A 48993-nucleotide genomic window follows, 5' to 3' on the forward strand; every position below is an offset into this window, starting at 1 on the left:
CGTAAGATAATGATTAAAAATAACTTTTTACACTGACGACGGATAAAAAGACCGCATAAAAAAACAGCGACTTAAAAACCTCAAAAGTTATTTCATGTAACGAAAAATCTCATGCACACGATAAACGTTACAATGGCCATTTTTTCTCTATTTTCCATGTAGTTATGATTAAATTGCGCCAGATCAAATTTCGAGCCGCATTCAGTGTAAAGCAACAACCTGAGGAAAAAACAACCGATTATTGACGACAGTATAGCCAGATCATCATCAAAACGACGCGCTTTATAGCGATAAAAAGCCGCGCTTTTTGTCGTTATCATTCATGGGTACATTCAGGTAGGAAAAAAGCCCGATTGAACAATCGGGCGACGTGGATTATTGCGGATTCGCACTCGAAAAAAGCGCAAAAAAGTTCCGGCTAGTGATATCACACACCGTTTCAACAGACTCACCTTTTAACATCGCCACGTATTCGGCGACCTCTTTCACGTAAGCCGGTTGGTTTTGCTTGCCACGATGCGGCACCGGAGCCAAATAAGGCGAATCCGTTTCGACCAGCAATCGTTCAAGCGGCAAACGCCGCACCACATCCTTTAGCTCCGTCGCTTTATTAAAAGTAACGATGCCAGAAATCGAAATGTAGAAGCCTAGCTCAATCGCCGCTTCTGCCATTTCATAGCTCTCTGTAAAGCAGTGTAGCACACCGCCTACACGCTCAGCGCCTTCCTCGCGCAAAATCGTCAAGGTATCCTCTCGCGCGGCACGGGTATGAATAATCAGGGGCTTATTTAGCTCGACGGCGAGACGGACATGCTGACGGAAAATCGCTTGTTGCTGCTCGGCCAGTTCCGGTTGGTAGTGATAATCCAACCCAGTTTCCCCGATCGCGACCACGCGCTCATCCGCGGCCAGGGCTTTCAGTTGCTGATAGTCAAACCCATTTTCTATATCTAAGGGGTGAACACCACACGAGGCAAAAACATGAGGATAAGGGCGGATCATGTCTAGCATCGCCGGGAAACTATCCAATGTAACGCCAACAGAGAGAAAATAATCGACACCCCTTGCCTGTGCTTTATCCAGAACATCTTCCACATTCTGGTGCAGCGAATCATAGTCCAGTTTGTCGAGATGGCAGTGAGAGTCTATTAACACGTTATTCTCCAATCGATAATAGCCATTGGCTAAGTACCAATTCGGTATTTAGCCCAGTATGCGTTTGCAGCTGACGCTGCAGTTGATGTAATTGTCGCAATTGCGTATGGACGTGCTGAGTCGCCATCACATTCGCCACCTCAGCCACCAAGGCGTGATGATGGCGATGCAAAATAGCGTGTTTTGCGCCTTGTCGCCATTTGAGCACATCAAGTAGAAAGTGGCTCAGCCAGTCCAGTGAGGCGGGATAGTGTGCGACCAACACCTCTGACGTGTCAAATAAGCCAGTACGGCTTTTTACGTAGGTCGCGAAGCCATTGATCACCGCATGATGATGTTCGAGTCCTCCAGATTCAACAAAATCACGTGCTGCCAATGGCGCACCGCGGTAAAGCGTGACCGCATGATCAGGAACCGTGCGCTTCAACGCTTGCTCAATCCAATGCTTCGCGGTTTCGTTATCCGGCTGTGGCGCTTTCCAGACGCTGCATCGACTGATAATCGTCGCTAACAAGCTATCAAGTGACGCGGTTAGCAACACGAAGTAACATCCTTCTGGCGGCTCCTCTAATGATTTTAATAGTGCGTTAGCCGCGGCCTCACCGAGGTTTTCAACGCGCTCAATCACGATAAAACGGGCACCGCCTAGCTGTGACGTTTCCATCGCTTGACGTTGCACCTTACGCACCGCATCAATACCTATCTGCTTACCAGGTTTTTCAGGCATCAACCAGTGCATATCAGGGTGATTACCGGCATCAAATAACTGGCAACTATGACAACACCCACATGCTTGGTCGGCCTGCTGCTTGCACAAACGCACCTTGGCCAAATGACTGGCCATTGCGCGCCGACCGCTTCCCGGAGGGGCAGCCAGTAATACGGCATGCGGAAAGCGTGCGGTCACTAACAGTTGCTGCCAGTGCGTCCATACCGTATTAAACCAAGGAAACACGTGCGGGGCGGGATGGTGCGCGACGACTGACTCACTCATAACGTTTTAAGTTGCTTAAGCCACGTCGATAACGCCGTTTTAATGCTGGCGGTCACCACCTCAAGCGGTTGACTGGCATCGATAATCACCACACTCGGATCCTGGTGCGCTAACGCCAAATAACGCGCGCGAGTGCGCTCAAAAAAGTCGATCTGCATTTGCTCAATCCGATCGAGCTCACCGCGTCCACGGGCACGCGCCAACCCCATTTCAGGATCAATATCCATATATAGCGTCAAGGCGGGAGCAAAGTCACCGAGGACAGTCGCTTTTAAGCTTTCCATTAGTGCAGTATCCATCCCGCGTCCACCGCCTTGATACGCTTGAGAAGACATATCATGACGATCACCAATCACCCACTGCCCTTTTGCTAACGCTGGTTTGATCACGTTTTCAACCAGTTGAACACGAGCCGCGTATAACATTAATAACTCGGCTTTATCTGTTAAAGGCTCCTCAGGATGCCCTTGTTTTACCAAGGTTCGTAACTGCTCCGCAAGTGGCGTCCCACCTGGCTCACGCGTAGTGACCACATCATGAATGCCGGCATCGTGGAGTACCTGCTTTACTTGACTAATGGCGGTACTCTTACCCGCCCCTTCAAGGCCTTCTACGACGATAAAATGATTGTTCATTGATTTCTCAACACTTTTAGGTAATCACGCACGGCTCGATTGTGTTCGGCCAATGTCGTGGAAAATTGATGGCCCCCTTTGCCTGTCGCGACAAAGTAGTAATAGTCCGTATGTGCCGGTTGCGCGGCAGCCATGATCGACGCTTTACCTGGCATCGCAATGGGCGTGGGCGGCAACCCATTAATCACATAGGTATTATAGGGTGTCGGCGTACGCAAATCGCGCTTACGGATATTGCCATCATATTGCTCTCCCATGCCATAAATGACCGTGGGGTCCGTTTGCAAGCGCATGCCTTTGCGCAACCGATTAACAAATACAGAGGCCACGTTTTCACGCTCACTGACAACGGCTGTCTCTTTTTCGATGATAGAGGCTAAGATCAATAACTCATAGGGCGTTTTAATAGGCAAGTCGTCGGCACGGTGTTGCCATGCTTTCTCGAGTGTGGCCTCCATGGCGCGCACGGCACGCTGTAACAGGTCAATATCCGTATCATTCACGTCGTACGCATAGGTTTCAGGCAGTAACAGTCCTTCTAACTGATCACGTGATACCCCGAGCTTATCGGCAATGACCGCTTCACTGACACCCTCTAGTGTATGATCTAAGTGCGGTGCTGATTGCAGCTGCGCACGCCACTGTGCGAACGTGCTCCCTTCGACAAAAGTGATTGATGCCTGATACTGCTGTCCCGATCGGAGGGTGGTGAACGCTTGCGCGAGCGTTTGCCCAGGTTGAAATTGAAATGTCCCCGCTTGAACGCGGGTTAACTCAGGATACAGATGAGGAGCAAACTTGGCCCAGAGACTTGATGCCACCCAACCTTTGGCTTCAAATTGCCTTATAACGCGTTGATAGTGCGCACCAGCCGGCACAGTGAATAATTGAGGAGATTGAATTGATAAGGGCGTCGCAACGAATGCTTTCGTCTGCCATATTACCACTGCGGCGGCCAGCACAACCAACGCCATTATCGCGCTGATCCCCCCTAAAAGTCGCTTTTTTAGCACGCGTTTAACCTCTGTTGTAACACCCGAGTCAGGGTATGTGTGTTAAATGGTGTGTCGTTGATTGCCGTGACCGGCACCACTTTCATTAAGGTGTTGCAGATAAAGACTTCATCGGCCTGGTAAAGCGCCGTCTCATCGGTGCTCACCGTATGGCATTGAACATCCCCGACGCCCTCTAGCACAGCCATCACTTTATCGCGCATCAATCCAGCCACACCGGCATACTGTAACGCCGGCGTATAAACCACTGGGCCACTACGCCAAAAAATATTTGCAGCTGAGGTTTCCACTACATGGCCAAACATATCGCTTACCACCAGGTCATCGGCTGTGGTGTCAGAGAGTGTCTGTTTGAGTAACACTTGTTCGAGCCGATTTAAGTGCTTTAACCCCGCCAACGGTGAGGCGCCCAATTGAATGGACGTGGTTGCCAGCGAGATCCCTTGTTGCTGCCACTGGTGGTAATGGGAGGGAAAAGGATGCAGACTAACGATAACCGTCGGTGCCGTGCACCCTTGGGGGCTATAGCCACGCCCACCTTGACCACGGGTGATGATCACTTTCAGAACCTGCTCACCTTGAGCCTGTTGACAGGCCAAATCAAGGGTGTGCGCTAATAGGGGCCAGTCAACGTCTGCAATGGCTAAACGCTGACAGGTATCCTGGAGGCGAAGAAGATGTGCATCGCGATCGAGCAACACCTTGGAATACACATGACCTGTGGTAAAACAACCATCGCCAAATTGTAAGCCCCGATCGGACACCGCTATCTCGGTGCTAAGCTGTCCATTAACCCAATGCATGATTCCTTGCCACCTCACCAATAAAAACGGCCCGACAAATCGGACCGTTATTATATCAAAATCTCTCAATCAAAATCTCTCATCACGCAGCGCTCACTGCGCGTGTCATTAGATTTTTTTGAAGATCAAAGAGCCGTTGGTGCCACCAAAGCCGAATGAGTTACACAGCGCATAATCCATTTTTACATCGCGCGCATGATGTGGCACATAATCGAGATCGCACCCTTCATCAGCATTATCAAGGTTAATCGTCGGCGGTACAATTTGGTCAATCAATGACATCGCGGTAATGATCGACTCCACCGAGCCTGCCGCGCCAAGAAGGTGTCCTGTCATTGATTTGGTCGAAGACACCAAAACGCTATCCGCGGCTGCCCCCATCGCACGGCGCACGGCCTTACTCTCGGCGACATCACCCGCCGGGGTTGAGGTGCCATGGGCATTGATGTAACCAATTTGCTCAGGCGTGATGCCTGCATCACGAATGGCAGCTTCCATCGCAAGTGCAGCACCAGAGCCGTCTTCACTGGGTGATGTCATATGATACGCATCACCACTCATACCAAAGCCGACGAGCTCACAATAAATCGTCGCCCCGCGAGCTTTAGCGTGTTCATATTCTTCAAGCACCATCACACCGGCACCGTCGCCGAGGACAAAACCATCACGATCTTTATCCCAAGGACGCGAGGCCGCTTGAGGATCATCGTTGCGGGTCGACAGTGCTTTCGCTGCAGCAAAACCACCGATACCCAGCTCTGTCGAGGCTTTTTCGGCGCCGCCTGCCACCATGGCATCGGCATCACCAAACGCAATCATACGCGCCGCATGGCCAATATTGTGTAGGCCGGTGGTACACGCGGTTGAAATCGAGATATTTGGACCGCGCATGCCATAGTTAATCGACACGTGACCGGCAATCATATTGACGATGGTTGATGGCACAAAGAAAGGGCTAATTTTACGTGGACCCTTCTCCACAAATGCACGGTGGTTCTGTTCAATTAAACCAAGGCCACCAATGCCCGAGCCGATCGCAACACCAATACGGTGCGCATTGTGGTCGTCAACTTGCAGTCCGGAGTCTTGAATGGCTTGCACACTGGCCGCGATGCCGTATTGAATGAACAAGTCCATTTTTCGTGCATCTTTTTTCGACATGTAGTCTTCACAGTTGAAGTCTTTAACCATGCCGGCAAATTGAGTAGCAAAGGCGCTGGCATCAAAATGCTCGATGGCGGAGATACCGCTTTGCCCGGCTAGCAGAGCTTTCCATGAGGACTCAACTGAGTTACCGACGGGTGATAACATACCCATGCCAGTCACAACAACACGACGCTTAGACACGATGATATTCTCCGGAGAATATTAATTTGGATTGTAGAGTAGAGTAAAAAAAACACAGGCGGTCAAGGAGACCGCCTGGTAGGATTCTGAGATTACGCTGAAGCGCCGACTACGTAGTCGATAGCGGCTTGTACAGTCGTGATCTTTTCTGCTTCTTCATCTGGAATCTCTGTATCGAATTCCTCTTCAAGAGCCATTACCAGCTCAACGGTATCCAGAGAGTCCGCGCCCAAGTCGTCTACAAATGAAGCTTCGTTTTTCACTTCTGCTTCGTCGACACCTAGTTGCTCAATGATGATTTTCTTTACGCGTTCTTCGATGTTGCTCATATTAATACTAGTCCTTACAAGATTCGCAGATGCGATATGTGCTGTAGTTTATTCATTAATGTGGAAGTTGCAAGACCTCCACGGCTGGTCAAACCACGATTTGGGGACAAATCAATCGGAGTTTGACGTGTGTCATTCCAGATTGCAACGGTCTCGATCAAATCATGTACATGCCGCCGTTAACGTGCAAGGTTTCGCCTGTCATGTATGCGGCATCGTCTGATGCTAAAAAAGCGACCGTCGCAGCAATCTCTTTAGGATCGCCTAAACGTCCCGCTGGCACTTGTGCCAAGGTTGCTGCGCGCTGATCGTCACTGAGGGCCTTCGTCATATCGGTTTCGATAAACCCAGGCGCAACGGTGTTAACGGTAATGCCACGCGCAGCCACTTCACGTGCCATGGATTTAGTAAAACCAATGACACCTGCTTTTGCCGCAGCATAGTTGGCTTGTCCCGCATTCCCCATCACACCGACGACAGAGCCGATATTGATGATTCGGCCGCAGCGTTTTTTCATCATCGCACGCAAGACTGCCTTTGATAAACGGAAAATCGACGTCAAGTTGGTATCGATGATATCTTGCCACTCGTCGTCTTTCATACGCATCAATAGGTTATCACGAGTGATACCCGCGTTGTTAACCAGAATATCAACATCACCAAATTCTTTTTTGATCGTGGCTAAAACGTCCGCCACTGAATCCGATGATGTGACATTCAGGGCCAACCCTTTACCGTTTTCACCGAGGTAGTCGCTGATCGCTGCGGCACCGTTTTCACTGGTTGCCGTCCCGATCACTGTTGCACCGCGCTCAGCCAAAAGCTCTGCCGTTGCTCGGCCAATACCTCGGCTCGCACCTGTCACTAGTGCTACTTTTCCATCTAGTTTCATTCGGTTACCCTTTTAATTGATTCTGCCGACATCGGCCGGCAGTCACAGAATACTATTACCGCACAGTCACACTTAGGCTGTTGCTGCCGCCAAGCTGGCGCTATCGTTAACAGCCGCACTGCTCAATGATTTGTTGATGCGTTTGGTCAATCCCGTTAGGACTTTACCTGGCCCAAACTCGAGAAGCTGCTCAACGTCTTCAGTCGCCATACGCTCAACGGTTTCCGTCCAGCGGACTGGACTATGCAACTGGCGCACCAGTGCTTCTTTAATGGCGGCTGGGTCCGTTGGTGTCGCTACGTCGGCATTATTGATCACAGGAATGACAGGCACATTAAACGTGACAGATTCAAGTGCTTGCGCTAATTTTTCAGCAGCAGGTTTCATCAATGCACAGTGTGACGGCACGGATACCGGCAATGGTAGCGCCCGCTTAGCGCCCGCTTCTTTGCACAGTATATTGGCGCGTTCAACCGCGTCTTTATTCCCAGCAATCACGACTTGACCGGGCGAGTTGAAGTTAACCGGCGAAACAACCTGATCTTGAGCGGCTTGTTCGCACGCCGTTGCGATAGCGTCATTGTCGAGACCAATAATCGCTGACATCGCACCGACGCCTGCAGGGACCGCTTCTTGCATCAATTGGCCACGTAACTCGACAAGCTTGATGGCTGCTTTAAAGTCCAATACCCCTGCACAGACCAAAGCTGAGTACTCACCCAAGCTATGACCCGCGAGTACCGAAGGCGTTGCACCACCTTGCGATTGCCAGACCCGCCAAATCGACACTGATGCCGCCAACAAAGCAGGCTGAGTGCGGTGGGTTTCATTCAAATCTGCCTCAGGACCTTGTTGAACCAACGCCCACAGATCATAGCCAAGCACCTCAGAGGCCTCTGCAAACGTCTGCTGAACCACACCATATTGTTCAGCTAACTCACCGAGCATACCCACGGCTTGCGAGCCTTGGCCCGGAAATACGATCGCTGTTTGAGTCATATTCGTTTCCTATTAGTTTAGAACCTGACCAGTGCAGAACCCCATGCAAAACCGCCACCAAATGCTTCAAGCAATACCGTTTGACCACGTTGAATGCGTCCATCACGCACCGCTTCATCAAACGCAGTCGGTACAGAAGCCGCTGATGTGTTGCCATGACGGTCTAGGGTCAACACCACTTGATCCATCGACATCGCGAGTTTTTTCGCGGTCGCTTTAATAATTCGGTAGTTCGCCTGATGAGGAACTAACCAATCAATGTCTGATTTTTCGATTTGGTTCGCCTGAAGGGTTTCCGTGACAATATTCGCCAGCTGCGTTACCGCCACTTTGAACACTTCATTGCCGGCCATATAGAGCCAGGCTTCATCCGATACATGGGATTGGCCCCGCTCGGGATACTTCAGTTTCAAAAGCTCACCAAATTTTCCATCCGCTTTTAAATGGGTGGACAAAATACCATCTTGCTCATCGGCCGAAAGCACGACGGCTCCCGCACCATCGCCAAACAAAATAACGGTAGACCGATCCGCGGGATCGCAGGTGTGCGAGAGGCGATCGGCACCAATCACAAGAGCATGTTTTGCCAGCCCATTTTTAACGTACTGATCGGCCACACTCAACGCATACACAAAACCAGAGCATGCAGCGGCAATATCAAACGCTGGACAACCTTGTATCCCCAACATCGCTTGCACATCACAGGCCGCGGCTGGAAACGCACGTTCACCACTGGTCGTGGCAACAATAATGAGATCGATATCATGTTTGTCGATGGCGGCCATTTCAATCGCCTGTACGCCGGCTTGATAAGCCATTGAGGCAACGGTGTCTGTCGGTGCAGCAATGCGACGTTCTTTGATCCCCGTACGGGTCACAATCCACTCGTCACTGGTGTCTACCATTTGTTCAAGGTCAGCATTGGTGCGAACCTGTTCAGGCAAATAGCTGCCTGTGCCCAAAATCTTACTATACATGAAGACTACTAATGCCTCTCGAGAAGAACTGCCTCTAAACGGTCACTTATCTTAGTTGGGATTTGCCGTTCGACCTCGTGCACCGCTTCAAAAATAGCGTTTTCGTAAGCGGCGATATCTGCGCGTCCGTGGCTTTTTACAACGATGCTGCGCAATCCTAGCAAACTTGCGCCGTTGTACTGGTCGGGTTTCAGCTGTTGGAGTTGATTTAAAAGCTCAGAAAATAGCCATTTCGCGATCCAGCGCTTGATAGGATGAGGATTAAGGTGCGCTTTCACCTTATCAGTGATCAAACGGGCGACGCCTTCGCTGGTTTTTAATGCGACATTGCCAACAAAACCATCACAGACAATCACATCCGTTTCACCGGTGTAAATCTGGTCGCCTTCGACATAACCCGTGTAATGCACCGATGGGCTATGCAAAAGCAAGTCAGCACAACGACGCACCCAGTCATTCCCTTTGATCGCCTCTTCACCGATATTTAATAAGCCAACCCTTGGCGTACGGCTAAGCTCTGCTTCGGCTAACACCGCCCCCATCACCGCAAACTGGAAGAGCGTATCCGCGTCACAGGCCACATTCGCCCCTAAATCAAGCAACCATTTACGTTGATGATTGGCACCGGGCAGCGCAGTGACTAGCGCCGGTCGGTCGATACCGGGTAATAATTTCAAAAGGTATTTGGACAACGCCATCAAAGCACCGGTATTGCCGGCACTGACACACGCATCCGCCTCACCACTGGCGACGCATTCAAGCGCGACACGCATGGAGGTATCGGCGCTACGTCGCAATGCGGTAGACGGGCGCATATCATTAGGGATTACGTCCGGGGCATGGACGATGGATAGTCGGGGATGATGCTGGGCATTAAGTTGACGAAGCGACGCTTGGATGCGAGATTCATCGCCCACTAGCATCACTTTTAGGTCCGCAAAACGCGACAATGCCTGCACGGAGGCAGGCACTGTGACTTGGGGACCAAAATCCCCGCCCATCGCATCGAGTGCAATGGTTAGCCTAGTCAAGGGTCAACCTTACTTGTTGATAACCTTGCGGCCACGGTAGAAACCGTCTGCAGTCACATTGTGACGCAGGTGAGTTTCACCGCTGGTTTTGTCTACAGATACAGCTTGAGTACCCAGTGCATCGTGTGAACGACGCATACCACGCTTAGAACGGGTTTTACGGTTCTTTTGTACGGCCATTGACCCTACTCCTCGTTACTTTGCTTTAAGTTTTTTAGTGCGGCAAACGGATTTGGACGCTCATCAGCAAGTGGGATTTCCCCGAACACCATGTTGTCCGTACTGACTTTGCAGTCTGTATCTTCGTGCATGGCGACTTGTGGCAAGGCCACAATCAACTCGTCTTCGACCAATTGAATCAGATCAATCTCACCGTTTTCGTCGACTAATGCCGGCTCATAAGCATCCGGTAAATTGCCCACCTGGTCTTCATTGAAAACCGGGCTATAAACGAATTCAGTTTCATAGCGATACGAGAACGGCCCCCAACAACGTTGGCACTCAAGACTCACTGAAACGGCTGCTCGACCCGTTACAATTTTCAAGCCTTGGGCATCAATGTCGAATGAAAGCATGACCTCTGCATCACTATCGATGCTTTGGGTTGCCTCACCGAGGCGCAACAATCGCGACTTGTCTACAATACCATCGTAGTCGAGTTGCTTTTGGGCGCAACGGAACGGATCAACCGTCAGCGGTAGCTTTACCTTCTGCATAGGGCGCGAATATTAGCCTCCAAATGCGCTGGAGTCAAAGAAAATGTTACCTACGCGTCGCTGTTTAGGCTCGATAGCCACTCGGCCGGTTTGCCGACATCGCGCAAGTTATCTTTTCAGGTTAGACTGAGTGCGAACAATTAACAAAAATCGATCACGCGCGAGTCGTTTAGACACACTGGCGCGCTTAAAAAAGGAACGGTCATGCATACCACACAACCGCCAAAAATTGTGCTGGCATCAAGCTCCCCCTACCGCCAGGCCCTCTTAAAAAAGTTCGCCCTCCCCTTTTCGACTTTTTCACCTGCCATTGACGAAAGTCGACTCGAGAACGAACGCGCCACTGACTTAGTGGAACGGCTCGCACTCGAAAAAGCGATGGCCGGGATGCCGCTGTTCGATAACGCCATCATTATAGGCTCTGACCAAGTGTGTGTAATTGACGAGGAAGTCTTAGGCAAGCCGCATGAGCGAGACGTCGCCATTGAGCAGTTAAAGCGCGCCAGCGGCAAGAAAGTGACCTTTTACACGGGGCTGGCGGTGATTAATAGTGAAACCGGTGAGCATCAATCGGACGTTGAACCTTTTCATGTCGATTTCCGTGAGCTCACCGAACAGGAGATTGTCCGCTACATCGATATCGAGCAACCGCTAGATTGCGCGGGCAGCTTTAAATGCGAAGGCTTAGGGATTGCCCTCTTTAACGCCATGCATGGCCGCGATCCCAATACATTAGTGGGGCTGCCACTGATTCGGCTACGCGAGATGTTAGAGAAAGAAGGGATCAGGGTTATCTAACCGGCGCGTGATCTATCAATGCGGTGAGGCTGTACAATACAGCAACGGGACCAAAGGTCGTTAGGCTAGCGTGATCTTCAACGCCCCAGGTAACAGCCAACCGTGCCATATCCGCATTGACGGCTAACTGCATGTCATGGCCCGTATCACCGATCATAATCGCTTTCTCGCGCGCGATACCCGTTTGCGCTAACACTTCGTCTAGCATTTGTGGGTCAGGTTTAGATGCCGTTTCATCCGCGCAACGCGTCGCAACAAATAAATCCTGCGTGCCTGTCTCTGCCATAGCTCGATCTAAGCCTGCTCGTGATTTTCCGGTCGCAACCGCTAATTGAAAGCCTTGTGCTTTTAATGCCACTAATGTGTCTTTGACGCCAGAAAAAAGCTGGCACGGTGTCGGATTGTCGTGGACAAATTGCTGACGATAATGCGCAATCCAGCTCGGATACCAAGCCGGATCAGCGTCGGGATAGAGCAATTGATAGCCCTTTTCCAAACTTAAACCGATCATGGCTTGCAAGCGTTCAGGCGGTAACACCGGCAACTGGCCGGTTAAACGTGCTGCCCTATCAAGGCTAGACACAATCCGTCCAATGGAATCCATCACCGTACCGTCCCAATCAAAAATCAGTAACGAATAAGAGGCAATGGCAGGATGCGGCTTTCTTATTGCCATATTTGACGCCGCATCACAATCAACAGTGGTCGGTGGTTCAATGTGCATTTTTACCTCGTGTTCTCAACACTTACTGTTGCAAGACGCAGCGACAAAATACTGCGTATTGACGATCTGGAAATACGGAAAAAATTATGCGTTTTTCGCCCGTAGCCCTTCAAGGGCACGCTCAAGCTTGGGCTCCATCGGCGCGCTGAGCATCATGGTGTCTTCATTCCCCGGATGCACAAAACGGATATTGGCAGCATGAAGGAACAAGCGATCCAGCCCGACTGACCGGGTGTATGCATCAAAGCGCGGATCACCATAGCGATCATCCCATGCTAAAGGATGCCCGACATACTGCGCGTGTACCCGTATTTGATGCGTTCGTCCCGTCACAGGACTAGCCTGCACCAAGGTAGCGTCAGCAAAGCTTTCAATCACTTTAAAACGCGTTTCAGACGGTTTCCCCTTAGGGTTAACACGCACAATGCTATTCACCTCATTTTTTAATAGCGGTGCGGTCACTTTGCGCTGTTTAGCTGGCCATTTGCCCATGACTAACGCGTAATACTCTTTTTGCACCGTCTTTTCTCGAAACTGCGCCTGTAAATGTCGTAGTGCCGAGCGTTTTTTCGCAATCAATAAAATCCCTGAGGTGTCACGGTCAATCCGATGAACCAGCTCTAAAAAACGCGCCTTAGGTCGCAATGCACGCATGGCCTCAATGGCACCGAATTGCAATCCACTGCCTCCGTGTACCGCGGTCCCCGATGGCTTATTAAGCACTAACAGATGATCGTCTTCATGCAAAATACAATGTTCAAGCGCCGCCACTTTGTCTAACTTGGTGCTGGGTGCGGCTTTTTCATCTTTGTCGGGAAGACGAATAGGTGGCACGCGCACCACATCTCCCGGTTGGAGTTTATATTCCGGTTTTATCCGTTTTTTGTTAACTCGCACTTCGCCTTTACGAAGCACGCGATAAATCATACTTTTCGGGACATTTTTCAGCTGATTTCGCAAAAAATTGTCAATACGTTGGCCGGCGATATCATCATCGATGTCGATAAATCGCACTTGAGATTTTTGTTCTGTCATAACTTATTATTCTACCTCTAAGTGTGCTGACATGCACCTGTTGAGCGTGCTAAAGCCGTTAAATCACGTGATAGCTATGCCGCAAAATCGCGGCAAAATCCGTTGAGTTCCGCTCTCTTCCTGCCGGGCAATCGTGCAAAAAAACGCCATATTCACTGGGTTTTTCTATCAAGGCAACATAAGCCAATAAAGCCGATTGCTGGACTCTGGTCTCCCTGCTATAGTTGCGGCGTTAGTCAGAAAAGCAAACGCTTAGCTGACACACGGTTTATCGCCTGCGATAGAGATATCGCGCTTGGCAAACACGTGGCGCTCGGGGTATAAAAACGCGAGTGGTGCGGTTGCGAATCGAGCAGTCGGTAACCGTCATGCGGTTAATCCCGCAATAGCACCATAATTCCGAATGCTTTTAAGGCGTTACGCGGCAATTGGCGTAAGACGTAAACCCAAAGCACCCGTTAGTGTGTTGACACGAGGCAGTGAGTCAGTGTCAGAGCTCTCCGCCATCGGTAAAAAACGGCGGACGCCAACTGTGTAATCCGGTGAGCCATAAAAACCGTTGCAGCTGGCCGATTAAAACTTGCCCGAGCGCACCCCTGATTTTCTCCAGCCGGGAGGCTGCATCATATCAGACTTGGGGTCAGGCAGCATTGGCGACTGCTCTCGTCATCAACCGCTAATAACAACGATAAATAAATGAGAAAAATCAGATGAAAAGAATGTTGATTAACGCAACTCAGAAAGAAGAGTTGCGCGTCGCATTGGTTGACGGTCAACGGTTATACGATCTCGATATCGAAAGCCCTGGCCATGAATCGAAAAAAGCTAACATTTACAAAGGACGCATCACCCGTATTGAACCCAGCTTGGAAGCGGCATTTGTTGATTACGGCGCAGACAGACACGGTTTCCTCCCGCTCAAAGAAATCGCTCGCGAATACTTCCCTTCCGGTTACAGCTATCAAGGCCGTCCCAACATCAAAGATGTGGTGAAAGAAGGCCAGGAAGTTATTGTCCAAGTAGACAAAGAGGAACGCGGTAATAAAGGTGCGGCACTGACCACCTTTGTTTCTCTAGCCGGTAGTTATCTGGTTCTGATGCCAAATAACCCGCGTGCAGGCGGTATCTCTCGCCGTATCGAAGGCGAAGAACGCAGCCAGCTGAAAGAAGCCATGTCCGGCCTCGAGCTGCCACAAGGCATGGGGCTGATTGTCCGCACGGCTGGGGTCGGCAAATCGGCCGAAGAGCTTGAGTGGGATTTAAAAGTGCTTCTTAACCATTGGCAAGCGGTGAAAGAAGCGGCAGCGGCAAACCCTGCACCTTTCCTTATCCATCAAGAAAGTAACGTGATTGCGCGCGCAATCCGTGACTACTTGCGTCGCGACATTGGCGAGATTTTGATCGACAGCGAAAAAGTCTTCACACGGGCGCAAGAACACATCAAGCTGGTTCGTCCTGACTTTGTCAGCCGCATTAAGTTTTATGATGGCGAGGTTCCACTCTTTAGCCATTATCAAATCGAGAGCCAGATCGAGTCGGCCTTCCAACGCGAAGTACGCTTGCCATCCGGCGGCTCGATTGTTATCGATCCGACTGAAGCACTGACGTCTATCGATATTAACTCTGCCCGAGCCACCAAAGGCAGCGACATCGAAGAGACAGCTCGCCAAACCAACGTCGAAGCGGCAGAAGAAATTGCCCGCCAATTGCGTTTGCGTGACTTGGGCGGCCTGGTGGTGATCGACTTTATCGACATGACCCCAGTACGTCATCAACGCGAAGTCGAAAACATGCTCCGCGATTCGGTACGTATGGATCGTGCTCGCGTACAAATCGGCCGCATCTCGCGCTTTGGCTTGTTAGAAATGTCGCGTCAGCGCTTAAGCCCTTCATTGGCGGAAGCCAGTCATCATATTTGCCCACGCTGTAAGGGAACAGGCGTCATTCGTGATAACGAGTCACTGTCTCTTTCTATCCTTCGTTTGATGGAAGAAGAGGCAATGAAGGAAAACACCGCACAAGTACTCGGTATTGTTCCTGTCCCTGTGGCCTCTTATCTGCTCAACGAAAAACGCCGCTCCGTCCAGCACATTGAGAAGTACCACAATGTCAAAGTGGTGGTGGTACCAAACGCCGAAATGCAGACCCCGCACTTTGATGTGGTTCGTGTGCGCGGTGGTGAAGAGATGGCTGACCTGTCTTATCAATTGCCCGGTCAAATCGACGCGTTGAAAGAAGCAGAAGCACGCGAAGAGCCACAACAAGCACGTCCAGCGAAAAAACGTGAAGAGCCTGTTCTGCAAGGCTTTGCCGCACCCGCGACACCAGCGCCAAGTGCGCCAGCTCAAACGGCGTCGACCGAGGCATCCGTTAAAGCGACAACACCGGGGTTATTGGCAAAAGTCGGTCAGTTTATTGCTAAGCTATTTAGCGCGCCTGCCAGTGATGAGGCGACGAGCCAAACCACACAAAAGCCTGAAGCATCAAGTCAGGAACAAGGTCAGAAATCATCACGCGACCAACAAAATCGTCGCAATCAGTCTCGTGGTAGTCAATCGCGTGGCAACTCATCGCGAAGCAACCCATCGGCTAGCAACCATAAGCCCGACGTGCAAGACGAGCAAAGCGATAACAGCAGTAACGATCGCGGTCGTAACAATAAGCAACGTCGTCAAAATAAATCCCAAGAAGAACGTCGCGACACCAATCGTAAAGGCAAGAAGCCTCGCAACGATAACCGTAGCGACAAAGCGAAGAAAACCGCAGAGCAAGCACCAGCGGTCGAACCACAAGACGACAGTAAAGCGGCTAAACCGCAAGCTGAAAAAGCGGATAATAAAGGTCAGAAGCCAAACGATCAGAAGGCGGAAAAAACCGAACAGGTTAAACAGCGCCGTCAACGTCGTAAGCTAAACCGTAGCGTGCGGATTAATAAAGACATCGCAGAGACACACGCGCCGGTCGAGACTGCCGCCGAGCCAGGCAAAGACTTGCATCAAGTCGGTGCCGAAGTCGCCCAACAAGCGAAACAGCAACCGGAAAACGGCAAAAAAGAAGGCCAGCAGGACAAGCGTCGTAACCGTCGCTCACCTCGCCATCTTCGCGCCAGTGGCCAGCGTCGTCGTCGCCGTCCAATAGTGAAAAGCCCAATGCCGCTCACCACGGGCATGGCCTCACCGGAAATGGCAATGGGTAAAGTGTGGTCAGCAGAGCAACCGGTCAAGGTGAAGCAAGATCGCCGTCGCCAAGATAAACGCCAAACCCATCAACCGAGTGTGAGTGGTATTGTAAGTGGTGTGGCGCGTCCTGAAATGGCGATGGGAAAAGTCATTATCATGCAAAGCAAACCGGCTGACGCGGCCCCGGTCTCAACCCGCCCTGCATCTTCTGTAGGCACACCCGCGGCTGAACAGAAGCCTGCTGTGCAGCCCGTGCAGACGCCTGAGGTGGAAGCCACACCGCAAGTAGCCGTTTCACCCACACCGGCCACGACACCGGAGCATGATCCGAACGTCGATTTAGTGACCGAGAAAGTGATTGAGCGCGAGGTGGCAATCAATGCACCGACCGCCACTATTCAATATCGCCGCGCAACATCACCGATGATGAAAGCGCCGGCACCGAATGAGACAGTCGATCACAGTCCTGTAGCTATCGCCGCGTTTAACGCGCCAAACGCAGACGCCAAAGCAGCAGGTAGTGCCTGCGCTCGTGCATCAGCGTATGCGCCTGCGACCAAGCCCCAGCACTAATCGCTAGGCTTAACGGCATTCTTCAAAGGCCTCGGCATATGCTGAGGCCTTTTTTTAGATTTATTCCGCCGACGCAATACCTGTCACCCTACCCTCACTTGCAGCGATACATAGAAAAGTGCGTCAATCAACACGCTTCTATCGATACTTCCTTGTCAAAGCGAAAAAACGCAGTAACGTCGTAACAGGATGCGTTCCTCAAGCCTGATTATTCACGTTAACATTGACTCAGACAGGACGAGTGAACCCACAACCTTTATTAAAGTGCTGTAGGGAAAATGCTGTTTATTATGAAGAAGTTTCTCGCTGTCTACCCATTTAAACGCCTTCATCATACCTTGATGCTGGCATTCTTGTTATTAAGCCTTCTTCCACTCACTTTGGTGGCATTGTTTTTTTTAAATGCTTATAGCCAGGATCTGCAAAAGCAAAGTACCGCGCACCTTTTATCGGTTCGAGACAGCAAGCAGCAGCAAATCAATGATTACTTGAATGCCCAAGAAGCCGAAGTGCTAGGCTTTGTGGCCTCTGAGCTAGCCTATGCCAGTGGCGGCCATTTTTATGGTTTGATCGATGCATTTCGCCGCTTACGCCCTGACATTGAACAAGCCCGTCAATACGCCCAACGCCGTTATCTTCCCGAGTCAGGGAACAAAATAAAAACGCCCGTCGCCAAAGACGATCCCAACTATTCAGCCACTGAGCGTTATCGGCTGCTCCATCAACGTTATCATCGCGCTTATCAGGCGTTACTGGCACGCGCGGATTTTGATGATGCTTTACTCGTCGATAAACAAGGCAACGTCACCTACTCGGTGAAAAAACACGCCAACTACGGCACCAATTTAATCACAGGGCCATTCCGAGATACCTCATTGGGGCACACCTTCTCAGCCTTGACACAGCACAGCCAAAAGATACAAGGCAAACTTGACCCGACGCCACATGTCGTTATTTCAGATTTCTCACCCGAGCAAGATGGGATACCCGTAGCTTGGCTAGGTGCACCGATTATTCAACAAGGATACCTTCATAGTTATGCCCTGTTTCGGCTACCCAACCAGGCTCTTGCCACATTAATGGCGCCGAGAGAGTCCAATGGTATTCAAACCTTATTGGTGGGAAAAGACAGCCAAGTACGTGCGCAATCAGCAACCTCTAAAGCGATCACCAACAGCACGCCAGTGATGGACAAGGCGCTGGCGGGGAACACAGGTGTCACCCGTTACCAAAGCCCCTCGGGCAACACATTGCTCGCCGCTTATACCCCCATTGATAGCCATGGTTTAAAGTGGGGACTCGTCGCCGAAGTACCCACACAAGTTGCGTTCGCACGGGTCCACCAATTAGAGCAGCTATTTATTGTCGCCATGCTGCTCGCGACCCTCGCCGTGGTCGTTGCATCGCATTATGTGTCTAACTTTATTACTCGACCACTCCTTCAACTTACGTGGGCCGCCGAAAAAGTCAGTGCCGGTGATCTCGACACCCAAATCCATCACACACGCCGGCCTGATGAAGTGGGTCGGCTAGCAGTGAGTTTTGCACGCATGCGTCATGCTATTCGCGAGAAAATCCAGTTAATTCAAAAGCAAAATCAAACCTTAGAAGCCAACCTCACCATCATCAAGGCTCAGAACCAAGAGCTGCAGTTGGCCAACACGCTAAAAGATGAGTTCCTCGCCACCACGTCACATGAACTACGCACGCCGCTACACGGTATGATAGGTATTGCAGAAGCAATGATTGATGGTGCGAACGGCCCAATTAGTCGCGATCACCAATACCAATTGTCGATCATCGTTGACAGTGGTCAACGGCTAGCAAAACTGGTTGATGATCTTCTCGATTATCACAAAATGCGTTATGGGCAACTGGGTCTCGAACAATGCCCTGTCGATGTTAACGCAATGACACAATTGGTCCTTTCACTCGCCAAGCACCTTAAAAAAGATAAACCCTTGGAGATCATCAACCAGCTGAGCGATTCGCCAGTATGGGTATACGCCGATCCGCAACGGCTCGAGCAAGTTATGTACAATCTGCTTGGCAATGCGATCAAGTTCACCGAAGCAGGCAAAATAGTGATCAGTGCCGATACCATTGATGACCGTATTCGCGTTCAAGTGGTTGATACCGGCAAAGGGATCCCCGCCGAACAACTCAGCCGAGTCTTTGAGCCGCTAGCCCAAGCAGTAAGCGGCCACTATCACTATCAACACGGTGCGGGTCTAGGACTATCGATTAGCCGACAACTGATTGAACTGATGGGCGGTCAACTCTATGTCAGTAGTCAACCACAGGTCGGAACCACGTTCAGTTTCACGCTTGCCAAAGCACATGAAATGCCCGCACTGACGGATGAGACTGATCAGCATATCTCGATGTCCGAGCATATCCACCCCTTAGACGCGGATCAACGCTTCCCCGAGCCAGCTGAAGCCAGCGTCCCCGCTCCAGCCGAAGACGCGCTGCATATTATGGTTGTCGATGATGAGCCGACCAATCAACAAATCCTAACCAGCTTTCTTCACATGGAAGGCTACCGTGTTTCAACCGCCAGCGATGGCCGCACTGCGATAGATAACGTAATCGCCACACCGCCAGATCTGGTACTTTTGGATGTACTGATGCCGGGAATGAGTGGCTTTGACGTCTGCGAGCAACTCAGGACACACTTCGATCATGCCGCACTTCCCATCATTATGCTCACTGCACTCAACCAGCCGGATGACAGGGTCTATGGCTTTAGCGTGGGTGCGAATGATTACCTCAGTAAACCCTTTGATAAACGAGAGCTGGCCGCACGGATTGCCACCCACCTGACCGCAAGTCAAGCTGAGCAGCGACGCCAAGAAAATCAACGCCTTGAACAGGCACTAGAGCAAAGCGCACAACAACAAGCCAGCCTGCTCGAAACACAATCTTGGCTGATCTCACAGCTTTCTCTTGCGCCCGAAGCCATGCTCGGCATGAGTCGTGATGGCCAAGTTAGGTTCGTCAACGAAGCGGCAGCACGCTTGTTTAAGCGCGATAAAGAAGACGTAAAACGCATGCACGGCCACGCACTCGTTACCGCCCCCGACCACGCCCAACATAGCGAACGCTATCAAGGGCCACTTACCGCTTTTATTGACGGAACGCCTGAGCACCTTGATGGCATGTTGTTACGTTTTCCTGCAGAATCTGATATCGACAGCCTCTACGTGATCAACAACGATGCCCCCGTTTCTCAAACCCGTATACAAAGCCTTGAAAGTGCGATTGAAGCCCTCTCTGGGTATGCATTAGGCGGCGACATTCGCCAACTGGACGCATTAAAAGCCATGGGCGGTGAGTTTGAGGCGCTGGCAGAAAAAGCTGAACATCAACAAGAAAGTAAAATCAACACCCGTAGGCAGCTCATTGTCGAAGCCATGATTGCAGGGTTAGATTACTGGGAAGAAGCCACCGGCAAAACCAAGTTCGACTTTGCCGAACAAAGCGGCTTATGGCGCGTATACCTTGATCGTAGCAGCTTACAAACGCGCACTTTAGACAAGTACCTCTTGCTAGAAACCCTTCCCAAAACGCCAAGGTGGCGCACTGTGCTGAATTCCATTCGCTTTATCCTCGATCATTGCGACAAACGCAGCACCACCCGCACTCAGCTAGAATCTTACTACCAACAACTGCGCCAACTACTGTTAGACGATTAACAACACACCCAGCACCGCAATAAAGTGCCTCCTCTTCCGGGGACAGGCACTTTTCTCCTAGCTCCTTAAGAGTAGCTCCGTACGAGGACAGGCACATTTCCCTTTAGGAGGACAGACACGTTAAGTCCATGCCGTTTTTATTTTCTTACGGGGACAGGTATCTTCTTACGGGGACAGGCACCTTAGTCATAAGGTGCCTGTCCCCACAATCAATAAAGTGCCTGTCCCCGATATCTCACTATATTTTTCTAAAAGTGTCTGTCCCCGATATCTCTCTGTCACCAATACAGTGCCTGTCCTCACTATCACCCCCCGATATCAATAAAGTGTCTGTCCTCACTATCATTACTCACTATCACCCTCCTATTAAATTAATAATCGACACAAAACAACATTATGGATCTGCCTCTTCAGCATGGCTAAAAGCCATATAAACCAAGATTAAAAGTGAAAGTGCGCGCTTTATCACAACAAAAATAAAGATAAATTTTTCGACGAGAAATAAGAGAGGGAATGTGTGTGACATGGGTCGATCTATCAATAATAACACTGTAAACAATTGATAATTAATAATTTAAAGTTTAGCTTATTGAGGGTGAAATGAACGATTTTGAGACTAACTGCATGGACAATCGTCTTCTCAAGCCCTTCATTTTAACGAAAATAACGACGATTAAAGGTGTTTTTACGGTTTTAACGATTTCGACCGTTGCAGCAAAGGGGTAACTGGGGCTTATTGAAGGGAGTTGCTGGCCGACCTCTTGCAATAACACCATGACGACAACCACAGCGGAACGTTAGCAACCGGTAACATTGAGCTCACAGGCGGTCCATTAAAGAGCTCACCACTATCCATCACGTGAACTGAAAGCAACAGTAAGGAATGGCTATGTTTTCGAGTAACAGTAGAATTGCCAGCAAGACCCTACTTGCCTCTGCAATAATTGGTGCGTTAAGCATGAGTGCTGGCGCAAGTGCTGCTGAGCGCAGTGAGCTCACCATTCATCCCAAAGAATTCAATACCTTCGTCCGTAACTTTAACCCCTATTTAGGATCGACCTATCTTCACACGACGACCGACTTTGTCTATGAACCTTTGGTCGTCTTTAATGAACTACAAGGCAACGAGCCCGTTTATCGTATTGCGACGGGTTTCGACATGGCAGACGATTTAAAAAGTGTCACCTTTACCCTGCGTAAAGGGGTGAAGTGGTCAGACGGTGAAGCCTACACCGCCGATGATGTGGTGTATTCGTTTGATTTGGTCAAAGCGAACCCAGAACTCGACCAATCGGGGATTAACCAGTGGATCGACGATGTGAAGAAAGTCGATGATTACACCATCCGCTTTGAGCTCACTGAAGCTAATTCGAACGTCCCTTATGAGATTGTCAAAGTCCCCGTGGTGCCTAAGCATGTGTGGGAAAACATCGACAACCCCGCCTCATATACCAACGAGAATCCTGTCGGGTCAGGCCCCTTCACCACTATCGATACCTTTACCTCGCAACTCTATATTCAGTGCCGCAACCCGCATTATTGGGATAATGATAATCTCGACGTCGATTGCCTGCGTGTGCCACAGATTGCCAATAACGATCAGTTTTTGAGTAAGGTGATAAACAGCGAAATGGACTGGACCTCGTCGTTCATTCCTGACATTGATCGCACCTATGCCGCGGCCAATCCAAACCATCACTATTGGTATCCGGCTGCCGGCACTCAGGCCTTTATGGTCAACTTTAATGACCCCGATCCTGCCAAGCGCGAAACGCTGACCAATGTCGATTTTCGCCGTGCTTTCTCGATGGCGATTGATCGTCAAACCATCATTGATATCGCTTTTTATGGCGGTGGCACGGTGAATGACTTTGCATCCGGCCTTGGCTATGCCTTTGAAGCCTGGTCAGACGACGCAGTGCATGAGAAATATCGTCAATACAATACTTACGATCTAGACGGCGCCAAAGCCCTGCTCGCTGAAGCCGGCTTTACAGATCAAGACGGTGATGGCTTTGTTGAAACACCATCGGGCAAATCGTTTGAGCTAGAAATTCAGTCGCCCAATGGCTGGACTGACTTTAATAACACCGTACAACTGGCGGTTGAGCAACTTGCCGATGCCGGTATCAAAACAAAAGCACGTACCCCGGATTTCTCGGTGTATAACCAAGCCATGCTCGAAGCCGATTACGATGTGGCCTACACCAACTATTTCCACGGTGCTGACCCCTATACCTATTGGAATAGCGCGTATAACTCCAACCTACAGGAAGGGGATGGCATGCCGCGGTTCGCGATGCATTACTACCAAAATGCCGAGCTCGACAAGTTATTAGACAGCTTCTACAAAACCGCGGATAAAGATGAGCAGCTGGAAATTGCTCACCAAATTCAAGCGATTATCGCCAAGGATCAAGTCACCATTCCGGTTCTTTCTGGCGCGCAAATGTATCAATACAACACAACCCGCTTTACCGGTTGGTGGAACGAAGACAATCCGAAAGGTCGCCCCTCTATCTGGGCCGGCATTCCCGAACGTCTTCTCCACGTACTGGACCTTAAACCCGTTCAGTAACCACTATCGGGCGCATTGTGCGCCCGCTTTTCCACGGTGTTCACGCCACGAACATCACCACTTCGCTGTGTAAGGTGTGGGTTATGGGTTATTTTTTCCGACGGCTAACTTTTTACATGATTGCCCTTTTAGTGGCAGCAACACTCAATTTTATTATTCCTCGAGCCATGCCCGGTGATCCTGTCACCATGATGTTTGCCAACGCCTCGGTGCAAGTCACCCCAGAGCGGATTGAGGCAATGAAACAACTGCTGGGCTTTGTCGATGGCCCCCTCTATATGCAGTATTTCACTTACATGAAAAACGTGCTGAGCTGGGATTTAGGGACCTCCATCCAATTTTATCCATTATCAGTTAACGAGTTGCTGGGCAAAGCGTTTGGCTGGTCACTGTTTCTCGCCGGCAGTGCCGTGCTGCTCTCTTTTTCACTGGGCTCGATTTTGGGCATTTTTGCCGCCTGGAAACGCGGCGGGAAATACGATGCCATGATCACCCCTGGCATGCTGATTATCCAAGCGGTACCGCAAGTGGTCATTGCAATGCTCGCGCTGTTTATTTTCGCGATTGGGTTGAAATGGTTTCCGACCGGATACGCCTACACGCCAGGCGTCACGCCCGACTGGACCAGTTGGACCTTTATTAAAGATGTGGCCTATCACGCCGTACTCCCGCTTTTTTGTGCTTCCATCATTCAAGTGGGCGGCTTTTTGGTCAACATGCGCAACAACATGATTAATCTGCTGGCGGAAGACTACATCACCATGGCGCGCGGCAAAGGGTTAAGCGAAAACCGCGTGGTCTTTAACTATGCGGCCCGTAACGCGCTCTTGCCCAGTGTCACTGCGCTGTCGATGTCGCTGGGTATCGCCATCGGTGGCCAGCTGATTGTGGAAATTATTTTTAACTATCCCGGTCTTGGCTCGGTGCTTTTGAATGCGATTAACGCGCGAGATTACCAAGTCCTGCAAGGCCAGCTGCTGATTATGACCTTATTTATGCTCTCGTTTAACTTAATTGCTGACATGCTGTACGTGGTGCTTGACCCACGCCTGCGAACCGGAGGAAAAGAATCATGAAAGATCTCCTCACGCTTATTGTGCGCAACAAAATCGCGCGCGCGGGCTCCATCATTGTCGGCTTATTTATCTTAATGGCGATATTCGCCCCACTGCTAAGCCAGCATGCACCTGATAAACGCACCGGTAACCCGCATGAATACCCAAGCTTTGTGGTTAAAGCCGCACAAGCCAACCCAGATGGCTGGGTCGCCACCCACTTAGCAGACCATCCTCGTACCTTGTTAATGTCAAAAGACGCGGAGCATGCCCTCGGCACCACCCGTATGGGCCGCGATGTCTGGTCCCAGTTACTCCATGGTGCTCGCGTTTCACTGGCAGTCGGTTTTGGCGCCGGGATCACCGTGTGTGTACTCGCCACCTTAATTGGCATTACAGCCGGCTATTTAGGCGGTTGGGTTGACGATGTACTCACCGCCGCGATGAACATCATGTTGGTGATCCCGCAATACCCACTCTTGTTCGTGCTCGCCGCGTTTATCGGCGAAGCCGGGCCGCTGACGATCGCCATCATTATTGGCTGTACCTCCTGGGCGTGGGGAGCACGGGTGGTTCGCTCACAAACTCTTGCCCTGCGCGAAAAAGAGTTCGTGAAAGCCGCTGAAGTGCTGGGCGAGTCGCGCTTTCGCATCACCTTTGTCGAGATCTTGCCTAACCTCGTGCCCATTGTCGGCGCCAGCTTTATTGGCTCAGTGATGTATGCCATTGCCATGGAGTCAATTATTTCCTTCTTAGGCCTTGGCGATCCCAACACCATCAGCTGGGGGATCATGCTCTACAACGTACAAACCTCTTCGTCCATGCTGATTGGCGCGTGGTGGGAGCTGCTCGCACCTTGTATTGCGCTGACCTTACTGGTGACGGGGCTTGCCTTGCTCAACTTCGCAGTGGATGAAATAGCCAACCCGCAATTACGTGCGCAAAAAGGGATGAAGCGCTGGAAAAAACTTAACCAGCAAGAGAAGAAAGCCCGAGACGAGAATCCCGTTGCCGAACACATGCTGATCAGTGGAGATAAATCATGAGTCGCACCCCACTTATCTCAATCCGTGATCTGTGCGTGGACTACATTACCGATGCCGGTGATGTCCGAGCCTGCGATCACGTCAGTTTTGACATCGCCCCCGGTGAAGTATTTGGCCTGGCTGGCGAATCGGGATGCGGTAAATCCACCGTTGCCTTTTCGCTGATGCGTCTGCATAAGCCACCCGCATTTATCACCGGCGGCGAAGTGCTATTTAACGGCGAGAATATCCTCAACTATAGCGATGCCCGCATGCGTGATTTTCGTTGGCGAGAAATGTCGATGGTGTTTCAAAGCGCCATGAATGCCCTCAATCCCGTGCTGACGCTTGAAGATCAATTTTGCGATGTATTAATGCGTCACACCAATATGACCCGTAAACAAGCGGTCAATCGAGCGCAAGGCTTGCTGGAAATTGTCGATATTCACCCCAGCCGCCTGACCGATTATCCGCACCAGTTTTCGGGCGGGATGCGTCAGCGCTTGGTAATTGCCATTGCGCTAGCCCTCAACCCGAAAATGATCATCATGGATGAGCCCACCACCGCATTAGATGTGGTGGTGCAGCGCGAGATCTTACAAAAAATCTACGCGTTAAAAGAAGAGTTTGGCTTTTCGATTCTGTTTATCACCCATGACTTATCGCTCATGGTCGAGTTTTCCGACCGGATAGGGATCATGTATTCCGGTGAGCTGATTGAAGTCGCGCCGTCCAAACAAGTACTTACCAATCCCTATCACCCCTACACCGAAGGGCTGGGCAGCTCATTCCCCTCACTCACCGGGCCCAAGCGCCAACTGGTGGGTATCCCAGGTAATCCGCTCAACTTACTCGAAATCCCGACCGGCTGCCGCTTTCAAGCACGTTGCGCGCAAGTGCATGAACAGTGTCGAACCACCCAAACCGTGCTGCGCCAAATCGAACCAGGCCGTTATTCCAACTGCCACCTATACGACGGCGAGCCGATCGCCCAACAAAAAGTCTAATATCGTGCCAATGAGAGGAAGTCAGTGATGAGTACAGGTCTTGGAGAACTGCTGGTTGAAGGGAAAAACGTGGTGAAAGATTTCCCCATTAACAGCCACGCCCTTAAACAACCCATGATGCGAGCGATCAATGATGTCTCGTTCAAAATGTACAAAGGCCGTGGGCTTGCGGTGGTGGGTGAATCAGGCTCGGGCAAATCAACCACTGCGAAAATGATTGCAAAAATGTACGCCCCGACCGACGGCTGCATTGAATACCGGGGCCGCGATATCACCACCATTAAAAAACGTGATGAGCTGATGCGCTATCGCGAAGGCCTGCAAATGGTCTGGCAAGATCCCTTTGGCTCGCTCAACCCCACCCATAATGTGTTTCACCATATTGCGCGTCCGTTATTGATCCACAAAAAAGTCGCCAAGCGCGACAAAGCCCAATTGAAAGAACGGGTGTTCGAGCTGCTCGAGCAAGTGGGCCTCACTCCGGCCAAAGAAACGGCGGAGAAATTCCCCCACCAGCTGTCGGGCGGCCAGCGTCAGAGGATAAACCTAGCGCGTAACATCGCCGTGGGCGCGGAAGTGGTACTCGCCGACGAACCCACCTCGATGCTGGATGTGTCGATTCGTGCCGGCGTACTTAACCTCATGGAAGAGATGAAAGTGGAGAAGCAAATGTCGCTGCTCTACATCACCCATGATATCGCCACCGCGCGTTACATTGCCGAAGACTTGGCAGTGATGTACGTCGGCCATATGGTCGAATGGGGGGACACCGAAGAGATTATTCATCGCCCTCAACATCCTTACACCCAGCTTTTGGTCTCAGCGGTGCCCGACCCCAGCAAATCCATTCACGAGGAACTAAAGGGCAACAAGGGTGAGATCCCACTGTGGACACCAGATTCCGTCGGCTGCCCTTTTTCCGGCCGCTGCCCACATGCCACCGCTAAATGCACCGAACAGCTACCCGGCGTGACCAAGCTCGCCGACAACCACTATGTGCGCTGCTATTTGTACGAGCAATAGCGACCAATAAGGATACCATCATGCAAGTGCTGACCAATCACATCGGCTACTCGTTACACGGTGACAAATACGCGGTGATCGTCAGTGACAGCGAATCCCTCACCGGCGCGCCCGTGGCACTGATTTCCCTGCCTCCTCTTAAGGGGACAGGCACATTTAGCACTGCCGATAAAACTGCCTCCTCTTCCGGGGACAGGCACTTTTCTTCTGGGGACAGACACTTTAACGAGGCCGCAGAAAGTGCAAACAATTTTACCGGGACAGGAAAAAGTACCGGGACAGACACTTTTGTTCGTGGGACAGACACAGCACCACTCGATAACGTGGTCGCGCAGTTTGAATTACACCAAGGAACACAGTTAAAAAACTGGCAGATGGGCACGGCTTATACCCTCGATTTTTCTGCCTTTGCGCATCGTGGACGCTATCAACTCGTGCTGTTAACAGACACACCGGTATATTCCCATCCGTTTGAGATCCGAGATGATTGCCTATTTCACACCACGTTTTCTGATCTGCTCCATTACTTTAAATCGCAGCGGTGTAGCGGTATCTATGAACACGCGGATCAGCGCGCCAAGGTATTTGGCGCTGATGAACGCGTGGATGTAACCGGCGGTTGGTACGATGCCTCTGGCGATGTGAGCAAATACCTGAGCCATCTTTCCTATGCCAATTACTTTAATCCGCAACAAATCCCGCTGTTGGCTTGGGGGCTGGCCGATCTTGCCAGCCAATTTAGCTCGGACACGCTGTCTGCGTTTATGCGCACACGCTTAGCTGATGAAGCGAAACACGGCGCCGATTTTCTTCTCCGTATGCAAGACCCCAGTGGCTTTTTTTATATGACGGTGTTTGATCAATGGTCGAAAGATCCGGAGCGCCGCACCCTTTGCGCTTACGCGACGCAAGATGGGGTGAAGAGTGAAGCTTACCAAGCCGGCTTTCGTCAAGGCGGCGGCATGGCGATTGCAGCCCTTGCCGCCGCAAGCAGAGCCTCACTTTGCTCAGAGCATGACCAACAAGCACGCTATTTAGACGCTGCCATTCGTGGCTACTGGCATTTGGTTGAACATAACCATCACTACCTTGATGACGGTGAGCCCAACATTATTGACGAAACCTGCGCCCTTCTCGCCGCATGCGAGTTGCATCACGCCACTCGGCAATCTACTGGGCAATCTACAGGGGACAGTCACGCTTATTTAACGGGACAGGCACCTTTAGGTTCTGGGGACAGACACATAGGGGATTCTGGGGACAGACACATTAGTGCGAACGGTGACTGTCCCTTTTTGATCGAGGCACGAGGTTGGATGCAAAAGCTGGTCGCACGGCAACGCAGTGATGAGACTTGCCAATATTATTGGTCGGCCAATGCCGATGGGAGCCGCCCGTTTTACCATGCCGCTGATGCAGGTCTGCCCGGGTTGGCGTTAGTTCGCTATCTCGATGTAGAAACCGAACCCAGTCACCAGGCTATCGCGCAAACAGCACTGGAACGCGCCTGCCAGTTTGAGCTGAGCCTAACACAAACCGCCGATAATCCATTCGCGTATCCGCGTCAGTACGTCAAACCCGTCGATGGCGTTAAACAGGTGCGTCACTTTATTCCTCACCACAATGAAACCGGCTATTGGTGGCAAGGCGAGAATGCACGCTTGGGGTCACTGGCGACCTTTGCGTGTCATGCCACGCGCCATATTCAAGACGATGCGCTAAATGCTGCTCTCCACACCTTTAGCCAACGGGCGCTTAATTGGATCCTCGGTTTAAATCCATTTGATATCTGTATGCTCGATGGGCATGGCCACAACAACCCAGATTACCTACCGCACTTGGGCTTTTTTAATGCCAAAGGGGGGATCTGCAATGGCATTACCGCAGGGATGGAGGATGAAACACAGATTGCATTCAACCCCGCGCCATATTGCGATGATATGGCGCAAAACTGGCGATGGGGCGAGCAGTGGTTGCCACATGCAAGCTGGTTTATGCTCGCCATCAGTGCGCAAACGCTGACTGGCAACGGCCACTCGAACAAGGAGAACACGTGATGACTTACCGCCTCGATCTTAGTGTGATCAACGAGTATCCCAATGACACTCCACCGCGCAGCCGAATAGGGTTAACCTTGCATAATCTCACCGACTGTCCCTTAAATCAGCTGTCTATTGCGGTACTGTTTGATCGCTTCATCAACGCCAAGACCCTGTCACAAGGCAGCATCGAGCAAGTTGGCAGCTATTGCGTCATTACACCGGAGCATCAAACACTCGATGCCAATCAGAGCTTATACATCGAGTTTGATGCCCACACGCCGCCATTACGGTTCCTTTGTGCGGGCTTTAAAGATGCACTGCTCTATGCCAATGGCGAGCAATATTCAGTGATGCTCACTCCCATTAACTTGGCACACACTCATACCACACGATCAACGATTCCAGATGTTCATCCCGCCGAGCACGCCATTATTCCGGTGCCCAAATCGGTGCGCCACCAGCCAGGATACTTTACGCTTTCACCCACAACACCGTTAATCGCGGTGGATCCACAGGCCCTTCCCGCCGCGCAGTGGCTAAGCAACGAATGGGTTCGCATGTATCCGCAAGCTGATATTGCACTCGACCCACGCCATCAAGATGCGGTCACTGGCGATCATGCCATTATCTTACGGCCTTTACCCGACTCTGCACTTCGAGATATCACACACCGTGATGAGGCCTATCAGCTCACCGTCACCGACCAAGGCGTGGTGATCCAAGCCTGTGCTGAACGCGGGTTTATTCACGGCTGCGCATCGCTGTTACAACTTTGCCAAGAGCAAAACACACAGCTTCGAATACCGGCAATCAAAATCAGCGATGCACCACGCTTTGCTTACCGAGGGATGATGCTCGATTGCGCGCGCCATTTTCATTCGGTGGACACGGTAAAGCGACTGATTAACCAGTTAGCCTATTTTAAGTTCAATACCTTTCACTGGCATTTAACCGACGATGAAGGCTGGCGACTGGAGATTAAAGCTCTGCCTGAATTGACGCGCTATGGGAGTCAACGCGGCCCCAATACCCGCCTTGCTCCGCAATTCAGTCATATTGCAAAACGTCACGAAGGTTATTATCGCCAAGAAGACGTACGTGACGTGATTGAATACGCCGCAGCCCGTGGTATTACCGTCATTCCTGAAATTGATATTCCCGGCCACTGTCGCGCAGCCATCAAAGCGCTGCCTGATTGGCTACACGATGCCGACGACCGCTCGACTTACCGCAGCGTGCAGCACTACACCGATAACGTATTATCGCCAGCCCTCGATGGCACGTATCGATTTTTAGATACGGTATTAAGTGAAGTCGCCGAGCTTTTCCCCGCCTCATGGGTCCATATTGGCGCCGATGAAGTCCCTGACGGGGTATGGACGGATAGCCCAATTTATCGGGACAGACGCATGAACGGAGAAACGACCGCTTCGCTACAGGGACAGATACTGACCTATGCTGAGCAAAAGCTTCGCGCCTTGGGCAAACGTATGGTTGGCTGGGAAGAAGTGCAGCACGGCGATAAAGTCAGCAAAAACACCGTGATCTATTCATGGCAAAGCGAAGACGCCGCATTGCATTGTGCGCAGCATGGATTTGATGTGATTTTAACCCCGGGTCAAGCGACCTATCTCGATATGGTGCAAGATTATGCTGCCACCGAGCCCGGGCTCGACTGGGCGGGCGTCACACCATTAGAAAAAGCCTACCAATATGAGCCGCTGGCAAGCCTCGCCAGTGACGATCCTGCCCGTGATCATATACTAGGCGTACAATGTGCACTCTGGAGTGAACTGATCACCAATCAGGACAGGCTCGATTATATGGTGTTTCCAAGGCTTACCGCCATTGCGGAAGCGGCTTGGAGCCACAGTGAGCGCCGTGACTGGCTCGATTATCTGGCCAGACTCAAAGCGCAATTACCGCGTTTAGACAAATTCGGTATTCAATACCGTTCCCCTTGGGCATCGAACAAGTAGGCCGAATTCGCCCACCTGGCAGTGCTTCCTGCGCTGCCAGCTCTTTGCGCTCGCATCCCATCTGTTTATAATGCCCAGCCATTGTTGTCAGTCTGAGAGTGTTTTCGGCATGCTACGCCAAGAAATTAATACCCTACTCACCCCTATTCATGGTTTTCTGCACTGTCATACGCCCGACAGTTGGATTGAACACGCCATCAAGCCTGACAACCAATCGATTCTTCTGCGCGACCACGCCAACTGCGAATTAAAAGCCAGCCAAACCGCGATGTGGCTGATCCGTAAATATGCAGTCGACGCGGCGAGTGGCGAGCAACTGCTGGCATGGGCCAAACCCTATGAAGACTTTGTTTATCGCCGCATTCGCGATGGGATATTCCACGCGCGCAAAAACGGCCTCAGCGCGCCTTTAACCCCTAAAGCCGGCTTTGCCCACGGCCAAGCCTTGATTGATAAAATGGTCCGGTTAATCAAAGAAGAGTTTCATCATTTTGAGCAAGTGATTGAAATCATGGACGCACGCGGTATTCCTTATCAACCGTTAGAAGCAGGTCGCTACGCCAAAGGATTAATGCGCGCGGCACGTACTCACGAACCGGCAACCTTGGTCGATAAACTGATTATTGGCGCCTACATTGAAGCACGTTCCTGCGAGCGCTTTGCTAAAGTCGCCCCGCACCTCGACGATGAACTGCAAAAGTTCTACATCTCGCTACTGCGCTCGGAAGCACGCCATTATCAAGATTACCTGACGCTTGCAGAAACCATCGCCGGCGAAGACATTCGCGACCGTATCCAAACCATCGGCGAGCGCGAAGCCGAGTTGATCCAAGCGCCCGACAACCAATTCCGCTTTCACAGCGGCGCCCCTGTCTAACTTCTTATGGCAGCTTCTCTTTGTGGGGACAGGCACTTTTATTCAACGTGATTTCCTGCGGGGACAGGCACCTTTACACATGTCTCTACTAAGTTTCCTTTCCAGGGACAGGCACTTTTAGTTTTCGCCGGATACAAACACCTCTTGGTGACTGTCCTGGTAGTTTGCGGTCCTAGTAGTTTGCGCCTGTCCCCGTTGTTTACTAATCGGGACAGACGCCTTTAGTAACTAACCAATCTCACAGTTACAGTACTTCTTGTACTGTCACGAAAAACCAGGCCAGAAAAGATGATGACTGTTCATTTATACAGTACCTTTTACATACACCCATCTACCAAAAGGGACTGACGATGACCAAAGCTCGCGCATCTTTAGTGAACCTATCAGCCACACCCTATTATCATTGCGTCTCACGCTGCGTGCGCCGCTCTTTCCTGTGTGGCTATGACGCTCAATCGCAAAAAAGCTATGAGCATCGTCGCGCATGGATAGAAACGCGTTTACTTACACTAGCCAAAGCTTTTTGCATCGATATCTGCGCTTACGCCATTATGAGCAATCATTATCACGTTGTCCTACATATCAATGCAAAAGCCGCCCAATCCCTGACAAATATCGACGTAATTGACCGCTGGCTAGCCTTTCACCAGGCTCCGGTACTCATCCAACGTTTTCGTCAGGGAGAATCTCTCTCCAAATCGGAGTACAAAGCGTGCTGTCGGATCATTGAGAACTGGCGCGAGCGTTTGATGTCTGTCAGCTGGTTTATGAAGCTGCTTAATCAATATATTTCGACGCAAGCGAACCGAGAGGATCAATGTTCAGGGCATTTTTGGGAGGGACGCTTTAAAAGCCAAGCCTTATTAGATGAAAAAGCACTCGCTGCGGCGATGGCCTATGTCGATTTGAACCCAGTGCGAGCAGGTATCACCAAACAGCCTAAACAAGCCAATTACACATCGATTAAAAAGCGCGTTGAATCACTCAAGCAAAATAAAGCAACACCAGCAGGCTTATTCGCCTTTGCAGGAAATCCGAGGAAATCTATGCCCGACGGCATTCCGTTCCGGCTAATGGACTATTTAGCACTTGTTGAATGGACTTGCCACAAGGGACAAGAAAGGGGCTCAAATCAGCGGCCTCCCCTACTCACACGACTGAATATGTCGAGTGAAACCTGGCTGACCACATGCGCTCATTTAGAGTGCGGAAATGTTGTAGGCTCACTGTCGAGTATCCAAGCCGTATTACCGACACTGGGCCTAAAACGCATGACAGGCGTCATGATCCCAAATCGTTGAGGCAAGCACTAAAACACGCATCAATGCGTAAAGGAATCGTCATACTAGCCCGAAGATCTACCCTACCCAATAAGCCAGCACCATTATAAACACGAACAAAATACCTACCGCTTTTAAGAGCGGCTTTAGCCCTTTGGACCCACCTTCTGGGGACTGATTACAACATCCCATATTACCTCCTCATCGTTATTTCCCCAGGATAAACCCTCCAGTTACAGGAAGGTAAAGGCATGTTCGGATTTTAAAGAGGTAATATTTCATTAGAGATTTTACTAGGACAGAGATTTTACTAGGACAGGCATCTTAACAACGGCTTGCTGGTTACTAGTGGTGACTGTCCCGGATAAAGCGGTCCCGGATAAAGCGGATAAAGCGAAAAGGGGATCTTGTTGGTGATCTTGTTGGGACAGGCACATTAGCAATGCTGATAATTGTCCCATATAGCACGCTAGATGGAACAATCGCAGACAAGACATAAAGTGTCAGACGTAATGCGTCTGTCCCAACAAAAGACAGCTAATCAAAAGCGCCTGTCCCACCAATGTTGATGTTACCAATGTTGTCCCGCCAATGTTTTCTAATACGCTGTACTCAGAAATCTGGACTCTGTATCCTAGTGGCTATAAACATCTATCAAGGACAACAACGATGTGGTATCTCATTTATTCGCAAGACGTCGAGAACAGCCTACCGCTACGCAAGCAAGCGCGTGACGCACACCTTGAACGCTTACACCAACTGGAAAAAGAAAACCGCTTGATGATTGCCGGGCCAAACCCTGCCGTTGACAGCGACGAGCCAGGCGAAGCTGGGTTTACGGGCTCGACCGTTATTGCCTGGTTTGAGTCACTATCAGCCGCAAAGGCATGGGCCGACAAAGACCCTTATGTAGCCGCTGGCGTTTATGCTGAAGTGACCGTAAAACCGTTCAAAAAAGTGCTTCCGCAGGACCCAGCCTAATGCGATATATAAAAATACTGATGATGGCCTGCCTGGGGCTAGTACTCAGTGCATGTAGCAGCACCCAGCATGACCAAGCCGCAGAAGCCGCAATCCAACGTGCAGACATGATTGCACAGCTACTGCCGATGGATATTGAAGGCTACTCACTGGTTCGAGCACGTGCGCAAGATGCCGTCATCGAGCTGACGCTTCTGGAGAAGAATGCCAAAAAAGCACCAGGAGAGCTCTTTTCCGGCTTAAAACGTCGTTATTGCCAAGATAGCGACATACGAAGTATGTTAGACAGTGGTATCAGCTATACCATTTTGGTTCGCGATACCCGCGGCCGACAAATCCTCAATAACGCTATCAATGCACCCAGCTGTGCTAGCTAATTAAGCACCAAGGCTGCTCCCACTCTACCGGTAAGGCTGGCCACAACTCGCCTTGGCTCGGGGGCAGCACATAGCTGTAGAGCTTGGCTGGCTGATCATCGGCAAAACGACACGTAAATTGCAGCCCATAAGCGTGTAAGTAGCCACGATCGGCAGGCTCGCCGCCATAGTAATCATCACCGATAAGCGGTGAGCCAATACTTTTCATCGCCACGCGAATTTGATGGGTTTTACCCGTGTAAGGCCGACAGAGAAAAAATCGCCGCCCCTCACCGCCTGCAATAGAGATAAAACGCGTCCTCGCAGGGTTATCTTTGCTGGCAAGCAACTTCCAACTGCCTCGCCGACCTTTACCCATATCGCCGACAATCAATCCCTGTTTCTTACGCGGCTTTTTCGCACTTAATGCCAAATAGAACTTTTCTATCTCGCGTGACGCGAACAATCCTGAGAGGACAGACGCCGCATGAGAGGACGTTGCCAGCAGCAGCAAGCCCGACGTCACCTTATCTAAACGATGTACAAGGTAGACCTTCTCAACCCCAATATACGCCGCGACCACAGGCAACAGTGCCGCTTCATCGGTCTCTTTTTGCACGCTAACGCCATGGTGCTTGTTGATCACCACAAAGTGTTGGTTTTGGTCGACAATTGAAAACATAACGAAGGGATTTACCGGTTGGCCATTGAGGACAGGCATCATAACGGCTTCCCCCTCAGCCCGCTAGAGCAATCATAAAAGTGCCTGTCCCCGGTAGCTCGTAAAGTGTCTGTCCCCGATAGCCGCCTCCCTGGCTAAAAGTGCCTGTCCCTGGTAGCTCCGAGAGCAATCATAAAAGTGCCTGTCCCCGGTAGCTATGAATAAAAGTGCCTGTCCCCGGTAGCTAAACCCGCTTCACGCTCTCGCGCACCACCAGCGTTGGCTCGAGCTGCACCGTTTGGCTTTCACTATTAGGGGCATCAAGTTTACTAAGAAGCGTTTCGACCGCTGCTTGACCGAGACGATATTTGGGCTGGTGAATAGTAGTGAGGGGCGGGGAGATAAATTTAGCCAAGTGAATATCATCATATCCAATAATAGAGAGATCATCGGGTACGCAAATCCCTAGCGCGTTAGCAGCATTGATCGCGCCCATCGCCATCATGTCATTGCCTGCAAAAATGGCGGTGGGTAAGGATCCACACTCAGCAATCGCCTGCAAACCTTGATAGCCGCCTTCACACTCAAAGTCCGCTTCCACCATCCAATGTGGATTTTCAGTAAGTCCAGCACCGCGCAGTGCATCTTTAAAGCCTTGAAAACGCATTTGCGCTTGATACCTAACAAGAGGCCCACTGATGCAGCCAATCTGGCGGTGACCACAATCAATTAAGTGCTGGGTCGCTAAATAGCCGCCTTGATAGGAATTGTCTTGGATTTTATCGCAGGCAAAATCAATCGGCCCCCAATCCATCACCACCACAGGAATATCCGGATAACGATCAAAGCCTTCAATCCGCTCCCCTTCCATGGTGGAGCACATCAAAATCAAGCCATCGACCCGCTTTTGCAGCAGCGTATCAATCGAGGCACGCATGCGTTCAGCATCACCTTCCGTGTTGCACAGAATCAAACTGTAGCCATTGTGGTAACAACTGCGCTCGACGCCTTTTACCACTTCACCAAAAAACGGGTTGGTAGAGGTTGTCACCAGCATGCCAAACGTTTTAGTACGATTGACTTTTAAACTGCGCGCCAATGCCGAGGGAGCATAGTAGTTTAGCTCTTTCGCAGCTTGGTTAACCTTCTCAGCAATCGTCTCACTGACATAGCGGGTGTTGTTAATCACATGACTGACCGTCGACGTCGACACGCCCGCCCGTTTGGCTATATCTTTCATGGTCGCCATTTATCGCACTCCGCTACCAAGGTTGAAATGAAGATTAGGCATCTTGATGGGCTAAAAACGCATCGACATCCGCACGCGAGGGAATCGACGTTTGTGCGCCACGCTGGGTGACGGATAAAGCGGCCGCGGCATGCGCAAACCGAATCGCCTGATCAAGTGTCTGTCCCTCTATCAATCCAGTGACGAGTGCGCCATTAAAGGTATCGCCAGCGGCGGTGGTATCCATAGCATCGACAACAAAACCCGGGATTAATCTCCCTTCCTTTCGCGCTTTGTCACTCAGCCACACGCCCTGTTTACCCATAGTGATCAGCACCGTCTCAATCCCTTTTTGGTGCAGCACATTTGATGCCGCTTGCGCACTCTCAGCATCTGTCACCGCAATACCCGTCAGGCTTTGTGCTTCTGTTTCATTCGGCGTGATAATGTCGACCGCCGCCAAAAGCGCATCGCTCAAAGAAGCCGCAGGGGCCGGATTCAGCACCACTTGGGTATTTGACGCTTTGGCATGAAAAGCCGCTTTTTCAATCCCGCACATCGGCGTTTCTAACTGCATCAACAAGTAATCGGCTTGGGCTATCGTATCGAGATCGGCGGTAATGGCCTCCGCTGTCAGCGCCGCATTGGCCTCCGCCGATAACGCGATACTGTTCTCACCTTGATCAGTGACTTGAATCATCGCAATCCCGGTCGGCGTATTCGCCTGTACCTTCATCGCACTGACATCCATCCCCTCTTGCGCATAACACTGACGAATCTGCTGGCCAAAGGCATCGTCACCCACACTGGCAATAAAGGCAACATCCGCACCGCAACGTACCGCCGCCACCGCTTGATTTGCGCCTTTGCCACCCGCAATTACCGCATAATCTCGACCGTGTAATGTCTCTCCGGGGCGCGGAAAACTGGAGACGCGTAAAACATGATCGGCATTAACACTGCCGAGCACAACTAATGGACTCATTACCCTTCCTTACCGTTCAATCAATCGCGCACCGTCCAACACACTGGGCCAGACGGTGCTTATTATTGTATCTTCCCGTGCGACCCTTATTCAGCGATCGTTTCTTGACTGATCACTTTAAGCGGTACCGGAATATAGCTGTCGACTGACTCGCCTTTCAGCACTTTATCCGCCGTTTCAACACCGAGCTCACCAATCATACCCGGCTGCTGAGCGATAGTCGCTGCCAAGTGGCCACGTTCTACTGCGGCAATGCCATCTTTAGTGCCATCAAAGCCCACAATAGTGACATCTTTGCCTGATGCCTGCACCGCACGCAACGCGCCAAACGCCATTTCATCGTTTTGTGCAAACACCGCCTGCACCTCTGGATACGCAGCAAGCAAGTTCTCCATCACATTCAGACCTTTGGTACGGTCAAAATCCGCTGGCTGACTGGCCAGTAACTCTACATCCGTACCTTCAATCGCATCCATAAAGCCTTCACCCCGCTCACGCGCTGCCGACGTACCGGCAATGCCCTCGAGCTGGATCACTTTGGCACGTTCACCGACTTTACCCATGATAAATTCCGCCGCCATTTTACTGCCTTGCGCGTTATCAGAGGCAATATGGCTCACCACCTCCCCACGGCTGGCGCCACGGTCTAGCGTAATCACCGGAATGTCAGCGCGATTAGCAATACGAATTGCATTCGAGACTGCATCCGAATCAGTGGGATTAATCAAGATGGCTTTCACACCACGAATGGTTAAATCCTCCACATTCGACAGCTCTTTACTGGCGTCGTTTTGCGAATCGAGCACCAATAGCTCATAGCCAAGATCTTGCGCTTTCTGCTCTGCGCCTTCTTTCATGGTGACAAAAAATGGGTTGTTTAAGGTTGAGACTACGATCGCCATTCTATCTTCCGCCTGCGCACTGATGCTAAGCGTTGACGACAAAAGCGCGGTGGTAATCAAAGTAGTCAGTTTTTTCATGCTTTCAGTCCTTTTGTGTTTGTAGGGTATTGTTTTTGTTTAGTCATTAAAGAGAAATAAAAGTGCCTGTCCCGCTAACTTACTAAAGCTCCTAGTGCCTAGGACCTAGGCACTGCTTCCTGCTCTTCCCCGTACTCCGTAAGCGAAGCGCTCTGTATTCAGGATCCCGAATACAGATGACGGAATACAGAGTACAGAGTACAGAGAGAGCAAGAGCCCCAATGCAAGCACAATCTGCTCTATCTAGTCTCTAGTTTCTAGTTTCTAGAAGAGAAGCGTCTCGGCTCTTTCCTGTATTCCGTAAGCGAAGCGCTCCGTATTCCCATTCCCGAATGCCAACTTAAAGTGCCTGTCCCGACAAGTTCGTGCCGACAAGCTAAAGTGCCTGTCCCAACAAGCTATTTGTTTTTGTTATCCACCAGCACGGCGAGCAAAATCACCACGGCTTTGGCAATCATTTGGTAGTAAGACGACACGTCCAGCAGGTTAAGGGCGTTGTTCAAAAAGCCGATAATCAGCGCACCAATCAGCGTGCCCATGATCTTACCTTTACCGCCCATTAAACTGGTGCCGCCCAGTACCACCGCCGCAATCGCGTCAAGCTCATAGCCAGTGCCAGCAGTCGGTTGGCCAGAGGACAGGCGTGAGGTGACGATGATCCCCGCCAGCGCGGCAAGCATGCCGCAAAGGCTGTAAACACCAATTTTAATCCTATCGACATTGATGCCAGACAGACGCGCCGCTGACTCGTTGCCACCGAGTGCGTAGATATAACGGCCAAAGCGGGTATGATTAAGCAAGTACCAGGCACCGATAAAGACGATGGCCATCAGCCACACGGGCACGGGAATACCCAATAAATAACCGGTCCCAAACCATGCAAAGGCGTCCGCCGTTTCAGTAAAGCCCGCGGAAATGGGGCGACCATCGGTATACACCATGGTCACGCCACGATAGAGCGTCATTGCGACCAAGGTGGCAATAAACGCCTGCACCTTGCCTTTAGCCACCACCACACCAGTCATGGCACCAATTGCTGCGCCAGCAAACAAGGCCGTGGGCACTGCGATCAACACCGGCACTTCGACCGCTATCAGGCTCGCGGCAAAGGCACCGCACAATGCCAGCACCGAGCCAACACTCAAGTCGATACCCGCGGTTAAAATCACCAATGTCATCCCCACAGCAATAATGGCGTTTACCGAGGTCTGACGCAGGATATTGAGCAGGTTATCGACCATGAAAAAGTTGCTGTTTAAAAATGACATCACCACGATCAGCGCCAACAAGGCGATCAGTGATTTTTGCTCAATTAACCAGGCTTTGCTGAACATAGGTTTGCGTCCATCCTCTGACGGCTGGGACTTATTGACTGCATTTGAGCTCATGCTGCATCCTCATTGGCATCTTTGCCTACCGCACAGGCAAGCAGAGTTTCTTGGTTAGCGTCCTTGGCATCAAATTCACCGCATACGCGGCCTTCGTGCATCACTAAGATGCGGTCACTCATGCCAAGTACTTCGGGCATTTCTGACGACACCAAGATGATGCTCATGCCCTCGGCTTTAAATTGATTAATTAACTGGTAAATTTCTTTTTTAGCGCCAACATCGACACCACGCGTCGGCTCATCCAAAATCAGCACTTTCGGCTTGGTCATCAGCCCTTTGGCGATCGCCACTTTTTGCTGGTTACCACCCGACAAGTTGCCAATAATTTGGTCACGATGTGGGGTTTTAATATTAAAAAGACGAATAAAATCATCCACCGCTATCACTTCATCGCGCGGCTGAATTTTGCCCCAATGGGTGAGCTTATCGAGCGCGCTGAGTGACATGTTATCTTTCACCGACAACCCCAGCACCAAGCCCTCGCCTTTACGATCTTCGGAGATATAAGCAATGCCATTGGCCAGCGCATCTTGTGGGCTGACCGGATTAATCACCTTGCCATCCAGCCGAATCGTGCCTGCCTCGCGCGGCATGGCGCCATAGATAATTTTCATTAACTCCGTACGCCCAGCCCCCATCAGACCCGACACGCCTAAAATTTCACTGCGGTGCAGCTGAAAACTCACCGCTTCCACCCCGTGGCCGCTGACATTTTCCACCTCAAGGCTTATCCCATCAGGGGCGACGTCGCTTCGCGGGTATTGTTCGGCAAGTTTACGGCCCACCATCATCTCAATCAGGCCGTCTTCATCGGTATCACTGACGGCACATTCACCAATAAACTTGCCGTCGCGTAACACGGTGATCCGATCGCAAATCTCAAAAATTTCTTTTAAACGGTGCGAGATATACACAATGCCGCAGCCTTGCGCTCGTAACTCATTGATCACCGCAAACAGCGAAGCCGTCTCAGTGTCAGTCAGCGCATCAGTTGGCTCATCCATAATGATCACCTGCGACTCAAACGACAGTGCTTTAGCAATTTCCACCATCTGCTGCTCGCCCAGGCTAATGCTCCCCAGAGGCGTCGAACCGCGCGCATTGACATTTAACCGCGCCAGCAGCTTATCCGCCTCTTCAACCATTTTGACCCAGTCAATCTTGCCAAAACGATTAGTAAATTCACGACCCAGAAAAATGTTTTCGGCAATGGTCAGCTCTGGGATCAAATTCAGCTCTTGGTGAATAATACTGATCCCCGCTTGCTGCGAATCGCGTGGCCCTTTAAACGAGACAGGTGTGCCTTGGTAATTCACCTCACCGCTATCGGCGTGATAAATCCCGGTTAACACCTTCATCAAGGTGGATTTTCCCGCGCCGTTCTCGCCCAATAACGCCATCACTTGGCCGGGATACACATTCAAGCTTGCCTCATCGAGGGCGCGAACCCCAGGAAAGGTTTTTACGACTTGGCTGAGCTGTAAGATAGGTTGCGTCATCGTGGTTACTCGCTTAGGCCCACCTAAAAGGTGACACCGGCTTGAAAAATCACATTGGCATAAGGCGTACATTCACCGGTGCGAACCACCGCTTGGCTCTGCGCCGTACGTGCTTTAAATGCCTCGTGGCTGATAGTGGTCACCCCTATCGGCTGTTGGCGTGCAGCATTTTCTTGTTCTAATCGCCCAAGCAATGCCTGGTGCAGCGCTGGGCTCACCACTGCGAGCTCTTCCGCAATCACCACAGATTCAATGCAAGCGTGCGTTAACACCGCCTCGACCGTCTGCATAAAGCTCGGCACGCCATCAGTCAGCGCCAAATCAATGCGCGACACCGAGCTTGGGATCGGAAGCCCCGCATCACACACCGTAAACTCATCGGTATGTCCCACTTGCGTAACCAGCTGTGCGAGCTTTGGATGGAGCAAACCATGCTTATTCATTCATCACCTTCTCACTCTCGATTGGATCATTCAGCGCTTACACCCCACTCAACGCGGATACGCCTTCTTTTATCGCGCTTTCTCGCAGAAAACACGCCATCGAAACGTTTCGATATTAAAGAAATAATAAACGGCGATATAAAATTCACCATAAGCAAGATACACAGATGTGAAGCAGATCGACTATTGATATCGCAGTCACTAGCAAAGAGAGGGGAAGATCACACTAGGGGGTTGGGAGAACTAGAGACTAGAGACTAGAGACTAGAGACTAGAAAAAGCCTAGGGGACGGAATACGGAATACGGAATACGGAATACGGAATACGGAAAAAGCGTATCGTGCCTGTCCCCGCTCTTCCCCAGATTACTGAATACAGAGTACAGAAAAAGCAATAGCCCCAATGCGAGCACGAGGCGGCTCGATCTAGTCTCTCGTCTCTAGAAGCGAAGCGTCTCGGTTCTCTTCCTTCTCCGGCTGATCACTCAAACCCGGTACCGCCTGGCAAAATGTGCACTCTTCATTATCCACCGAGGCACCGCCCGCCTCCACATAACGAATCCGGTGACTGCCTTTGTCCCGATTGGCAGATACGGCAAAGCGCCGTTGGTCACGCTCAGGTATCGTCTTTTCTGTGTCATGATCGGCCATGACTTACCTCCTACAAATACCGAGAACCGCCTAGCTGTATGTTAACGGAGCGACACTAAATAGCCTAACCAAAAGTGCCTGTCCCGATAACGCTAGTATTCTGTAAGCGAAGCGCTCTGTATTCAAGATCTCGAATACCGATGACGGAATACAGAGTACAGAAAAAGCAAGACCCCGATGCAAGCGCGATCTGCTCTATTTAGTCTCTAGTTTCTAGAAGCGAAGCGTCTCGTCTCTTTCCCGTATTCTGTAAGCGAAGCGCTCTGTATTCAAGATCTCTAATACCGATGACGGAATACAGAGTACAGAAAAAGCAAGACCCCGATGCAAGCGCGATCTGCTCTATTTAGTCTCTAGTTTCTAGAAGCGAAGCGTCTCGTCTCTTTCCCGTATTCTGTAAGCGAAGCGCTCTGTATTCAAGATCTCGAATACCGATGACGGAATACAAAGTACAGAAAGAGCAAGACCCCGATGCAAGCGCAATCTGCTCTATTTAGTCTCTAGTTTCTAGAAGCGAAGCGTCTCGTCTCTTTCCCGTATTCTGTAAGCGAAGCGCTCCGTATTCAAGATCCCGAGAACCGATGATGAAAAAGTATCGTGCCTGTCCCGATAAATTTCGCCTGTCCCGATAAATTCCACCGATAAATTCCGTCGTGTCATGCTGAACGTGAGTCAGCACTCATGATTAAAAATCAATCAATAGAAATTAAAGAGCTGAATCACAAGGTCCCTTTCAGCAATTTGCCTGTTCAAATAATAAGCGTAGCCTTTGGCTGAAACGATTCAGCCAAAACATAAAAAAGAGAGGAACTACGATGAAAATCAAAAAAACCCTAGCGACTGTTGCCCTACTAGCACCTGTTTACGCCCTTTCAGCAGAGTTTGTACTCACCGACAGCGCGACTAACACCTACGTGGACCAGTGGACAACATCTGCTCAAAAGTTAGGAATGAACACAACAGCCCCCTTTTCTATTGAAAAAAAACGACTTAATACAGGTAAACAAAATGGCGTGGATATTATCACCATCGATAACGGTGAATTGGAGCTGACTCTTGTACCGACTCGAGGCATGGGTATCTATCAGGTACGCAAAGACGGTAAGCGAATTCTTGGATGGGATTCACCCGTCAAAGAGATAGTCAATCCAGCTTTTATTGATCTTGAAAGCAGAAACGGTCTTGGCTGGTTAGATGGTTTCAACGAAATGCTTGTTCGCTGTGGTTACGAATGGACAGGCCACCCTGGTGTTGATGACAATGGGCAATTGCTCAGCCTTCATGGACGGGTTCAAAACACTCCCGCTTCATTGGTGAAAGTCGAAATAGACGATGAAGCCCCACATACAATTACTGTCACCGGGGTTGTTGCAGAGAGTACCTTTAAAAAATCAAACCTTTCGACAGAAACACGTTTGAGTATCATTCCTGGCGAAAACTCCTTCTCAATAAACGACACGCTCACCAACAAAGCTGATTACGACGATGAATATCAAATCATCTACCACTCAAACTTTGGTAAACCCATCCTAGAGAAAGGCGCCAAAGTCCATGCCGCAGCAAGTGAAATATCTCCATTTAATGATTATGCAAAAGATGGACTCAAAAACTGGCAGACCTATTTAGGGCCAACAAAAGATTTTGACGAAATGGTATTTAATTTGAAGCCCATTAGTGACCCAGAAGGCAACTCTCTTGCTGTTTTACACAATAAAGATGCCGACTCTGGTGTTTCGATGCGGTTTAAAACCGATCAGCTCCCAGTATTAACAATTTGGAAAAACACTGACACATTAAAACAGGGCTACGTGACGGGGATAGAGCCCGGTACAAGCTATGCGTATAATACAAAATACCAACGGCCGCTAGGCCTTGTGCCGACCATAAAAGCGGGCGAACAGAAACATTTCGATCTTGAGTACACCGTGTTAACGAATGCGGCAGACGTCAGTCAAGCCGTCGACCATGTTGCGAAAATAATGAAAAAACAAAAAACCCATCTGAAATCAGAGCCTTTAGTAGATCTTAGCCATTAAAGAAATGGTATAGTTTTTCGTTATCAAAAGTGTTCGGCTTTGCTCACGCTTGGCCGGACACTTTCCACCTAAAAAAATACTATGAAGTTCGTCTAGGCGTGCTTTTTACACGGCTGTTATCATAGACCCTTATAATGATCTCACATCGCTCGTTTCTATCGGTAGATTTCAAAGTCGTTGACCACATCGCACCATAAGCGCCTATCCCACGAACGCTAATGTAATTACTATACTATACTGATTTTTCTAGTTCCTCGAAGGATAACGCCTCTTCATTCTCGCCATAGGGTTCTTAAAATGCATGCTGCTTCAAACTTTCAGCGTGCTGCATAAATAGACAGACCCCAACTGATAATCTATAATTCTCTCAATAGGAGTCATACTAAAGAATTAGACGCATTGCCACTAACCTTAACATAACAACGAAGTCACATAGGAAACAAACCGTAACAATTTTGTACACAGAACTGGTTAACATGCAAATCAAAAAACACACATGTCTCAATAATGAGACATTACTAATACTTGAACATGGCGCATTTTGAGTAGATTATGGTCAACAAAAATTCTCAAAGCAAAATAACGGTTTGTTTATAAACGTTTGTTTAAAGCGTTTACACACCATGAGTTGTTACTATGACTAATATTCCGGCAGAGTTAATACCTCTTATAATATTCATTACACTAATAGCCCTTCTCGCTCATAAATTCAGCTTAAAAATAGCAATCAGCCGAAGGACGAGAGAGCTAGAAGAAGCAAACGAAAAGCTGGAAGAATTATCAATTACTGATAGTCTCACAGGATTAAAAAATAGACGTTACTTCGGGGAGTTGATGAGTGAGTTTAATGGCTTGGACCGGGTTGGTCTCTTAATCCTAGATATAGATAACTTTAAAGCCATCAACGATCGTTTTGGACATAATGTCGGCGATCGCGTGATTCAGTATGTGGCAGAAATCCTTAAAAGAGTATCAAAGAATGGAGAGATAATCGCTCGGATCGGTGGAGAAGAATTTGCGGTAGTTACTCGATTTGATTGTTTCGACGCAGCCAATGCTTACGCGCATGAGATTGTTACACTAATAGAAAAGAGCACACCTTTTTTCCTATCGGATCCCGAGCGAGTTACGGTAAGTGTCGGTCTACGTTTCTACAACACAAAGACTCAAACGCTTGCACTTGAAGAAGCAGATGCATTGTTATATCGTGCTAAGAGAGAAGGAAAAAATAAAGTTGTTGCCGAATATGATTGACAGCCATATCTTTCATAGTTAAATCTCCCCTCCTAAGATACACCTCTCATAAAAAAGCACCAAAAGGCTAAGTGGCTTACCTACTACAGATCGCCGACTTAATATTTCTACCTTCCTGGCTAAATTCTTACTGATAGCGAAGACCAGAGCCTGCTTAACACAAGTGATAGCGTTTGATGACTGCGAATACACATATTGACGCCAATGCATATAGTTTATCCTATCAATAGTGTTGGGCTGATAAATTAAAATCAAATATGGATCTCAATGGTCAATAAGAAGCGTTGCTATTTTTATATAGATGTATAGAATTCCTCGCCAAATATTAGGGGAGTTTGATATGCGTACAATTTTTACCTTATCTGTTTTGGCGCTTTGCTTATCATCTCAAGCATTAGCGAGCACAGACGAACAAAAGCGCCACAAACCAATAAAAGACATCTATGCTGGCGTGCAGGCTGGGCAATCGTCAGTCGATTGGGATATCCTTGATCAAGCCCAATCACAAGGCGCCAGTGTTGATAAGACCGCCTTTGCCTATAAACTTTACACAGGTTATCGTTACAAAAATGCAGCGATTGAATTTGGTTATTCGGACCTTGGCACCATTGATGGCAACGCACCAGGCATAAACGCCGAAGCAGAAGCCGACACTTATAGCTTGTCAGCCATTGGCTTTATACCCATGAATAATGAACTATCTTTTCATGCAAAATTCGGCTTTCATGCATGGGATTACACCCAGCGCGCACATTGGTCTAATGCATTTTCTACCGGGCATGCCAGCTACTCCGACAGCGGTAAAGATCCCGTCTATGGCATTGGTGCGATGTATGATCTTGGAAAATATCGTTTCCGTTTAGAAGCAGAGCGCTATGAAATTGATAAAGCCGACATTGACTTTATCTCTGCCGGCGTTGCGTATAAGTTTTAACCGTTAAGACACTGCCAATTCTTACTACTTATTTGCCAATACTGACTCGCTATTAAAGATTAGGGCACGTATATGACGTGCCCTTTCTTTAAATTACACCTAGTTTAATCATATTGGTCAGCCAATATTGTACTAATATGTTGGCGGGATTTATCAATATAGCGAGTATCTTGTGTGCTCAATGCGTCTTCAAACGAGATAAGTAAGCCTTCTATTGATTTTCGGGCATAGCCTAACTGTTCTTCATAAAGCTTATGCAGCTGGTTTAGCATAACAATATTTACCATCTTATCTCTCGGATGAACTTTTAGTTGACTTAACTTTTCTCGACTCTCTTTTAACTGCGTCTCACTGATACCTGCAGGGCTAATATCGATGATTTTTTCAACCTGAATGGGCTTATCTACTACATCAACATCCACAGCTAACAACCCGTTAACGTCGTAACTAAAACGCACGTCAATGGGGTGATTTTCTGAACAACTTGATACATCAACCGCAATATTATCAATATGGATATTATCTTTGGCCCAAAAAGACTCACCTTGATAAATTGAGATGATAATCTCATCTTCGGCATCATCTTTGGTGTAATAGCGTTGCACACGAGAAGTCGGTACCGTGGTATTTCTATCCAAAACAGGACTAAAAATATCTGACTGCCCATTGATTTCAGCAGCAACGCCTAAACTGTATGGACACACGTCTGTCATGACGAGATCATCAATAGCTTTATGCTTCAGCCGGTACGCTGCTTGCGTCGCCGCTCCTAAACAAACAATTGTTTCTGGATCAAGATCACGAGGCCCAAACCGATTCAACAGACGCGTTGCCATCTTTTGCACATGCGGCAGTCGACTTGCGCCTCCGACAAAGATAACGTCATCAATCTCGCTAACATGCACGTTCGCATCTTTTAACGATTGTTTGAGAGGCTGTTTAAGCTTTCTTAGCGTACTTCGCCAAATCGTATCGAGGTCGTTTTCAGAAAAGTATAGACCTCTTTCTATCGCCCCACATGCATTTTTAAAGGTATACGCAATACGCATCGATTTACTGTAATGCGTCTTTGCTTTCTCACAAGCCTCATAGATCGTTTGCATCTCTTTTAGGCTAGTTGTTTCTCGCTCGCCGCCAACGCGCTCCAATACTACATCGACTAAATCTTCAGTAAAATCATCGCCACCCAGTCGATTATTCCCCGAAGACGCAAGGACCTTTATGATGCCCGCCGTGTATTCGACGAGACTCACATCAAATGTTCCCCCGCCTAAATCAAACACCAGATACTGCCCGTGATCTTTTTGCTCAACATGATAAGCGAGTGCGGCAGCCGTTGGCTCATTGATCAATCGTGCCGCATTGAGGCCGGCCATATCCGCCGCTAGTCTGATTTCTTTCCGTTGTTGATCGTTGAAATAGGCGGGAACAGAGACAACAACATCGACCACCTCAACACCTAAATAACTTTCCGCATCTTTTTTTAATGCAGAAAGAACAATAGAACACAGCTCTCGCGGATTAAAATATTTATCCGCCAAACGGTACGTTTTACTGCTCCCTAGTGATCGTTTGAACCTACTGACTGTACATTCAGGATGGGTAAATTTACGATAATAGGCCGCTTTCCCTACCAAAATATGGCCGTTATCGTAACTGACCACAGAGGGCGTTAAATATTCACCGAGCGCATTGGGAATTAATATGGGTTTATCGTCTTTCCATACGGCAATGCTACTATGCGTGGTGCCTAAATCGATACCAATTGCATATTCTGTCATAATTATTTTTAGATAAATGATCGATGTCGGTATAATACCGCGTGTATAAC

Annotated in this window: 41 protein-coding genes; 17 read left to right on the forward strand and 24 right to left on the reverse strand. The window is 49.8% G+C overall.

What is annotated here, in order from left to right:
* Positions 1–375: 375 nt before the first annotated feature.
* The 13 genes from BZG80_RS09665 to yceD all read right to left on the reverse strand — a co-directional run bounded on the left by BZG80_RS09665 (position 376) and on the right by yceD (position 10891).
* Positions 376–1155: a TatD family hydrolase gene (locus tag BZG80_RS09665; RefSeq protein ID WP_021023145.1), complete on the reverse strand. Its 780-nt coding sequence runs from the start codon at positions 1153–1155 to the stop codon at positions 376–378.
* A 1-nt stretch (position 1156) separates the two neighbouring features.
* A complete protein-coding gene (holB, locus tag BZG80_RS09670) occupies positions 1157–2149 on the reverse strand; it encodes a DNA polymerase III subunit delta' (protein WP_077461220.1) in 993 nt (330 codons plus the stop codon).
* Complete coding sequence (gene tmk, locus BZG80_RS09675; RefSeq protein WP_077679228.1) at positions 2146–2784, reverse strand: dTMP kinase; 639 nt, start codon at positions 2782–2784, stop codon at positions 2146–2148. Before tmk ends, holB begins: the two co-directional genes overlap by 4 nt.
* A complete protein-coding gene (gene mltG, locus BZG80_RS09680; protein WP_241833892.1) occupies positions 2781–3797 on the reverse strand; it encodes an endolytic transglycosylase MltG in 1017 nt (338 codons plus the stop codon). Before mltG ends, tmk begins: the two co-directional genes overlap by 4 nt.
* The gene (pabC, locus tag BZG80_RS09685) at positions 3791–4600 is read right to left on the reverse strand and encodes an aminodeoxychorismate lyase (protein WP_077679230.1); all 810 of its coding nucleotides are present in this window, start codon (positions 4598–4600) and stop codon (positions 3791–3793) included. The genes mltG and pabC overlap by 7 nt, the downstream gene beginning before the upstream one ends.
* Before the next feature lie 108 nt (positions 4601–4708).
* Positions 4709–5947 carry a beta-ketoacyl-ACP synthase II gene (gene fabF, locus BZG80_RS09690; protein WP_077461217.1) on the reverse strand — a complete coding sequence of 413 codons (1239 nt, stop codon included), beginning with the start codon at positions 5945–5947 and terminating at the stop codon, positions 4709–4711.
* Positions 5948–6039: 92 nt separating this feature from the next.
* A complete protein-coding gene (gene acpP, locus BZG80_RS09695) occupies positions 6040–6276 on the reverse strand; it encodes an acyl carrier protein (protein ID WP_025673161.1) in 237 nt (78 codons plus the stop codon).
* A gap of 157 nt (positions 6277–6433) precedes the next feature.
* Positions 6434–7168, reverse strand: coding sequence for a 3-oxoacyl-ACP reductase FabG (fabG, locus tag BZG80_RS09700; protein ID WP_021023151.1), 735 nt, complete (start codon positions 7166–7168; stop codon positions 6434–6436).
* 72 nt (positions 7169–7240) lie between these two features.
* The gene (gene fabD, locus BZG80_RS09705; RefSeq protein ID WP_077679231.1) at positions 7241–8167 is read right to left on the reverse strand and encodes an ACP S-malonyltransferase; all 927 of its coding nucleotides are present in this window, start codon (positions 8165–8167) and stop codon (positions 7241–7243) included.
* A 17-nt stretch (positions 8168–8184) separates the two neighbouring features.
* Entirely contained in the window at positions 8185–9144 is a 960-nt protein-coding gene (locus tag BZG80_RS09710; RefSeq protein ID WP_077576651.1) for a beta-ketoacyl-ACP synthase III, read from the reverse strand.
* A gap of 8 nt (positions 9145–9152) precedes the next feature.
* Complete coding sequence (gene plsX, locus BZG80_RS09715; RefSeq protein WP_077679232.1) at positions 9153–10175, reverse strand: phosphate acyltransferase PlsX; 1023 nt, start codon at positions 10173–10175, stop codon at positions 9153–9155.
* A gap of 9 nt (positions 10176–10184) precedes the next feature.
* Complete coding sequence (gene rpmF / locus BZG80_RS09720) at positions 10185–10355, reverse strand: 50S ribosomal protein L32 (protein ID WP_021023155.1); 171 nt, start codon at positions 10353–10355, stop codon at positions 10185–10187.
* A 5-nt stretch (positions 10356–10360) separates the two neighbouring features.
* Entirely contained in the window at positions 10361–10891 is a 531-nt protein-coding gene (gene yceD / locus BZG80_RS09725; protein ID WP_021023156.1) for a 23S rRNA accumulation protein YceD, read from the reverse strand.
* Positions 10892–11095: 204 nt separating this feature from the next.
* Between yceD and BZG80_RS09730 the strand changes: the two genes are divergently transcribed.
* On the forward strand, positions 11096–11689 hold the full coding sequence (locus BZG80_RS09730; RefSeq protein WP_077677032.1) for a Maf family protein: 594 nt from the start codon (positions 11096–11098) through the stop codon (positions 11687–11689).
* Here BZG80_RS09730 and BZG80_RS09735 read toward each other — a convergent pair.
* Positions 11682–12413, reverse strand: a complete 732-nt coding sequence (locus BZG80_RS09735; RefSeq protein WP_241833893.1) for an HAD-IA family hydrolase — start codon at positions 12411–12413, stop codon at positions 11682–11684. The two genes, BZG80_RS09730 and BZG80_RS09735, sit on opposite strands and share 8 nt — an antisense overlap.
* 84 nt (positions 12414–12497) lie before the next feature.
* Complete coding sequence (rluC, locus tag BZG80_RS09740) at positions 12498–13448, reverse strand: 23S rRNA pseudouridine(955/2504/2580) synthase RluC (RefSeq protein ID WP_077679233.1); 951 nt, start codon at positions 13446–13448, stop codon at positions 12498–12500.
* A 719-nt stretch (positions 13449–14167) separates the two neighbouring features.
* Here rluC and rne point away from each other — a divergent pair.
* The 13 genes from rne (at position 14168) to gspS2 (ending at position 35122) form a co-directional block, all read left to right on the forward strand.
* On the forward strand, positions 14168–17200 hold the full coding sequence (rne, locus tag BZG80_RS09745; protein WP_077679249.1) for a ribonuclease E: 3033 nt from the start codon (positions 14168–14170) through the stop codon (positions 17198–17200).
* 290 nt (positions 17201–17490) lie between these two features.
* On the forward strand, positions 17491–20898 hold the full coding sequence (locus BZG80_RS09750; protein WP_077679250.1) for a response regulator: 3408 nt from the start codon (positions 17491–17493) through the stop codon (positions 20896–20898).
* A gap of 889 nt (positions 20899–21787) precedes the next feature.
* Complete coding sequence (locus BZG80_RS09755; protein WP_077679234.1) at positions 21788–23476, forward strand: ABC transporter substrate-binding protein; 1689 nt, start codon at positions 21788–21790, stop codon at positions 23474–23476.
* Positions 23477–23559: 83 nt separating this feature from the next.
* A complete protein-coding gene (locus BZG80_RS09760) occupies positions 23560–24552 on the forward strand; it encodes an ABC transporter permease (protein ID WP_025673154.1) in 993 nt (330 codons plus the stop codon).
* On the forward strand, positions 24549–25577 hold the full coding sequence (locus tag BZG80_RS09765; RefSeq protein WP_077677030.1) for an ABC transporter permease: 1029 nt from the start codon (positions 24549–24551) through the stop codon (positions 25575–25577). The genes BZG80_RS09760 and BZG80_RS09765 overlap by 4 nt, the downstream gene beginning before the upstream one ends.
* Complete coding sequence (locus tag BZG80_RS09770) at positions 25574–26563, forward strand: ABC transporter ATP-binding protein (RefSeq protein WP_077461207.1); 990 nt, start codon at positions 25574–25576, stop codon at positions 26561–26563. Before BZG80_RS09765 ends, BZG80_RS09770 begins: the two co-directional genes overlap by 4 nt.
* A 27-nt stretch (positions 26564–26590) precedes the next feature.
* A complete protein-coding gene (locus BZG80_RS09775) occupies positions 26591–27586 on the forward strand; it encodes an ABC transporter ATP-binding protein (RefSeq protein ID WP_077461206.1) in 996 nt (331 codons plus the stop codon).
* 20 nt (positions 27587–27606) lie between these two features.
* Positions 27607–29643 (forward strand): glycoside hydrolase family 9 protein, encoded by a 2037-nt coding sequence (locus tag BZG80_RS09780; protein WP_158011544.1) that lies wholly within the window; start codon positions 27607–27609, stop codon positions 29641–29643.
* Positions 29643–31607: a beta-N-acetylhexosaminidase gene (locus BZG80_RS09785; RefSeq protein ID WP_077679236.1), complete on the forward strand. Its 1965-nt coding sequence runs from the start codon at positions 29643–29645 to the stop codon at positions 31605–31607. Before BZG80_RS09780 ends, BZG80_RS09785 begins: the two co-directional genes overlap by 1 nt.
* A gap of 109 nt (positions 31608–31716) precedes the next feature.
* On the forward strand, positions 31717–32484 hold the full coding sequence (gene miaE, locus BZG80_RS09790; RefSeq protein ID WP_077679237.1) for a tRNA isopentenyl-2-thiomethyl-A-37 hydroxylase MiaE: 768 nt from the start codon (positions 31717–31719) through the stop codon (positions 32482–32484).
* Between the two features lie 350 nt (positions 32485–32834).
* The gene (locus BZG80_RS09795; protein ID WP_077679238.1) at positions 32835–33785 is read left to right on the forward strand and encodes a transposase; all 951 of its coding nucleotides are present in this window, start codon (positions 32835–32837) and stop codon (positions 33783–33785) included.
* Positions 33786–34433: 648 nt separating this feature from the next.
* The gene (locus BZG80_RS09800) at positions 34434–34745 is read left to right on the forward strand and encodes a YciI family protein (RefSeq protein ID WP_077461202.1); all 312 of its coding nucleotides are present in this window, start codon (positions 34434–34436) and stop codon (positions 34743–34745) included.
* The gene (gspS2, locus tag BZG80_RS09805; RefSeq protein ID WP_077679239.1) at positions 34745–35122 is read left to right on the forward strand and encodes a type II secretion system pilot lipoprotein GspS-beta; all 378 of its coding nucleotides are present in this window, start codon (positions 34745–34747) and stop codon (positions 35120–35122) included. Before BZG80_RS09800 ends, gspS2 begins: the two co-directional genes overlap by 1 nt.
* On the opposite strand, the gene BZG80_RS09810 is transcribed toward gspS2, so the two are convergent.
* The 8 genes from BZG80_RS09810 to BZG80_RS09845 form a co-directional block, all read right to left on the reverse strand.
* Positions 35115–35783, reverse strand: a complete 669-nt coding sequence (locus tag BZG80_RS09810) for a TIGR01621 family pseudouridine synthase (RefSeq protein WP_077679251.1) — start codon at positions 35781–35783, stop codon at positions 35115–35117. The genes gspS2 and BZG80_RS09810 overlap by 8 nt on opposite strands.
* Positions 35784–36006: 223 nt before the next feature.
* Positions 36007–37011: a substrate-binding domain-containing protein gene (locus BZG80_RS09815; RefSeq protein ID WP_077679240.1), complete on the reverse strand. Its 1005-nt coding sequence runs from the start codon at positions 37009–37011 to the stop codon at positions 36007–36009.
* A 34-nt stretch (positions 37012–37045) separates the two neighbouring features.
* Complete coding sequence (rbsK, locus tag BZG80_RS09820) at positions 37046–37975, reverse strand: ribokinase (RefSeq protein ID WP_077679241.1); 930 nt, start codon at positions 37973–37975, stop codon at positions 37046–37048.
* Between the two features lie 86 nt (positions 37976–38061).
* Complete coding sequence (rbsB, locus tag BZG80_RS09825; RefSeq protein ID WP_077576641.1) at positions 38062–38955, reverse strand: ribose ABC transporter substrate-binding protein RbsB; 894 nt, start codon at positions 38953–38955, stop codon at positions 38062–38064.
* Between the two features lie 398 nt (positions 38956–39353).
* Entirely contained in the window at positions 39354–40343 is a 990-nt protein-coding gene (gene rbsC / locus BZG80_RS09830; RefSeq protein ID WP_021023174.1) for a ribose ABC transporter permease, read from the reverse strand.
* Positions 40340–41845 carry a ribose ABC transporter ATP-binding protein RbsA gene (gene rbsA, locus BZG80_RS09835; protein ID WP_077679242.1) on the reverse strand — a complete coding sequence of 502 codons (1506 nt, stop codon included), beginning with the start codon at positions 41843–41845 and terminating at the stop codon, positions 40340–40342. Before rbsA ends, rbsC begins: the two co-directional genes overlap by 4 nt.
* A gap of 23 nt (positions 41846–41868) precedes the next feature.
* Positions 41869–42288 (reverse strand): D-ribose pyranase, encoded by a 420-nt coding sequence (rbsD, locus tag BZG80_RS09840; protein WP_077576639.1) that lies wholly within the window; start codon positions 42286–42288, stop codon positions 41869–41871.
* A gap of 425 nt (positions 42289–42713) precedes the next feature.
* Positions 42714–42938 carry a hypothetical protein gene (locus BZG80_RS09845; RefSeq protein ID WP_077679243.1) on the reverse strand — a complete coding sequence of 75 codons (225 nt, stop codon included), beginning with the start codon at positions 42936–42938 and terminating at the stop codon, positions 42714–42716.
* Between the two features lie 815 nt (positions 42939–43753).
* On the opposite strand from BZG80_RS09845, the gene BZG80_RS09850 reads away from it, so the two are divergent.
* The 3 genes from BZG80_RS09850 to BZG80_RS09860 all read left to right on the forward strand — a co-directional run bounded on the left by BZG80_RS09850 (position 43754) and on the right by BZG80_RS09860 (position 47162).
* Positions 43754–44974: an aldose 1-epimerase family protein gene (locus tag BZG80_RS09850; protein WP_077679244.1), complete on the forward strand. Its 1221-nt coding sequence runs from the start codon at positions 43754–43756 to the stop codon at positions 44972–44974.
* 636 nt (positions 44975–45610) lie between these two features.
* A complete protein-coding gene (locus tag BZG80_RS09855; RefSeq protein ID WP_077679245.1) occupies positions 45611–46228 on the forward strand; it encodes a GGDEF domain-containing protein in 618 nt (205 codons plus the stop codon).
* A gap of 340 nt (positions 46229–46568) precedes the next feature.
* Positions 46569–47162 carry an outer membrane beta-barrel protein gene (locus BZG80_RS09860; RefSeq protein ID WP_158011545.1) on the forward strand — a complete coding sequence of 198 codons (594 nt, stop codon included), beginning with the start codon at positions 46569–46571 and terminating at the stop codon, positions 47160–47162.
* Between the two features lie 104 nt (positions 47163–47266).
* Here the strand turns inward: BZG80_RS09860 and BZG80_RS09865 are convergent.
* A partial coding sequence (locus BZG80_RS09865; RefSeq protein ID WP_241833894.1) for an Hsp70 family protein occupies positions 47267–48993 on the reverse strand: 1727 nt, incomplete at its 5' end.

This window comes from Salinivibrio sp. MA440 (assembly GCF_001996265.1).
In the GTDB taxonomy this organism is placed as follows: domain Bacteria; phylum Pseudomonadota; class Gammaproteobacteria; order Enterobacterales; family Vibrionaceae; genus Salinivibrio; species Salinivibrio costicola.

Excerpts from the sequence above, each read along its gene's own strand:
- BZG80_RS09770 (WP_077461207.1), top strand. The coding sequence starts at position 25,574 with ATGAGTCGCACCCCACTTATCTCAATCCGTGATCTGTGCGTGGACTAC.
- BZG80_RS09750 (WP_077679250.1), top strand. The coding sequence starts at position 17,491 with ATGAAGAAGTTTCTCGCTGTCTACCCATTTAAACGCCTTCATCATACC.
- BZG80_RS09755 (WP_077679234.1), top strand. The coding sequence starts at position 21,788 with ATGTTTTCGAGTAACAGTAGAATTGCCAGCAAGACCCTACTTGCCTCT.
- holB (WP_077461220.1), bottom strand. The coding sequence starts at position 2,149 with ATGAGTGAGTCAGTCGTCGCGCACCATCCCGCCCCGCACGTGTTTCCT.
- BZG80_RS09730 (WP_077677032.1), top strand. The coding sequence starts at position 11,096 with ATGCATACCACACAACCGCCAAAAATTGTGCTGGCATCAAGCTCCCCC.
- rpmF (WP_021023155.1), bottom strand. The coding sequence starts at position 10,355 with ATGGCCGTACAAAAGAACCGTAAAACCCGTTCTAAGCGTGGTATGCGT.
- tmk (WP_077679228.1), bottom strand. The coding sequence starts at position 2,784 with ATGAACAATCATTTTATCGTCGTAGAAGGCCTTGAAGGGGCGGGTAAG.
- rbsC (WP_021023174.1), bottom strand. The coding sequence starts at position 40,343 with ATGAGCTCAAATGCAGTCAATAAGTCCCAGCCGTCAGAGGATGGACGC.
- BZG80_RS09735 (WP_241833893.1), bottom strand. The coding sequence starts at position 12,413 with ATGCACATTGAACCACCGACCACTGTTGATTGTGATGCGGCGTCAAAT.
- miaE (WP_077679237.1), top strand. The coding sequence starts at position 31,717 with ATGCTACGCCAAGAAATTAATACCCTACTCACCCCTATTCATGGTTTT.
- BZG80_RS09845 (WP_077679243.1), bottom strand. The coding sequence starts at position 42,938 with ATGGCCGATCATGACACAGAAAAGACGATACCTGAGCGTGACCAACGG.
- rbsK (WP_077679241.1), bottom strand. The coding sequence starts at position 37,975 with ATGAGTCCATTAGTTGTGCTCGGCAGTGTTAATGCCGATCATGTTTTA.
- BZG80_RS09785 (WP_077679236.1), top strand. The coding sequence starts at position 29,643 with ATGACTTACCGCCTCGATCTTAGTGTGATCAACGAGTATCCCAATGAC.
- fabG (WP_021023151.1), bottom strand. The coding sequence starts at position 7,168 with ATGAAACTAGATGGAAAAGTAGCACTAGTGACAGGTGCGAGCCGAGGT.
- BZG80_RS09765 (WP_077677030.1), top strand. The coding sequence starts at position 24,549 with ATGAAAGATCTCCTCACGCTTATTGTGCGCAACAAAATCGCGCGCGCG.
- rluC (WP_077679233.1), bottom strand. The coding sequence starts at position 13,448 with ATGACAGAACAAAAATCTCAAGTGCGATTTATCGACATCGATGATGAT.
- rbsB (WP_077576641.1), bottom strand. The coding sequence starts at position 38,955 with ATGAAAAAACTGACTACTTTGATTACCACCGCGCTTTTGTCGTCAACG.
- BZG80_RS09855 (WP_077679245.1), top strand. The coding sequence starts at position 45,611 with ATGACTAATATTCCGGCAGAGTTAATACCTCTTATAATATTCATTACA.
- rne (WP_077679249.1), top strand. The coding sequence starts at position 14,168 with ATGTTGATTAACGCAACTCAGAAAGAAGAGTTGCGCGTCGCATTGGTT.
- gspS2 (WP_077679239.1), top strand. The coding sequence starts at position 34,745 with ATGCGATATATAAAAATACTGATGATGGCCTGCCTGGGGCTAGTACTC.
- acpP (WP_025673161.1), bottom strand. The coding sequence starts at position 6,276 with ATGAGCAACATCGAAGAACGCGTAAAGAAAATCATCATTGAGCAACTA.
- yceD (WP_021023156.1), bottom strand. The coding sequence starts at position 10,891 with ATGCAGAAGGTAAAGCTACCGCTGACGGTTGATCCGTTCCGTTGCGCC.
- BZG80_RS09815 (WP_077679240.1), bottom strand. The coding sequence starts at position 37,011 with ATGGCGACCATGAAAGATATAGCCAAACGGGCGGGCGTGTCGACGTCG.
- BZG80_RS09760 (WP_025673154.1), top strand. The coding sequence starts at position 23,560 with ATGGGTTATTTTTTCCGACGGCTAACTTTTTACATGATTGCCCTTTTA.
- rbsD (WP_077576639.1), bottom strand. The coding sequence starts at position 42,288 with ATGAATAAGCATGGTTTGCTCCATCCAAAGCTCGCACAGCTGGTTACG.
- pabC (WP_077679230.1), bottom strand. The coding sequence starts at position 4,600 with ATGCATTGGGTTAATGGACAGCTTAGCACCGAGATAGCGGTGTCCGAT.
- rbsA (WP_077679242.1), bottom strand. The coding sequence starts at position 41,845 with ATGACGCAACCTATCTTACAGCTCAGCCAAGTCGTAAAAACCTTTCCT.
- BZG80_RS09780 (WP_158011544.1), top strand. The coding sequence starts at position 27,607 with ATGCAAGTGCTGACCAATCACATCGGCTACTCGTTACACGGTGACAAA.
- fabD (WP_077679231.1), bottom strand. The coding sequence starts at position 8,167 with ATGACTCAAACAGCGATCGTATTTCCGGGCCAAGGCTCGCAAGCCGTG.
- BZG80_RS09800 (WP_077461202.1), top strand. The coding sequence starts at position 34,434 with ATGTGGTATCTCATTTATTCGCAAGACGTCGAGAACAGCCTACCGCTA.
- BZG80_RS09795 (WP_077679238.1), top strand. The coding sequence starts at position 32,835 with ATGACCAAAGCTCGCGCATCTTTAGTGAACCTATCAGCCACACCCTAT.
- BZG80_RS09775 (WP_077461206.1), top strand. The coding sequence starts at position 26,591 with ATGAGTACAGGTCTTGGAGAACTGCTGGTTGAAGGGAAAAACGTGGTG.
- BZG80_RS09710 (WP_077576651.1), bottom strand. The coding sequence starts at position 9,144 with ATGTATAGTAAGATTTTGGGCACAGGCAGCTATTTGCCTGAACAGGTT.
- BZG80_RS09860 (WP_158011545.1), top strand. The coding sequence starts at position 46,569 with ATGCGTACAATTTTTACCTTATCTGTTTTGGCGCTTTGCTTATCATCT.
- BZG80_RS09810 (WP_077679251.1), bottom strand. The coding sequence starts at position 35,783 with ATGTTTTCAATTGTCGACCAAAACCAACACTTTGTGGTGATCAACAAG.
- BZG80_RS09850 (WP_077679244.1), top strand. The coding sequence starts at position 43,754 with ATGAAAATCAAAAAAACCCTAGCGACTGTTGCCCTACTAGCACCTGTT.